Here is a 56,489-nt window from a genome sequence, read left to right as displayed (position 1 = left end):
CACCCCAGTTACCTCGAATCGGAACTGGGGTTTTGCTTTACGTTACAATTTAGTTGATGTCCGCTCTGATGCGATCGCAGTCCTTCAACTTCCTATAGAACCCATTTATTCCTCAACCCTCAGCAAATCTGGTTTCTTATAAGAGGGTTAGTTTGGGAATCGGAGCTAGTACCCTTGCTCGGTGCTAATCCCGAACTCAAACCAACAACTCTGCTTTTATATTTGCAAGAGAAATATCCAGAAGAATATCAACAATCTCATTTACGAACCTTACAAAGACGGGTCAAACAGTGGAAAGCGAATTGTGGTCCGCCTAAAGAAGTATACTCCGAGCGGTTGAATACTGGATTTTTTGAGATTAGCCAAAGTGGGATAATGCAGCAGTATTCAACTGAAGCAGAATGCCGAGATATGATCCAGATTGAGTTCAGCGAAGAAGAAATTCAACGGTTAAATAGCGGTCTTCTTTGTTGATGGGCTCACTTTGTCGCTCGGGCTTATTTAGGATTCATCTGGTGTTTTACACGCATCTTTATCCCATCGCCTTCAGGTCGCAAGCGCTTTAATGTCTTGGGTGCGATTAATGCCGTCACTAAAGAAGTGGTCAGCCTCACCAATGAGACTTATATTAATGCCGATATTAGTCCAGTTGTCCAAGCTAGATTTGGACATTCCGCTCATCCTGGTACTGGATAATGCCCGCTATCAGAAGTGTCGGTTTGTCAAGGATGTAGCAGGCTTTTTTGGTATTGAGCTATGGTTTCTATAAATCTTCTCCAAGATTAAAAAATTGAGTTCTTAAAAATTCCATATCCGTTTTTCGATCGCATTTTAATTCTAAAATTCTGATCCCCACGCTAGATAAATCACTTAATAGTTCCGATAGCTGCTTCCAATGGGCAACAACTTTACAATCTATGCCATAAGTAGCTGCCAAATTAGCAAAATCAGCTGCTTGAGGAGTAGCAAAATAATCTTCAAAAACATATTGGAATTCAGAAATAGGAAGCATTTCAAAAATTCCTCCGCCGTTGTTATTGATTAAAATAATTGTTAAATGCCCTTGAAATTTATTACTAATTAAAAACCCATTCGTGTCATGTAGAAGAGCTAAATCTCCTGTTAATAAAACTGTAGGACGACTCCAATGGGCAATACCTAAAGCAGTCGATAATGTGCCGTCAATTCCGTTAGCACCACGATTAAAATAAGGAACTATTTGGCGGTTATTGGGCGGTAAAAAAAATTCTGCATTTCTTATCGTCATACTATTGGCAAAAAAAGTTGGTGTTTTAGTCGGTAAATTCTGAGCTAGTAACCAGACAATTTTACCTTCATAGATGCGCTCGATTGCCGACATCTTGAGATTTATTTTCTCCTTAATTTTAGCTTCTAATTGGCACCATCGCTGACAGTATACCGATATCTTTTTATAAGATAAACTTTTAGATAAATTATTAGTAAGCTGCTCGATAGAAGTCGATAAATGAATCGTTTTTCCATGAAGCGGATCGAAATTCTCAGGATTTGGATCGATAATTACACGTTGACAAAAAGTATTGTTTAACCAACTACGCAACTCTTTACTAGTGGGAAGTTCGCCGATTTGAATTACAATATCAGGCTGCAGTTCTCTAGCTATTGTTTTCTGACGTAAAATAAAGTCGTAAGTAGAGATTAAATAAGGATTGAACTCAGCATAATTTCTTACTGGTGAGAGAGCTTCTGCGAGCACTGGAAAAGATAATAGTTGAGACAAAAATGAGATAGCACGACAATAAGCTTCAGGTTTGCTAGGTCTTGCCAAACCTGCAATAATAATTCCTTTGTTGTACAATCGCCACTCTTCGATAGGAACTGAGAGAACTAAGAGAGTCGTACGAGCAAAAGCAGCGGGTGTAACAGATTCAAAAAAGTTAGCCGAATCAAACGCAGTTTGTAAAGCTTCTACTTCTGGTCGAATAATCGGGGCAAGTGGCTCTCGAAATGGTACATTAAGATGAACTACACCTGGAAAGGGATATAGCGCTCGCCTAACAGCCTGGATAATATTTTGCCTCAGATAGGACAGCATATCTAAATTAGCTTCTGGTAAAGCTAGTTCAGTATGCCAGTTAGTATAGCTACCGTACAATTTGAGCTGATCGATCGTCTGTCCTGCATGAGAATTGCGCACCTCTGGAGGACGGTCGGCAGTGAAAATAATTATAGGAATGCTACTTTGCTGTGCCTCAATTACTGCAGGATAAAAGTTAGCTCCAGCAGTTCCCGACGTGCACACTATAACCGTAGGCAAACCGCTTCTTTTAGCCAATCCCAAAGCAAAAAAAGCCGCAGAACGTTCGTCCAAAATTGGGATGGTTCTTATGACCTGGTGTTGCACCAAAGCAATTGTTAAGGGGGCAGAACGGGAACCAGGACAAATCACTGCCTCAGTTATACCCAAATGCTGCAAAGTAGCAGCTATGACCGAAGCCCACAAAGTGTTGATATTGCGAAAGTCAATCATTTTAAGATTGCACCAAAGCGTTAATTAAAGACTGTAACTTTAACTGAACTTCGGCGAACTCTTTATCTGGATCCGAACCAGAAACAATTCCCGCTCCAGCATACAGTCTGGCGTAATTTCCATCAATTAATGCCGAACGAATGCCGACAATGAATTCACAATTATCCTCTGTATCAACCCATCCTAATGGGGCCGCATAAAGCGAGCGATCGCGCTCTTCATACTGACGAATTTGTTCGCAAGCTATTGGTGTAGGTACACCAGCTACCGCAGGAGTAGGATGTAAGTGCGCTACGATTGTCAAGGGGTCGATTTGTGAGGGTAAATGAGCGTAAATTGGAGTCCATAAATGTTGAATATTGGATAACTTTAAAATTTGTAACGGTAGCTGCTGTGGTTTCAAGTTTAGTTGGCGTAGACGTTGAACGATATAGTTACTTACGGCTTGATGTTCGCGTTTTTCTTTGCGATTTTTGAGTAATAAGTTTGCTAAATATGAATCTTCTGTACTGGACTTTCCTCTTGAAGTAGACCCGGCTAAAGCATCAGTTACTAATAGTTTGTTTTGAATACTGACTAACCGTTCGGGACTAGCTCCAATAAAGTTTTGTCCTCGACCATTACTAGTAGAAAAAATATAGCAATCTGGATGTTTTTCTCTCAGACTATTAAGAGATTTAATTACATGAAAGGGTATAGACGATCTCAGCTCAGCAGTATGAGCAATGACAATTTTACTGAATTCAGATGTAGCTATTGACTTTAAAGCAGAATTTACTACAGATTTGAATTGCTTTGAGTTTTCGTCTTCAGAATAATTAATTGGATTTTGAATATAATTTTCCCTAATTTGCAAACTAAGATCTTGCCAGTCAATATTACTTATTTTTTGCTCAATTAGTTTAATAATTACTGATTCTAGTTCTATTTTTTGTAGAGGATAATTAACAATCAGACAATAGTTTTTATTTTTTTTTACTATTTGAAATTGCGGTAAAAAGAGCGTACTAACTGGAAAAGCTTCTTGGCTAATTTCTGAAAAAAAAGTGAAATTACAGAAGACGCATGGTTTGCCTTCTGCTAACTTATTTTCTCCTTTTCTGATAATTTGTTGAAAACAATTGCGAACGAAATTCTGAGCTAGAGTAAATCGATTTGAAGTCGTTATTCTCATGGTTTTGATTGTACCACAAGCAGCTATTGCCTCTTGTTTACGAGGATTTTCCCAGTAAAAATGCTTGGTATGGGAGCAAGCAAATTTTTGAATAAAGCTCAAGGGATCTACAGGAGGGATTTTTTGAGCATAGCTAATAATTTTTATTTTATTTGTGGCAGATGATTGTAAATTTTTGTTATTCCAAAAATCATCGAGTTCTAGGATATCGGAAATATTCTGACGATTTTGGTAGATTAGAGACATTGAACTTCTAGATTTTGTCATTCTTACAAGTTAGTAGGCAAAAATATTAAAACTAGAAAAATTGTTTAAAATATTAACAACGATTATTTAGTCAAAAAAAATTGTTTTTGTTAAATTAATTATATTATTATAGGTCATTGTTGACAAGATTCATGACTACACTCAGAATTAAATTTAACTATTTATTGATAATTCCCTTACTTTTTGACTTAAGTTTAGTTAGATCGTATTAAAAATCGATTGCTGTAAATTACTTCCTCTGCTTTTTTTACTCTACTCTGTCGTTTAGCTAGAGCACACTTAAATGAAACTAGATTAGCTCTCGAGTGAAAGCTGCTTTAAAAAGTTGGGCCATTAGATAAATCAATTATGAGATAGAATGTTCGCCGTTAGTTAATCATTAAACAAAATCTACTTTGACATCGAGATAGAGAGACGCCGGGTAAAGAATTTCTGCAGTGATAGCACCAGGGGAAGTTATCTCACCAGCAATTTAGGTCGATATCAAACCGAGTTTCTCCCGACTTCGTGAACTTTCTTGAAACCATGTAAACTATAGAACACATAATTGATAGGCTACTAAAATAGCAGAGCGCGGTAAACTACAGGCAACTAGTGGAGCCGAGTCGCGCTAACGCAAATGTTTTAAGTCGTTAGAACCTTATGGCAGTAGAGCAAACAATTCTTAAAAATTCCAAACTATGGTTAGCCGCCATTAAACCTCCTATTTATAGCGTAGCGGTGGTTCCAATTGCCATAGGAACAGCAATAGCATACGTTAATACCTATTTGTTTGACTCCCAAGTATTCTTTACTTTTACAGGTGCGGCAATCTTGATTGTTGCTTGGTTGAATCTAACTAATGATGTTTTTGATTCGGAAACAGGTATCGATCTAAATAAAGCTCATTCTGTAGTTAACTTGACAGGCAATAAGTTTTTAGTTCTGGCGATCGCCAATCTTTGTTTGAGTTGCGGATTTATCGGTATTTTTGCTCTCTCCTGGTGGCAACAGGATTTAACGGTGTTGGGCTTGGTTATATGTTGCTGTTTGTTGGGTTATGCTTACCAAGGTCCTCCTTTTCGCTGGGGTTATTTGGGGTGGGGAGAAATAATTTGTTTTTTTACTTTTGGACCAGGTGCGGTTACTGCCGCCTATTATTCTCAAACCCAAACTGTTTCCCTATCTACCATAGCTATTTCTAGTATTGTAGGTATCAGCACTGCAATTATTTTGTTTTGCTCTCATTTTCATCAGGTAAAAGATGATTTAGCTGCGGGAAAGCGATCGCCGATTGTCCGTTTGGGCACCAAAACAGGAGCACAAATTCTAGCTTGTTTAACTGTTAATATCTACGTATTAACCCTAATTTGGAGTATTCTAGGATATCTACCCTGGTCGACACTATTGGTTTTAGCCAGCTTACCTTGGGCAGTTCAGTTAGTAAATCATGTCAACCAATATCATGATTGCCCTTCTCAAGTCAGCAATAGCAAATTTCTTGCTGTCAATCTTTATTTGACCAGTTCTTTACTACTAATTGCGGGATTGATAGTTAGCACCTATATCTGATTTTGGTTGGAGAAACTCGACATTTATACCAACTATGAATATATGAATAAACAGATTATTCGCACAAATCGAGCACCCGCCCCAGTAGGTCCCTACAATCAGGCAATCGCCGCCTCTGGAAAAATGTTATTTGTAGCAGGTCAAATTCCCCTCGATTCTCAAACTGGAGAAATAGTTGGAGGAGATATTGCCGAGCAAACTAAGCAAATAATGAAAAATATAGAAGCTATTTTAAATGAGGCAGGTTCTGACTGGACAAATGTGGTTAAAACCAGCATTTTTCTTACCGATCTGGCTAATTTTGCCGAGATAAATCGAATTTACAGTCAGTATTTTTCTGAAGGAGCTGCTCCAGCCAGATCCTGTTTCGAAGTATCCCGCTTGCCAAAAGATGTGCCGCTCGAGATTGAATGTATTGCCATGCTTTAAAACCACTGTGCACTTCTTTGAAGAGCCTGACCATTAGCTTGTTGATTCACTTTTGAGGGAGTAGTTAAACCATAGAGTTTAGAGCTTTTACCAAACTCAAGCTCGCTGCTAAACTGTTCTAGTGTTAGCGAACGTAAATAGCCAGAACTCCTAGCAAAATATTAACCAAATAAAATACACCTACGACTTGGGTTTCCGACCAGCCACTAAGTTCTAAATGGTGGTGAATTGGTGCCATTTTAAACAAACGCTTGCCTTTACCAGTTTCATCTTTAGTAGCTTTGTAGTAAGCAACCTGAGCAATTACCGACAAAGACTCAACAAAAAAAACACCGCTAACTAAGAATAAAGCCCACCAATTGCCACTGATAATTCCTACGGCAGCTAAGGCACCACCTAAAGCCAGAGAACCAGTATCGCCCATAAATACTGTTGCAGGATTACGGTTGTGAACTAAAAATCCCAAACAGCTACCACTCAAACAAGCGCAACAAATCATTAAGTCTGGAGAATTAGAAGCTACAACTGCCCCTAAGGCTAATAAAGCGATCGCACTAGTTCCTGCTGCCAAACCATCCACCCCATCTGTAAGATTGGTAGCATTACTTTCTGCTGCCAAGACAAACACGGTCAGAGGTAAAATTAGCCAGCCTAAAGATAAATCGATTCCCGGCAAACTTACGATGGCAATGGTGGGAAACCGCTGCCACAATAACCACAAAGCAAATAAAGTTCCGACTCCAATTTGCAGAGATAATTTCATTTTGGGAGAAATACCTCGATTGGACTGACGGCGCAATACCTGCCAATCATCGAGCCAGCCAATTGCACTATAGCATAAAGTCACTAAAGCTACGGTCGCAGTGTCCCAGCTAAATTTAGTCCAAATCAGAGCAACGATTGTCGCTACAGGCACAAAAAAAATTCCCCCCATAGTCGGAGTACCAGCTTTTTGTAAATGAGCCTGTGGTCCATCCTCACGAATAATTTGCCCTGTTTTAAGTCGGTTTAGTAGGGGAATAATTCCCCATCCCAAAAGACTACTGATTATTCCACAAATTAGTAAGGGTAGAACAATGGAATTTATTTTTCCAGTAAAACTACCAGAAAGACCATCTAAAGCTGCTGCTCCTACTACGAGGATCGAGATTAAACTAACCAGTAAACCAAACCCAGAAGGATCGATCGATTTTATCGTCGAAAGCGATTTAGCACCCACAATTAAACCTAGTTAATTTGTTTTCGATAAAAATTTAACAGAAAAAAAACGTATTTAACAATGGCTCGCTAAGGATTACCAACGTTAGGACGCACTGAGTGCGCAGGCTCCGTAGTTTGACGGTGGAGTAATCTGTGATTAATAAATACCGATAGTCAAGTTGAAAAATCGCTCCTTATGCCTCGGGCAATACTAAGCAATCGCCTCGCTATTGACCAATGGTCAGAGGAAGACGTAATTTTGGTTTGCCGAGCGAGTCCGGAGGACTTGGCTTCCTGCGAAAGCAGCTCGCGAAACGGGCACGCGCTGCTAGAATAACCATCGACTCGAAGAGGGCAACGCCTTTTTCAAAGGCGTGGGAGGGAAGCTCCCGTACTTCGTTCGAGCTTTGCTCGTGCAACCGTCTGTCAGGCTTCGTCCTCGAGGCCGCGGAATAATCTCTGACTAAATTTCTTCGCTTTCGTCAAAATCATCTTCGTTATCGATTAATGCTTCTAGATCGTCTTCTGCAGAAAGATTTTCTTTTTCTACAGGTTCACGAGGAATTAAACGACCACTAGCTTGTAGCCAATCTAATAAAGAGGCTTCTTGTTTGAGCGGGATCACGATCGCTGGTTCGTAACGAGGTTCTTGTAATAAAGCGGGATTTTTCATGATTATTGAGGTTTCTCCGATAAACTAACTATTGCTTGGAGTTACAGCTCGTTCTTCAATTGAGATTTGTTGACCAAAGGTCAGAACAGCAACGGAAGCCCGATGGTTGCTAAGCAAGTCCGAAGGACTCGGTTTCCTCCGATACGGGAATGTCCGTCAAGACAGACTCCGTCAATCGCTGGAGCAGGCTCTGGAGAGCCTCGCCGTTTCGGAGAAACGTCGGACGAACGGAGTTCGTCGCCCAGCGTACGCCTTCGCGAAGCTAAGTCGGCAGGCGACTACCGTCGCGAGTCGTTTTATCCAAAACAAATAAACGACTCGGCGCAGTTGCGCCCTTCCACCGCACGGCGGAGTAATCTCTGACTTAGATCTCAAACTTTGAGGCAATAAAAATCTATTCTATAATTATCTATTTTAGAAATTTATTTATATTCTGTGGCTATGTAGTGCCAGATTTTTCTAAAAACTTGCCTTTAAGAAATTTTAATAGCTTCCGGTTCGATTCGATGTTAACGAGATCGCCGGCTTGTAATGAGATTGCCGATTTCTTTTCAGTAAATCTGAATTTACCGTGACTGAGGTTAAATAATTGATAGACTTGATGAAGCTGTAGTTGAAAAACTAAACTAAGCTGCTCGCGACTTAGTAGCTTGATTTTTTTCAAGTAGACTCCTAGAGGAACTTGCGGAGGGCATAAGCTTCGCAGTCGTTTCATAACTGTAGTACTCAACCAGCCGCGAGCGCCAAACTGTTGAAGCCGTTGGACAATCCGCGCTCGATCTTCGGCGTGAACGGCAATCAAACGTTTGCCCGTAGCAAATATCGGCTCGATTTCAGCCTCTGTACTAACTAATAAATCTCCGTGAGACGAACCCATGAAAATTTTGATGCCGCAGGTGGAATGGCATTCCGTAAATCTGATAAATTTGCTGCAGTCGCCCCAATAAAAAAGCCATAATTAACAAGAGACTTGTTTGCAGCTCGCTGTAATTTATCATCTAATGCCGCCCCGCCTGAGTCGTGGTTAGAGGTCGAGTATTGGGCATCTCCACAAAAGAGGTGACTCCGCCTTTAGTACAAGCGCGATTGGCAGTAGTTAAATCCTCTTTGTGTTCTAATCCGGGTTCGCGCAAATCTACTTGGAGATCGATAACTCCAGGTAATAAAGTCAATCCAGATGCGTCGATCGCTTTCTCTGTAGCTTTAGGCTTAATTTCGGGAGCAATTTGTACGATTTTTCCGTCATTAATCCGTAGATCTCCCAAAAATAGTTGCCATCTGGCAAAAGAATTCGAGCTTGGCAAATTAACATAAAATTTAGTGGTTAAGGTAGATGTGCTTATGACAAGAAAAGAAGAAAATCCTGTTGCCGAAATTTTTAAAACTTTGGTATCTGCCGGCATTTTAGCGTTCGGGATTCGTACTTTTGTCGCCGAAGCCCGCTACATTCCTTCTTCTTCTATGGAGCCTACATTAGAAATTAACGACCGTCTGATTATCGAAAAAGTCAGCTATCGTTTAAATCCTCCTGAGAGAGGAGATGTAGTAGTTTTTTCTCCTACAGACAAACTTAAGGAGCAAAACTTCAAAGATGCTTTTATCAAGAGAGTTATTGGTCTTCCTGGAGAAACTGTAGAAGTTAAAGATGGCGAAGTCTATATTGATGGAGAAATCTTAACTGAAAAATATATTGATGATGCTCCTGACTATCAATACGGACCCATTAAAGTACCAAGCAACCAATACCTCGTCTTAGGTGATAATCGCAATAATAGTTATGATTCTCATTACTGGGGTTTTGTTCCCCGTCAAAATCTCATTGGTCGAGCTATAGTTCGCTTTTGGCCTCTAAATCGCCTTGGGTCTCTCAACGAAAGACCACTATATCCTGAAGACAGCTAAAATATTAACCTAATAATTTTACTCTGAACGAAAGAAGCGTTCCGAGCACTGGCGAACGCTTCTGGTTCGGTTATTTTACGATTAGCGAAACATACTACTAACCGAGCTTTCTTCGTGAATTCGCCAAATTGCTTCTCCAAGTAGATTGGCTACAGACAAGACGGTTAACTGTTTGAACTGTTTCGATTCTGGAATTGGAATCGTATTGGTAACGATCACTTCTTCGAATATTCCGCTCTGTAAACGGGAGACAGCAGAACCAGAAAAAACTGCATGGGTAGCACAGGCATAAATCTGTCTGGCTCCTTCTTGACGTAGCAATCTAGCTCCCTCGGATAAGGTGCCGGCAGTATCGATCATGTCATCGACTAATACTGCTGTCTTTCCTTTAACGTTACCAATCAGGTTCATCACCTCGGCTATGTTGTGCTCTTGACGGCGTTTATCGATAATTGCCAAAGGCGCATCATTGAGTTTTTTGGCAAAAGCCCTGGCTCTAGCTACACCGCCTACATCAGGAGAAACCACAACTAAATCGCGGAGTTTTTTTCTGGCTAAGTAATCTAATATAACGGGCGAACCATAAACATGATCGAAGGGAATATCAAAATAACCTTGAATTTGTGCCGAATGTAAATCCATTGCTAACACTCGATTAGCTCCTGCCTCAACGATTAAATTAGCAACTAATTTAGCTGTAATTGATTCTCTACCCGCAGTCTTCCGGTCTGCTCTAGCATAACCGTAATAGGGGATTACGGCAGTGATTTGTCTTGCTGAAGCTCGACGACAAGCATCGATGACAATCATCAATTCCATCAAATGATCGTTTACTGGATTACAACAAGTTTGAAGTAAATATACGTCTGCTCCTCGAATCGATTCTTGAATTTGAATATAGAGTTCTCCATCAGCAAACCGCTTGCGAATCATCGGTCCTAAGTCCATTCCCAAATAGCGGGATACCTCCTTAGCAAGAAGAATATTGGCAGAACCAGAGAACAATCTAAGGCGATTGGAGTCCGAGAGTAACTGGTGTTTCTCCATCGACTGAGGCATTAAAGTGGTATAGCTCACGGTAAAACAGATTCAACTTAATTCATGGTAATATTATCACTCTTAGGTTATCGACAGACAACGATATTAAAACCTAAAAAATAGGTAATAAATCTTAAATTGCAAGAACTATTAGCTTGAATTTTGCTTTAAGCTACTTTCTGCACTCGCGCTTTTTACTTACTTTTTACTCGATCGAGCTTACTATATAAATTATATCTAATGTTGTAGATTTTAAATAAAAGCAAATAATTCAACCGAGTATAAACTACTAGAGTTTATCTTGGTCGAGGGATCGGATTTAATTAGTTTTAGATAATTTAAGCCTAAATAAACTATTTATCTACAGTTTCTACTGATGGTATGGTTTAATTGTTTGAATGATTCGATCAATCGGCTTACTGAAGTATTTATTTAAGTAAATATGCGAGATTAAAATTAAAAAAAGTCAACTAATAATATACACTTAATATTTAGTAGTATTAGATAACTTTTTTAGATAGTTTTGAGTAAAAATGCCTTATTGATTGCGGGCACTGATACAGATGTCGGCAAAACTTTTGTTACCGTATCTCTGGCTGCTTATTGGCAGAGGTTTTTTCTCGAGAAACCTACCAATAAAGCCAATTCTTTGGGAATATTGAAGTTAGCTCAGACAGGAGTTGGAGATATCGAACTATATCAACGACTTTTTTCAGCGGTAAACTCGATTCACACTGAAGTGGGGCTCCGTTTTACTGAGCCTCTAGCACCGCCAATTGCGGCTGCCAAAGAAGGAAAAATCATCGCTCTTCAAGAAATCTGGGAAACCTCGATCTCCTTACAGAAACAGCAGTCTCTAGTCTTAGTTGAAGCTGTAGGAGGTTTGGGATCTCCCATAACTGAAGAATTGACCATTGGCAATTTAGCTGCAGATTGGTGTTTACCTACAGTTTTGGTGGTGCCAGTCAAACTCGGTGCGATCGCCCAAGCAGTTGCCAATGTAGCTTTAGCCCGTAGCTTAAATGTCAATCTCAGAGGAATTATTCTTAACTGTAGCTGTCCCTTAGAATCAGAGGCACGACTAGCGGATTTGACCCCAATAGATTTAATTCAAACTTTAACCCAAGTGCCGGTGATTGGGGTTTTGCCCCACCTAGAACTCGACGATCGCCAGAAAATCGCTTCTGTAGTTGCTGACTGGGATTTGGAGTTAATTTTACCCGTGTAGGGCGAGATTGTTGTGTTAACTAACCTAGACTTCGCCCAATCTTGGCTTGAAAGCTGCTTTACCAGCTAGATTTAACTACCCCAGGCAATAAACCTTCGTGTGCCCATTCACGAAAAACATTGCGAGATAAACCAAAATCTCTATAATAGCCTCTGGGTCTGCCGGTTACCCAACAGCGATTGCGCTTGCGGCTAGGAGCACTATTGCGTGGTAATCTTTGAAGTTGACGGTGAAGTTCTAACTTTTCAGCCGCTGAGGTAGATGTCCGAAATCTTTCTTTTAGTTCTGCTCTCTTATCGGCGTATTTTTCAACTAGGCGAGCGCGCTTTTTTTCTCGCTCGATCATACTTTTTTTAGCCATAAACTTTAACTTGCTTGAAGATAAACACAGTCTCTTATTATAACTCTATTCTGGAAAGTCCTGAAATTCAGTATTATTTGAAAGCTGTCTATTTGCCACCGACATTGGTGAGATATTTAGACGCAGCAGGACAAAAAGCAACTAACTCACAGATATCGCATTTGGGTTTACGGGCTTTACAAATCGCCCTACCGTGATAGATGGTGCGGATTGAAAAATTTTCCCAATCTGCTCGGGGTAACAAGGGCATTAAATCCCGTTCGATTTTTAAAGGATTGTCTGACTGAGACAATTCCCAGCGATTACTCAAACGCTTGACATGGGTATCAACAGTTATTCCCTGAATGTTACCGAAGCCGTGAGCGAGGACGACATTAGCCGTTTTACGCGCTACCCCTGGTAAGTTTAATAACTCCTCCATAGTTTGGGGTACTCGACCCTGATAATCGCTGACAATTTTTTGACAAGCACCCTGAATATTTTTGGCTTTGTTACGAAAAAAGCCGGTAGGGCGAATTAAACTCTCTAGCTCTTGGCGATCGGCTCGGGCCAATGAAGTAGCATCAGGAAAATTAGCGAATAAAGCTGCAGTTACCCGATTAACTCTTTCATCAGTGCATTGAGCCGAGAGAATTGTTGCCACTAACAACTGCACTGGAGTTTCATAATCGAGGCTACAGGTAGCATCGGGATAGAGAATATCTAATGTAGCTAAAATTTTTCTCGCTCGCTGTTCGATCGTTTGAGAAACTTTCACTTATTGAAATAGCTCTTGGAAAAATGCCAAATTGACGGTGTCACGCACAATCAAGAAAACACCTAGGCTGAGCAGTAAGACCAAACCAGTTTGCATAATGCTGTCTTGTATTTTACTAGGGATTGGTTTACCTCTAATTCCTTCAACGGCTAAAAAAGCTAGCTGACCGCCATCGAGAGCTGGTAGAGGCAAAATATTAATAATTGCCAGATTGATACTGATTAGAGCTCCAAACTGAAACAAATTACTCACGTCATTGCTAGCTAACTCCGCACCGACAGCCACGATCGCCACCGGACCCGCTACTTGTTCGGCATTTTCGCCAAAATTACTAATTAGTTGCCAAAAACCCCTTGCAGTTAATTGAGCGATTCTTTGATACTCGTTGGCGCTGGTAGTAAAAGCTGCGACAATACTATCCGCACGGCGACGGACTACTTCGCCGTTGGGAGCGAGCATTACGCCAATTTTTCCCTTACCGTCGCGACCTGGTTGTGGCGTAACCCTCAGCGACATGACTTTGCCATCTCTGGCGATCGCTAGGGTTAAAGGTCTCTCTGGAGAGTTTTGGATGGTGGTTCTCAATTTTTCCAAAGCTTCGGAAGACTCTCCCAAGTCGCGATCTCCTACTTTTAAAATTACGTCTCCTGCTTGAATTCCTGCCTGTACCGCCGCTGAATCTGTCTGTTCTAGTACCTGTGGCACTAAGACACCAGGCTGGGGATCGATCTCTTGAAAGCCAACAGTTGCAGCTTGACCGACCAGCAGAAAGTAAGCAAAAATCAGGTTGGCAATTACTCCGGCACTAATTACAATTGCTCGATCTAATACGGGACGATTGCGGAGTAGATTGGGGTCTTCTGGTGAAATCGAGCTATCGGGGTCGTCATCGGGAAAGCCGACATAACCTCCTAAAGGAAAGGCTCTTACCGCATATTCGGTTTCCGAGCCTTGGTATCTTAATAAAACTGGACCAAAACCAATTGAGAAACGATTGACGTAGATTTTTTGCAGTCGTGCTGCTGCAAAGTGACCTAATTCGTGAACTACGATTAATAGACCTAAAACTGCGATCGCTGCCAAGACAGACATAAGTTTGTGATAAAGATTAAATTTAAGTTATGTTTTTGTTGATTTATTTATTTATTATTTTAGGACATTCTTTATATTCCTCGATCTAAATCCCTTGGAGACTCGCTCATGGTTACTAAAATCTGGCAACAAGGCAGTAGCAGTCCCGATAATGCCAACAACTTACAGGCGATCGCCGATTGGTGGCAGAGTTTGAGTGGCAAAGAAATATTTTGGCAGCAAAGATTGCTTCCAGATAGTGGCAACTTTGAAGAGCTGGAGTGGAGAGAGCAAAAATTTGACGAAAAGTTTCTCATCCAGACTCCTCAATTAAAAGGAATTACTGTTTTTTGGCAACGCCATAACGACAAAACTGAGAGAAACATTACCGCTCGCAAGTTGGAATTAGATAATTTCCGACAAAAACTGTATATCTACCCTCAATCTCAATCCCAGGTGATTATCTGCGTATCTCTCCCAGAAGTTATCTATCAAAAGTTAGATTTAAATAATCCCAAAATTGCTGCTAGTGGTAAAGAGAATAACTTTTTATTGTTGCTGCGAGATAGCGAACAAAAACTAGAAGTAACAGTACATCTCAATCGCCAGAAATTACAGCAGATACTCCACAGTCTCGATCTAGACGAAACATCAAGCTCTTAAATCTCAAAAAGTTAATTAAGGAACAAATTGTAATTAGAAAACTGCGCTAGCCTTTGGATGTCGGGATTTGTACAGTTAAGCAGATGCTGGCGGGGGAAGGCAAAATCGAGAAGCAATTCAGATTGTTTCTCTTCCTCCCTCAGACGACAAAACAAAGCATAAACTTTTAGGAGCAGGCTTAAAGGATATGACAAAAAGAACTTTCGGCGTAATTGGTTTGGCTGTAATGGGAGAAAATCTCGCTCTCAATGTAGAAAGTCGCGGTTTTCCTATTGCCGTATATAATCGCACCGCTTCTAAAACCGAAACTTTTATGGAGGAAAGAGCTCAAGGCAAAGACGTTAAAGCTGCTTACTCCCTAGAAGAATTCGTGGGAGCTTTAGAACGTCCCCGCAATATTCTAGTCATGGTTAAAGCAGGAAAACCAGTAGATGCAGTAATCGGTCAGCTCAAACCCCTATTAGAAGAAGGAGATACGATTATTGACGGCGGTAACTCTCTGTATGAAGATACCGAACGCCGCACTAAAGAACTAGAAGCCTTAGGATTGGGCTTTGTCGGTATGGGAGTTAGCGGTGGTGAAGAAGGGGCATTAAATGGACCATCGCTGATGCCTGGAGGTACCGAGCAAGGATATAAAGATTTAGAGCCAATTTTAACCAAAATTGCCGCTCAAGTAGATGATGGTCCGTGCGTTACCTATATCGGTCCTGGCGGTGCGGGGCACTATGTGAAAATGGTGCACAACGGCATCGAGTATGGCGATATGCAGCTAATTGCCGAGGCTTACGATTTGTTAAAAAATACTTTGGGACTGAATGCAGAAGAGCTTCACCAAGTCTTCAGCCAATGGAACGAGACTGAAAAGCTAAATTCCTTTTTGATTGAAATTACCGCCGATATTTTTAAATATATCGACTCGGAGACTAATTCACCCTTAGTAGAATCAATTCTCGATGCAGCAGGACAAAAGGGTACGGGACGATGGACTGTAGTTAGCTCTCTAGAACTTGGGGTACCGATTCCAACCATATATGCTGCCGTTAATGCTCGCGTCGTGTCTGCTTATAAAGAAGAACGAGTTGCTGCTGCCAAACAGTTGCAAGGTCCTGAGAGTAGTAAATATGAAGGGGATAAGCAGGCATTTATTGATAAAATCCGAGACGCTCTCTACTGCTCGAAAATGTGTTCTTATGCCCAAGGCATGGCGCTTTTAAGTAAAGCCTCGCAAGAGTTTGGTTTTAATCTCAATCTCAGCGAATGTGCTCGCATTTGGAAAGGAGGCTGTATTATTAGAGCGGGATTTTTGGGTAAAATTCAATCGGCATTTATCGATAATCCCCATCTGCCCAATTTACTTCTCGCTCCCGAATTCAAACAAACTATTCTCGATCGCCAGAACGCTTGGCGAGATGTTTTAGTTGCTGCCAATAAATTAGGTATTGCCGTTCCTGCTTTTAGTGCTTCGCTCGATTATTTTGACAACTACCGACGCGATCGCCTGCCACAAAACTTAACTCAGGCACAGAGAGATTACTTTGGCGCACACACCTACGAACGCACGGATAAACCTAGAGGTGAATTTTTCCACACTGAATGGACTAAAGTCGACGAAAAATCTTTGCAGACTGGCAATACTGACTAAATTATAGTAACTAGCCAGAAAAAAATCGGGGTGAGCAATGTGCTCACCCTCAAACTTTTCAGAGTTTGATTGCTGCCGAACATAGCGACTGCTAGTTAAATAAGTAAAACTGACTTACCAAGCTATCTCCATTGCTCATTTAATTAACGTAGGTTTTTTCAGGCTTATCTGGATTGATAACTACCTCTTGAGTGTTTTTTTGTCGTGCCTCTCGCTCCATTAAACTCACAATCGAAGCTTTTTCTAATAAACCGACTACAGTACCATCTTCTCTAACTACAGTTAATTCGCCAATTTGTTGGGTTTCAATTAATTTAGCTACTTCTAGTAATGAGGTTTCTGCCATAATAATTTTATTATCTGCTACCGGTTTGACTAACTCTGCCACTAAAACTTGATTCCAATCTGAAGTAGGAATTTGTTTTAAATCTTCAGAGGCGATAGCACCAGCGAGTTTGCCCGTGGTATCGGTAACTAAAAACTTTTTCCAGCGAGTTTGACCGATTATATAATCATTAACGAATTGCCTAATAGTTAGATCGCTTGCTACTACGGGACTATTGGGAATTACAGCATCCTCCGCCGTGTATCGGTCTAATTTTTCTTGTACCGTAGCCGACTGTGCTGCAAAACCAGCATTTCTAAGCAAAAACCAACCAATTAACAGCGTCCAAAAACTACCACCAATCGGACTAATACCTAAAATAGATAACCCACCAATTACAATCGCAATCCAACCGATAACCTGACCGACTCTACCGGCAAAGATTACTCCTTTGTTGGGATTGCCCGTAATCTTCCAAACAATAGATTTGAGTACGTTACCGCCATCTAGGGGAAGTCCGGGAATGAGATTGAATAATGCCAGAATTAAATTGATCGAGGCTAATAGTTGTAAAATTGCATCTATGGGTGCGCTGAAGTTGAATCTGACAGCGACAAATGCGAACACGCCAAATAACATTATGCTAACCAGAGGACCGGCGATCGCCACTAGAAAAGACTGTAGGGGAGTATCTGATTCTTTTCCTAAGGTGGCTAAACCACCAAAAATAAATAGCGTAATCGACTTGACGGGAATTCCTTGTGCAATTGCAACCAAACTATGACCCAGTTCGTGAGCCAAAACTGAAGCAAATAAAAGTATTGCTGCAATGAAACCCAAGATCCAAGGTAAAAACCCCGTTAATTCTGGAAAGCGCGTCAAATTCGAGCCGTAGCTCAGAGTGACTAATCCCAGCACAAAAAACCATGAGGGATTAATAAAAAAGGGAATGCCAAATAAACTTCCTATACGGATATTGCCGTTCATAGGATATCCTCCTATATTTTCTGTAGCGAAAATTCGAATAAACTTGCTTTTATTTTCGCTTTTAACTTTCTATAGTTACAGTTAGCTCCAAATTTTTAAAGAATTTAAAAGATAAATCTAGTAGCACAGTAACTCGTGTCTGTAATCTAAATTGTAACGAAAGATTAACCTCTATTGATTTTAGTGGAATACAGTAAAAACCGTTCCTTAGATTACGGTCTTGGTTGAAGCGACTTTAGGCATAATAGTAGTATGTAGTGGAGAGCTACCTAGTTATTGTCGCATTATATCCGAGACAGCCGTGCATTATCCAGAATCTTATAGCTCAGAAGATATTCAACAAATTTTGCAAGTTGCGATCGCTCGTCGTGAAGATAGAGAAGAATTTACCAGGGAACAGCTTTGGGAAATTGCCTCAGAACTAGACATCGATTGCACCACAATTCAAACTGCTGAAAGAGAATGGTTGGAACGGAAAGAAACCGATCGAAAACGAGAGGTTTTTAGTTTATATCGTCGCCAGAAATTTCAGCAAAACTTCACCAAATATCTAATTGTCAATACTTTTTTAGTTTCTTTTAACTTTTTAATGGCTGGAGTACTTTCCTGGTCGCTTTATGTATTGTTATTTTGGGGTCTAGGATTAGCTCTAAATGGCTGGAAAGCCTATCAAACTAAGGGAGAAGATTACGAAAGAGCTTTTCAGCGTTGGACTTTTCAAAATGAAGTCAAACAGACTTTTATAACTTTTTGGAACAGGCTACAAAAAGCATGGCAAGTTTGAAGCTAGTTTCAACACGACAAGATATCGTGTCATACGCTTTGATTTTGGTGGATGGTTGAGAGTTAATCGTGCAACCGTTCGATTTTAATAAGTCTGGCAGCGATTGTAGTGGCAAAACAGGTATAGGGGTAGAAAATCCCATTTTTCCTTGGCTGTGAGCTTTGGTCGAGATTGACTATGGTTGAGTGTGGTCAAAACCAAAAAAGGTTTTTAACCACTCAAAGAAAGTGGCAACATCTCTAGCAGAAACTTTGAGTAAAGAAAGAATTCCGGTAGCAATTAGAATCGTACCGAACAAAAAGTTATTTTCATACAAAGTCAATCCGACAATAACGATAAAATAGGGTGAAACGATACGGCTAATTTTTTCGACAGTATTAACTAGCTCTGATTCGGGAACTAGTGAGGGTTCTGTTTGAAATAGAGTATCAGATTGGGAAACTGGTGGGGTTACAGTCTCAGGTGGTGAAAGTTGAATATCCTGCAAGTTTTTGGGTTTTTCCGATCTCGGCGATTTTGGAGACTGCTTTCCAAACATGGCTAATTCCTAAGTCGATCTATCTATACTGTTGTTTAGGATACCTCGATTTTTTTTTAATAGCTCGTTACTCAAATAGGTTTTCTTCTCACGTCGCACCGTCATGAGTTTTAAACTTATTGCCAGTATCCAGCAAATATCGATCCAGAATCTATCTTTAGAGTAATATTTTTATTTAATGAACAGAAAAAAAAATAGAGAAAAATTCTCTCTATTGTTATAGGTTAAATACTATTAAGTATTGTCTATTGCCTTAATGAAATGAATTTTGCAATTTCAATTTCAAACCGTTAATTTTCTTCTACATAAACTTCTGGCTCTACAGGCAAGTTATCGAGACGTCCAGCTTCATCAATAGTATAACCCTCGGTAGTTTTCATTCCCGTACCTGCTTCTTGTTCTTCTACAGCTTTTACCTGTTCGACGTTTTCTTGGACATCTTCAGCAGCAGGAATTTTAGCATCGGGGGGATTTACGGCTGTAGTCTGAGCAGTTTGTACGCCAGTTTGTTTCCCAGGTGCACCTTATACCAGGTTGGGCATTCTCGGGATCGGTTTTAGGTACGACTTTTTTAGCTTCTTCACTCATATTTATTTTATCTAAAATCATTTTTTTCTTCATTATTGCTAGTCTAAAAATATAAATAGTTTTTTAAATCTATCTCAAGCCTTAAAAATACTGAGTTCGTCACTGCCGCTCGGAATTTTTATTTAGAATACAAATAAATTCATCTCAATTCATCTAGAGTTAGCCTAATGAAAACTGCGATCGCCAAAAATAGTCTGACTTCGATCGCTACAAGAGAGCAACAAATTAATCGATTACTCGTTCCTAAGAAAGTTAGTTGGTATCGTGGTCATCTGATTTTTTGGCAAAAAACTAACCTCAGAGATTTTCCCTGGCGACAGACAAATCAACCCTATAAGATTCTGGTAGCGGAATTTTTATTGCAAAGAACCGATGCTATGACGGTTTTGCCACTTTATCAGACTTTTATCGATCGCTATCCTAGCGTAAGGGCTTTGAGTGCCGCGACGGTAAGCGAATTGGAGGATTTATTACGACCTTTAGGATTTTTCTTCCGCGCTGCTCGATTACATCAAACTGCCCAAATAATTGCTAAGGAATATGGCGGAAAAGTACCTGATTCCGAATTGAAGTTATTAGAATTGCCAGGAGTAGGCAGATACACTGCTCGCGCCATTTGTGCTTCTGTTTTTAACCAACCCTTAGCAATACTCGATACTAATGTAGCTCGTATCTTAGAACGGTTTTTTGGTTTGCGAGGAGAACGAGTCAAATCTCGTTGTAAACTTCTGTGGCAGGCAGCGGAACTAACCGCACCTCCAAGCAAAGTAGGACAGTGGAATCTAACTTTACTCGATTTAGGAGCTTTAGTATGTACTGCGAGAAAACCCAATTGCACTAGCTGTCCCCTTGCCAAAAAATGCAGTTGGTACGCTATGAATAGAGAATAGATGAATTTGAAGTTCGAAGTCTGGAATTAATAACTACTAACTCAGTTTCTTTTGGCTTACCGTTTAACTATCGATCCGAATCAAATAAGCGATCGCGCTATTACCCTAACTCCAGTGCAACAGCACTATTTATTGAGAGTTTTAAGATTGAAGTCTGGCGATCGCTTCATCGCCATGGATGGACTGGGTAAAGCTTGGAACGCAGAAATTTCCGGCATCTGCGCCAAGTTCCTCGAACCGATTGAAATCAATAATGAATTACCAAAATCGATTACGCTAATTACCGCTTTACCTAAAGGTAGCGGTTACGAACAAATAGTACGCTGCTGTACGGAGTTGGGAGTAAGTAATTTTATCCCAGTCATCAGCGATCGCACCATTCTCAAACCAAGTCTCAATAAGGTACAACGCTGGCGTAAAATTGCCGTCGAAGCTGCCGAACAGTCAGAAAGACAAATAGTTCCTCATATTTTTACACCCGTTTCTTGGCAAGAAGCATTAGACAATACGGCAGATTACCAGCGGAAATTCCTTGGGGTAGCCAGAGGCAATCTAGCTACTTTATGGGAAAGTTTCCAGCAAGTGCCAGAACCAGAAATAGCTATAGCTACTGGGTGTGAAGGTGGTTGGACGCCGAGAGAAATCGAGCTAGCGATCGCCGGAGGCTATCGACCAGTTACTCTAGGCAACCGCATCTTACGTGCTGTTACTGCACCGATAACCGCGCTTTCAATAGCAGTTGCAGTATTAGAGCAAAATGAGAGGGGAACATTCAAACTAAATAATTAGTCATCGATCTGGTTGCAATTGCCAGCGCGATCGCTTTTTTCCTAGTGCGGTCGCAGCAAACAAGTATTCGTAAACATATTTCGATTGAAGAGGACGAAATCCAAGTTTTGAGCTTTAATCGTATTCGTTACAACAAGCAGTAAATATCATGAAACTTTCTAGCAACCTAACCATAGCAACCGTCGCTACAGCCATTCTCAGCAGCATAGTCCCTCTCCTTAGTACTCATGCAGTAGATGTCAGCGAAACCGATGTACCCGACGACCAAATCGCAGTTATTGCCGTCCCCGCAGGCAGTATTGGCTATAACCTAGCTGTAATCGAACAGATTCCCGGACAACAACAGTGTTGGAGCGAAAGTGGTTCTCAGCCTACGATTATCGAACCTTTGTGGACTACTTTTGATTTTACAGGTAGTTGTAATCGGGCGACTGATAGTAACGGTTATTCCGTGCGCGTCGATGGTCAGGACACCAGTTTAGATTATTTACTCAGTGTGGTTTCTAAAGGCGATACTTTAGAGTTAGTCGCTCAAAACCGAAACGATCGCTCTCGCACTACGATTGGCACTACCTTTGGCGAACAGGAAGGAGAATACCATAAAATATATTTAAATCCAGGCTGGGAAATCACTAAAAAGACTATTGACGACAAAGTTCTCGGTCACTATTATTTGAGTGGGGATACCGCTGCGATCGCCGCGGCAGGGGATGCTGCTCCAACGTCACCGACTACGGTAGCTACCAGTTTTAGAGATACTGGCGGTGATATTTATGCCAATGAAATCGAACAAGCGGTAGCACTTGGGTTTATTGCCGGCTTTGAAGATAATACTTTTCGACCCGAAGAACCATTAACCAGGGAACAACTGGTTTCTATGGTGTTTGGTGCATTAGATACTATTGATAATCTCGAGGTACGAGCACCAAACCAAGTTACTGCTCGACCATATCCAGATGTGGATACTTCCCGTTGGAGTGCGGCAAAAATCGAGTGGGCAAAAGACAATGAAATCGTCACTGGTTATCCCGACGGTTCGTTTAGACCAGAACAACCGGTTACCAGAGCAGAATTGATGGCGATTTTACAAAACGCCGCTAAATTTGCCAAACTCCAGGAAGGTTTAGATTCAGAGTTAGTAGCTAACCAAGAAGTTGCTAATTTTACCGATATTGCAGGTCACTGGGGTCAAGATCTCATTCAGCAAATGTCGGCATATTGTAATGTTGCCTCAGCATACAACGAAACTGGCAATAGCTTCAATCCCGACACGCCTTCCGGACGTAACTATGCAGCTGCAGCAACTTTGAGAATGCATGAATGCGCGATCGACGAGTTTGACAAAGCTAAGCTCGATCCCGAATTATAGCTATCGAGTGAGGTTCAAACCACGCTTCTTCGGCTCTTGGTGGATTTTCTCTTGCTGAGAACCAGCTGTAGTTGGAGTCGCATCGCTTTTTTTAACAGGGGCTGTGGGCGGAATTTGTCTCCGCCCGATAAGAATGTTCTCTAGTGAAGTAATTTGCTAGCGCGATCGCTTTAGTAACATTTCTGACTTTCTTGTTTTTTTCTTGAATTTATCTACAGCAAAAGTCAAGCGGAAAAATTTTAATTAATTTTTTTTTCTTCTTAGGTTGACCGTACTTTTCATTGCCTAATATAGAAGAAACATCTTAGTTTAAAGATCGATGATTTCATGTTGCCTTTGATCAAAAAAATCTGCCAGGTTTTAAGTGTTTTTAGCCTTAGTTTGATAGCTACTCAACCTGCATTGGCAGAATTATCTCTTGAAGAAATTAATTCTATTGCCAGGCAAACTACTGTTTTGATTGCTCCGGGTTTGACACCAGAATTAATTGAAGAATTAGAAGAAAATCGCAATAATCCTCTAGCTAGTAAAAACGATCCAGATGGTGTTTGGAATCCAGGTTCTGGCGTAATTATTGGCAGACAAAGAAATAAATATTATGTATTGACAGTCACCCATAATTTCAAACAAAGACATTTAAAGCAGAATCTACCCTATGGAATTCGGACTAGTGATGGTCTAGTTCATCCCATTACACAAGTGGATGATGGTCGTAACTGTCCTCTTGAAGGCGAAATTACCAGCCAAACTTTAGTAAGATTTGGATGTTATGCTTTGACCGTGCCTGGAAGAGTAGCGGGAACAGATCTGGCAGTAGTTGCTTTTGATAGCGATAAAGAATATCCTATTGCTTCTTTAGGAGACGTAGAAAAAGTTAATCTCGGTGAAACGGTATATATATCTGGTTGGCCCGATCCGGAAAAAGAAAAAGATCCCCATACTGGAAAATGCCGTGGTAAGGTTGCTCGCCGACAAAGACGTTTAGCGTGGGCTCCGATCACTAGAAAAATACAGACCAGTATTAGCGAGAACGGTTACAGTGTTTTTTATATCGACCTCACTCGTCCTGGCATGAGTGGTGGTCCGGTGTTCGACCAAAATGGTTTTGTCATTGGCGTTCATGGTCGTGGTTCGGCGGATAAAGGAATGTTAGTTAGAAAATACTGTTCCGTAAATCAAGCAGAGGAAGATCGCCTGGGTTTGGAAACAGAAGACTTAGCAGAAGTCATGGCAACAGCAGTTGACTACGAGCCACCAGTGCTTCACTCCCAATTTAGTAGCGGTCAGAATGCCAATAATTTTTTCTCGCTGTGGAACCAGCTAAATAACCAGCTCGATATTAAACTGCTGTTTAACCGTCAACCTCCGAACCAAAGTTTTATTGAAGCAGCACGAACACCTATTTTTGAATCAAATAGCGATAGTGGCATTTTAGATATTGCTGCCAACAACGACCTTACTGGAAGAATAGATCTAGGCGAACGAGAAGACGTGGTTGAAGATCTATATGAAAGTTTTTCTTTAAAGAACTTGTTACGAGATGAACCTTCTCCTGGTTGTCGTTTTTTACTCTTGGGAGAACCATGTAATTGATGTACGCGATGACTATTTCTTATTAAATCGTTATATTAGTTAACAAAACATAACAAAAAAATTAGCGATTTAGACTTTATTAATTAATTTTTATTAAATAAAATTTTTGTTAAATAGAAAGTCTTTTTTAATCCCGTAAAGACGACCTAAAGAGAAAATTGAGAAATCATCGGTTGCGTTTAAATTATTAACCAGCTCGATGTAATTAATATTTTCTCTTGGTGTGAGGTGTAAAAATTGAATAGCAAATATTTAGTATCGGGATTATTCTTTTTCCTCTTGTGGACTTCCGTAGCTAGAGCGGAAACGAACCAAGAATTAACTGCTTCCAATTCTCAGTTGAACTCCAAACCAATCGAACAAAGTAAATTAACTTCCCAAAATACTAATTCAACTTCAACCGTAGTTACCCCGAGTATTTTATCCAAATCAGAAATTCTTGATTATCAAACTACGGCAGAATCATTACAAGATAATTCCTTATTTACTGTAGATGGCTCTATATCTCAACTGACTAATGTATCCCAACTGAGGGATGTAGAACCAGGAGACTGGGCTTATGAAGCCTTACGGAGTCTAGTAGAACGCTATGGCTGTATTGCAGGTTTTCCCAATCGAACCTATCGTGGAAATCAGGCTTTAACTCGTTACGAATTTGCCGCAGGTTTAAATAGCTGTCTACAACAAATAGAGAGGTTAATTGCAGCTTCCGAAACTGTAGCACGAGAAGACCTCGAAACCATAGAACGACTCAGTCAGGAATTTGAAGCCGAACTAGCTACCATTGCCGGACGAGTCGACAATTTGGAAGGACGAATAGCTTTTTTAGAAGACAATCAATTTTCCACGACAACCATCTTTAATGCAGAAGTTATCTTTGCCATAGCTGATGCTTTTGGCGGCGATCCTCCTGGGGGGTGTATTGTTGTAGGTTCCTCTGATGATATTGGTCGAGGAACTGATTGTTCCAATCGCGACGAGCCCGATACGGAAACTGTTTTTACCTATACAGCACGTTTGGGATTGCAAAGTTCTTTTACAGGTCAAGACCGCCTGCGGATATTTTTGACTACAGGTAACTTTAGTGATGGTGGTTTTATAAATATCGGCTCTTTGAATACTTATATGGCTCGTTTTGGATATCAAGCTGGTTTAGAAAACGAGGTTTTTGTTGACATTTTAGAATATCGGTTTCCAGCTTTTGACGATCGAGTAGTTTTTTACGGTGCAGCTTATGGTTTTGCCCTCAGCAATGTTTTGACTGCTAATGCTCCTTTCTTCGATCTTGGACGAGGCGCAATTTCACGCTTCGGACAGCTAAATCCTATTTTGCGAATTGGAGGAGCGATGGATGCAGGTTTGGGGTTTGATTGGCAAATCTTCGACCCTTTGAGATTGCAAGTTGCTTATGGTACTAGAGATAGTGGTAACCCAGAGAGCGGTTTTTTTGGTGCCGACCATAGTGCTTTAGGAGTACAGCTTTTAGCTCAGCCAACGGATGATATAGTTACCGGTATTAACTACGTTAATGCTTACTCTAGCGATGGCACATTAGGTACTTATACCGGTAGTATCAATGCAGAAACAGGAGGATTGGTTTCTGATTCCTTTATTCCACCACCAAATCCAGAAGTCCCTCCATTTGGTCCTTGTTGTAGTATTCCTCTAGATGAACAACCTGCACAAATCAATGCGGTGGGTGGTAGTTTTCAGTGGAATGCAACAGAGAAGATAAATTTAGCAGCTTGGGGAGGGTATACAGTTACCAACTTTCTCAACGAACTTCCTGAAGATAACGAAGCAATTGGGGCTTCAGCAGGAAAAGAGCCTTTTGCTAATTCAGCAACTTTTAGTCTTTCTCTAGGTTTGAGGGATCCATTTGGCAGAGAAGGGGATTTATTTGGATTTGTTTTTGGTATGCCTCCCAAATTAGTTGATGCAGGACCAGAAACTCCAGGAACACCAGTACCATTTTTCGAGCAGGTGATTAATAATGAAGAAAATTTAGCGGTAACCGACAATAATCCTAATCTGAATACCGTAGGAACAATCCTACAAGAGGTAGATGAAAGAGGTTTGCCCCGAACTGACGAAAATATTGTGCAAGTGGCTGAAGATTTAGTTGAGGCGGGTGATTTACCAGAAAGAATCAGTCAAGAAGACGAAGCTACTTCGCTGCACTTTGAATTCTTTTATCGTTTCAGAGTCAACGACTATATCTGGATTACCCCCGGGTTCTTTTTCGTGACTAATCCAGGTCATATCGAAGCCAACGATACTATTTATGTCGGAACAATTCGTACTACTTTCCGTTTTTAGACGTTAGTAATTCAGTAATTCAAATCATAGAAAGTCATTAGTTAATCCCACTGATGACTTTTTTTATCCAAACGCGAGTTACAGTTATAGACTCTAAATTTTAAGACTAACGACAACCAATTCTGGCAATTGCCTGATTGGCTGCCGCAAAACTAGGGTTAATATTTCTCACCTGTTGATAGGCATCGCATGCCTCAGTATATCGTTGGGCTCTTTCTAAAGCAAAACCACGATTAATCCACACAAAGGGGTCTTGGGGTTGAATTGTAGCAGCGCGATCAAATGCAGAGATCGCCTCATCAACTCTACCGAGAGAAGAAAGGGCAATACCTTTACCAACCCAAGTTTTATAATCGTTATTATTAATACTTACAGCACGCTCGAAAGATTCGATCGCTCGATCGTGTTGCTGATTTTGACTATAGGCAAATCCCAGATCTCGCCAGGCATGGTAAAAGCTAGGATTAATTTGAACTGCTTTCTCGTAAGAGGCGATCGCTTCGGGCAAGTCTTTCAGACCATCACGCAGCAGAGAACCACGATTGTGCCAGATTAAATAAGATTCTGGCTGCAATTTTAGGGCACGGTCGAATGTTTCTAAGGCTTTATCGTATTCACGCAGAGCAAAAAAAGTATTACCTTTACCTATAGAAGCTAAGGTCGAATCAGGATTAATTTCCAGAGCTCGTTCGTAAGTAGCCAGAGCTTGTTGGTATTGTCGCAGTTGATTTAAAACGTTTGCCTTATCAATGATTGCAAAGATGTTGTTGGGATTTTCTTCGATCTGGCGATCGTAAGCTAGCAAAGCTTCTTGATAGAGACGAGATGCTTCTTGGGGTCTATTGAGTAATTGTAAAGCTAAAGCTTTATTCTGCAAGAGTTGGGGATTTTCAGGTTCTACTGCCTGAGCTCGACTAAATGAAATTAGAGCTTCTTGATATTGACCCAATCCAATGAGAGCCAGTCCGCGATCGCTTAAAGCAGTAGCATTATTGGGTTGAAGTTTTAAGGCAGCTTCTTGTGTCGCAAGAGCCTCTTGATAGCGTTCTAGTTTATATAATGCTCTGCCTTTACGATTTAAAATCTCAGCATTATTTGGTTCCAGTTCTAAAGCTTTATCGAAAGCTGTTTTCGCTGCTTCAAACCGCTGTAAACGATACAAAACTTCTCCACGCCCTTGCCATGCTTCAGGAGAGTCTGGTTTTAATCTAGTGGCTTTATCATAGGATACCAAAGCTGCTTGGGAGCGTTCGATCGCAAATAAAGCATCTCCTCTTCCTATCCAGGCATTAGTCATTTGGGGCTTGAGATAAAGTGCTTCCTGAAAATACTTCAGGGCAATCTGGGGTTGTTCTGGAAGAGAATTATTACCGCGATCGAGATAATATAGTGGTCTAAAAGTAGGAATCACCAGCTCCCACCCCGCCAGAGTTAAGACAATGCCAGCTAAAGGTAATAAAAGATAGGAGAGTTTCCACTGGAATTGTCGATGTTGTTTTGTTTTCACAGCTCGATCCATTGGTGGTGGAATTTTAGTCTCTTGGGGTTCACGAAGATTATTTTCCAAAGCCGTGGTTTTCGAAGCGATCGCAAATAAGGGAAGTTGCTGCAAATCTTCAATCATCTCTGCTGTTGAAATATAGCCATTTTCAGGATTGAGACTGACAGTTTTATCGAGAATTTTCGCTAATTTAGGATTGACTTCTACTTCTGCTTGCCAAAGCAGTTTTTCGTTAGTCCGTTCTCTAAGAAACCGCTCTGGTTGATTTCCTGTCAACGCCTGGATCGCAATCGCCCCTACAGCATGAATATCGCTTTTAGCAGTAGGCTCACCTACAATCTGAGTAGGGTAATAAATATTGTCTGTAGTAAAAGCATTCGATGTCATTTCGTTGACAAAGCGGGCATCGATCGCTTTAAAAATGCCAAAATCAACTAAAAAGGCTTTTTCATCAGAATCGCGAATTACGATATGAGAAGGCTTAATATCGCCATGAATGATGCCATTGCGATGAATGATTTGCAGGCTACTCAAAAGATCGTGAAGCCAATAAATTACTTGCCCTTCAGCTATTTTATTTCCCGGTTGTAGCTTGTGAGCGAGACTTGTCCCTTCTATATATTCTTGAACTAAATATATACAGTCTGATTCTTCAAAATAAGCCAAAAGTTGAGGTATTTGGCTATAAGATGCTAACTTTAACCATAAAGAAGCTTTTTTAGCACACATCAATCTAATATCTTGCCACAATCTTTCCGCAGCTACTTCCAACCTAAATTGTTGGACAATGCAGTTAGGGCGCTCTGGCAAAGCTAAATCTCGAGCCAAATAGATGGTACTCGACTGAGTTTTACCCAACTCCCGAACGAGCCGATATCTTTTTCCAACTATCATTTGCTGGCGATTCATGGTGACTAACAGCTTTTGTATATTCATTTAGGCAAGTTAACTAAATATAATAGAGGGTTATTAATACTTACTTGACAAATCCGCTTTTAAAGAGAAAAATATCGTAGTTACGATTAAAAAAATTTAACTAAAATTGCATATTTAATCTAGCAATATACATAGTTAATAGCTGTAATAATTATTATAAGTGAATCTAAGGTTTCCTTAGTTAGAATTGTGATATGAATGTTAGCCGCCTAACGATAGTTAGATAAATTTGTATCTATCGAAGATACAATTTCAACCGGTTATTTCTATGGTTATGAAAATTGATTAACAATTTTGTACTTAGATTAAGCATTCATCGGTTTAAACATAATTATTTATCTTCTTGTCTTAAGATCATGAGCGCCAAACAATTACTGGATAAATTACTACTTAATAAATTAATAATTGCGACAATTATACTTGGGGGGTCTTCTGCTCTAACAACTGCCGCAATTGCTCAATCTTTTTTATATCCCTCTGCTAGTTTTTTTACTCCCTTTGCTGCTCCTTACGAGTCTGAAGATGGAGATCTGGCAACGATTTTGGAGCAGTACCCGACCTTCAATCAGAAGTTGGAGGAGGCGGGATTATGGGAAACCATACAACAGCAAGAATCACTGACGGTTCTCGTACCCAGTGAAGCTGCTTTTGAGGCTTTAATCCCAGAAGCTAAAGAAAAGCTAGCTAATCCAAAAACTTTAAAACAAGTTTTGCAATACCACCTAGTTAGAGGCACAATTAACGAGGCAGATATTAAGAGGAGAGCAGTAGCAACACAACTAGAGAAAAGTTCGGTGACAATTACAGGGGTGCCAGAGGGAGATAAAATCAATGTTAAGTTAAACGAAGCTGCGGCAAGTGAGCCGATAGCCGCTACCGATGGTGGGGTAATTATTCCTATCGATCGCGTTTTAATTCCTCCTGGATTATAGACTGATAAACCGAGAGGAACTTGACTAGAGATTCTTGGAGAATTAAGCTGACATGCATTTAAATTGGGATTTTTAACGGCTAGCTCTTTTGCAGTAAAGTCGTTGGGCGATCGAAATAAATGAATAACACCTTAGGTTCTGTTGACGTAAAGAGGCAAAGATGAGAAAGTACCTGAAGTTGCTGATTTTAGTCAAAAAATTCTTCATGAAATCTCGTGTTAAGTTGGACGATTCTGCTTGGCAGCAAATTTTCGTTGTTCTGAGCCACCAACAAGACATCCGTATCAAAGACCCCAAAGCTTGTCGTCGTTTTCTGAATGCGGTTCTCTGGATTACTCGCACAGGTGCTCAATGGCGTGAATTACCCAAACGTTTTGGCAACTGGAACAGCCTCTACAAACGATATCGGCGTTGGTGTCAGAAGGGAGTTTGGCATCGTCTCTTGCAAGAAATGTCCCACTCTGCTGACTTAGAAAGTTTAATTCCCGATAGCACCATGATTCGTGCTCATCCCTGTGCAGCAGGAGCAAAAGGGGGTCAGAAAAACACTCTTTAGGAGGTTCTTGTGGCGGATTTAGTACCAAGTTACATGCTGTGGTAGATGCGTTGGGCAATCCGCTGCGGTTGCTTCTGACTCCAGGGCAAACCGCCGATATCAGTCAAGGAGAGGCATTGGTGGCTGGTTATCGAGCTCAACAGGTAATTGCCGATAAAGGCTATGATTGTGATGCTTTTGTGGTCTTGATTGAGGAAACTGGTGCTCAAGGCGTGATTCCGCCTCGTTCTGGTCGCCTCAACCCTAGAGATTACGATTCACATCTGTACAAGGAGCGACATCTAGTTGAGTGCTTTTTTAACAAACTTAAATACTATCGTCGCGTTTTCAGCCGTTTTGACAAAACTGACGAATGTTATTTGGGATTTGCCGAATTTGCTTCGGCTTTAATTTGGTTGCGTTAATTGTGTCAACAGAACCTAGCCAATTATAAAAATTAGAAGTTGCGTATTTCCCCCTATATTAACGTCAGTTCGACATACTCAATATTACTTGAGACGAGCGCACCGTTATCTTTTCTGACTTTTGTTCAAAACAGTAGTTTTGGTTGAGTCATAGTTTTAGTTTTCGACGGCAATTGGCGAGCGCTGCTCTAGGAGAGACAAGTTAGAAGCAGGTTGAGAATTGTATAATACCATCGTAGTAGTATCGTTAGGCACGAAGCCAATACGCTCGTAGAAACTTTGTTGATAGGTAGTGGTTAGATACACTCGCTCTACTTTACAAACTAGAGGATGAGACAAAACTGTTTCGACTAACTTGCGCCCCAAACCCATACCCTGATATTCAGGATGAATGACGACATCCCAAATGCCAGCGCGATAGATACCATCGGAAGTAGCCCTGGCAAAGCCAATCAAACGGAGATTATCCCAAACGGTTACTACAGGATTGCTATTGGCGATCGCGATTTGCAAATCTTCTAGATTGCGTTCTCTCGCCCAAAAAGCTGTGGCTTTAAATAAGTTTTGAAGCTGAGAAAAATCGACCTTAGATTTGTCCGTACAAAACTGAATGTGGCGGCAATCCATTCCAGTAAAACCTCTGTTATGTAATGATAGATGTTAGCTTGATTGCCCTAAAATGCGAGCTCGAAAATAATCAAAACTTATTACTTTCGTCTTGACGCATTGAGCGTGTCATTTTCCAAATAAATTTTTGTGTACTAGTTAACCATATTGACAAAATTTTTGATAGTTTCGAAGGTTTATTGTCTGTATTTCCTGACATCAACAAATCGAACCAATATGGCTGAAAACCCTAAATATAGTTAGTTTTAGCAAGTTATACAGCTGCAAAGTAAGCAAAATATAAGATCGAAATGGTTCTGACAAAGTGTTTCTATGATTACTATTGCCTTACCCAAGGGTGCATTATTACCAGACAGCATTAAAATCTTGCAAAATATCGGTTGGGATTTTGGGATTTTTCTCGATAAAAGCAATCGACAACTTCAGAGTGTGGAGTCAACTAAAACTGCTCGTGCTTTACTCGTTAGGGCGCAAGATGTTCCCGTATACGTCGAGTACGGACAGGCACAGTTGGGAATTGTCGGTTATGATGTCTTGCGGGAAAAACGACCTCAGGTAGCTAATCTAAGCGATCTTCAGTTTGGATATTGTCGTATGTCCGTTGCCGTACCTGCCACCAGCAGCTACAGGCGATCGCGAGAATTGCCTCCTCATGGTAGAGTAGCCTCTAAGTTTGTCAACTGTGCTAAAGAGTATTTTGACAGCATCGATCTACCAATAGAAATAGTGCCTTTGTCCGGATCTGTAGAACTCGGACCGATTACAGGAATGTCTGAGGCGATCGTCGATTTAGTTTCTACTGGACGCACTCTGAAAGAAAATGGCTTAATCGAAATAGAAGTTCTTTATCAGAGTACTGCTAGGTTAATCGCTCATCCTCTAAGCTACCGACTCAACCGCGACAATTTAAATGACTGGGTAGCTAAACTCGATTGCGATCTCGATGGTTAATATTAGTTAAACAGCGAAATGGCGCTCGAACTAAATTTTATTAATACTAGTCGTAATGTTAGGACGGGAAGAAAGACAGCACAATCCTTTTAACGAACGAGGTAACAAACCAGGAGATAGTCGTAAATCTTTTCAAGTCGATCGCGATCGCATTCTCTATTCTTCAGCTTTCCGCCGTTTGGCACAGGTGACTCAGGTAGTTACCGCCCAAGAAGGTCATGTATTTCATAACCGTCTGACTCATTCTCTCAAAGTGGCTCAGGTTGCCAGAAGACTGTCAGAAAAATTACTGGCTCAACAGCCAGATGTCGCCGTTATGGTTGGGGGAGTAGACGCCGATGTCGTAGAAGCTGCGGCATTAGGACACGACCTCGGACACCCTCCCTTCGGTCATACTGCCGAAGAAGAATTAGATCGCTGTGCTACCAAAGCAGGTTTACCAGATGGTTTTGAAGGCAATGCTCAATCATTTCGCATCTTAACGCGGCTAGCAATTCATCGAATCGATTACTATGGTTTGAATCTAACTAGGGCAACTCTCAACGCCGTTTGTAAATATCCCTGGATGCGATCGCTAGTTCCCCAGTCCAAACAACAGCACAAGTATTCAATTTACGATCTCGATAAAGAGGCATTTTTATTTATCAGACCCGATAAAAATCATCGCCAAACCATCGAAGCCAGCATTATGGACTTTGCTGACGACATTACCTACAGCGTTCACGATTTAGAAGATTTTTATTTAGCAGGTCTAATTCCCCTAGAACTATTAGCCACCGACCGCGATGAATTAGACAGATTTATTACCGAATGGCTGCGAGAATTTCCCCAACACCATGTCGCCCGAGTAGTTAAACAAAATCCCTATCGCTTTCAAAACTTTCTCAATGCCACATACAATCTCAAAGGACAGTATCGACCGGGTTCTTTCGAGCAAAAAGCCCAAATCAAGCGAATCAGTTCCCAACTCATTCAAACTTATATCCACTCAGTAAGCCTGAGTACGGAATATGGCGCTCGCGGTTATTTGCAGTACGACCGGGCAAAAGAAGAAGAATTAAAGTTCTTGCAACGAATTGTCTGGTCTTATGTAATTTCTAATCCTCGTTTGGCTACTCAAAGATACGGACAAAAAAGGATTATTCGCACTCTGTTTGAAATCTATCACGAAGCCATTAGCGACAACGAGCTGAGTTTTATACCCGCCCGATTTGTCCGAGAGTATTTAGAACTGTGCGAACGCGCTACTCGAGGCGAAGATGTCAGTCGAGAAAAGACTCGCATGGCGGTAGATATTGTTGCGGGATTGAGCGAGGCGGAGGCGGTATTGCAATATCGTCGCCTTACGGGAATCAATCAGGGTTCTTTTCTTGACTATTGGGAGTGATCGTTATCATAATAGCTAAACTCGAAGCTAGTAATTCTTACTTTACATTAACTAACTTATTTTGCTTTCTTACTATTACGATTAGATTATAGCCATATTTGCAGCAAGCGAATTATAAGGCGCTCGCATCAATGAATGAATCAAATTAATCCAACAAGTCATAAACAGCAAATCAAAACAGATTTCAATCGCAGAAACAGTTATGATGAGCGAACTTTTTACCATTATTATGGCAATCGTTTAGTAAAATTAGCTCCTTTAAAAAGAGGCGATCGAGTTTTATATCTTGCTACGGGAACGGGGATAGTAGCTGTTTCTGTTGCTGAAATTGTCGATCGAGAAGGATATGTACTCGGAGTAGATATTTCACAGGGAATGTTATCAAAAGCCCAGGAAAAAATTGAGGCTCGGCAATTGAAGAATATTGAATTTAAAGAAGGGGATGTAGAAGAATTTGAATTTACCGAAAAAAGTTTCGATGGAATTTTTTGTTCTCTGGCACTGATTTATCTAACAAATATTTCTGCTGTTTTACAAAAATGCCATCGATGGCTAAAATCGGGCGGTTTTATGGCTTTTAATGCCTGGTCGGAAAAAGCTTTTTATCCTGCTATCTTATATCGTTCTATACTTCGCAAACATGGTGTCAATGTGTCCGAACCAAATCATCCTCTAGGAACTCAGGAAAAATGTGTTCGAGCTTTGGCAGCAGCAGGATTCAAAGAAATTAAAATACACGAGGATGTTTCGGGTTGGTATTATTATCCTAGCCGTGAAACTGCATTATCTATTTGGCAGAGCAATTCAAAGAATGCTTTTGGTTATCAGGTATGGGACTTACCACCAGAACAATTAGAATCTTGCAAAGCAGAATTTATCGCTGAATTTGAGAAAATAGAAAGTAGCCAAAAGGGTAGCTGGTGCGATGCTACTGCTTATTTTGCTATTGGACTAAAGTAATTATTTTAGGGCGTGCATTTAACCAAATGCGATCGCCAGATTAGCAATTACCAAACAAACCAATTACTTTATTTCCCTTTATCATTACTGCATGATTCCTAAATCTGCAACTTCAGCTCGGTAACGTTTTAATTCGCGGCTGTTTCGTCCGTAGACACCAGAAATTTGTTGATGACAGCAAGCAATGGCAAATTCGTCGAACTCTCTAGATTTCATCTGATACATCTCTTCAAAGATCTCTGGTTTAACTCGGCAAAAACGGGGACGATGTTCGTAAATCTGACATTTTCTAGTCTGGCGATCGAAATTAATGCACCAACCATCTTTACCCACCATGCTGAGATAGAGTTCTAATTCTTCAGGGGTCAGATATTTGTCTAAATCTGGTCTTTCGGTAGGATCGAGATGACAACAGGCACCGCAATTACTAACGCAACGCCACTTCTTACATTCATTCATCTTATGTCAATCGCTCGTACTAAATTTCGATTACTAAAGTGCATTTCTCTCTCAAGAGTTTGAATTGGACTTAAACCCTTTTGCCTCCTGCCTCCTGCTTCTGTTCTACTGTTCGGTTAACACCTCGCCAAAAGCAAAATCGCTGGCAGCCAAGACAAAAATCGTCGAGGGTAATTTTGCTACTCGAACCTGGAGACTTTCATAGTATTCCATAAAGTTTTCTTGAGGTTCTGCCATACCCAAAAATACCAGATCGGAATTGCGAGAAGAGCGAGCCAGAATTTCATCAAAGGAACGTTGTTGAGCGATGATTATTTTGGGAATAACATCAATACGTAGCCTGTCGCTCAAATCTTTCATGTTATCTCTCGCTGCAACGGCCCCAACTTCATCTGCTACTACCAGTTTGAGATAAATTCTGGCATTACGCCAGTTGATATCGGTACGTAACAAATATGCCAGGATTAACATCAGGCTACCGTTATTTTGCAGTCCTCCCCACCAAACATCGATGGTACGACGGAAACCAAAACCCTGTTTTTGATTTTCATGAAAGATGACTAAATTACGCTGACTGGCATGGATTTCGGCGATCGCCTGACAGAAAGCTTGGCGACGAGTTGGTTCTTCACTATCTCCCATAACGATAGTATTGGGTACTAAAGGTCCCAAACCGTAAGTTTCCACCAAACGCACCGCCCCTTCAAAGGGATCGCTAGCAGTAATAACTCTAACCAAAGCCCGAATGCCTCTTTTCTGCAAATAATCGCGGATCGTACGTTCGAGTTGATTTTGTTGGGCGAGATCGCGAGAACCACTAGGCAAGACGCTAGAAACTGTCATCAAGCTGCTATTGTGACTCAAACCATCCGCCAGTTCGATTAAAGACCAGCGTTTTTGGGGTGCACCCGATAAAACTAGAATATGAGGTCGCCAGTTTTTGGTATCGTCCTGTTCCCCAATTTGAAAAATACCCGTGCCAATTAACGCCATCCACATTCCGCGACGCACATCACCCCAGGTAGTTTTTAGTTCTCGTCGCTGTAGCCAAAAATAAATAGCAATAACGATTAAGGCAGCAACTACTGTCGCTCTAGCATCGATTAGAAACATTACCCCCAGACAGCCCAAGGCACCCAGAAGCGACAAAGACCAATGAACTTTAAATGAAGGACGAAAAGAAGGACTCTGTAAAAAACCTTCTATTGCTGCTGCCACATTTAACACGAGATAAGTGGTGAGGAAAAACATCGTCAGTATAGGGGCAATAATGTTTAAGTCTCCAATGCAAACTGCAGCGATCGCCACGGCCAAACTAACTAAAGTTCCGTTACGGGGTTGGTCCTCTCTGCCGTGTCCGCTACCGAGAAAGCTTAAATATTTAGGTAAGACTCCATCCCTGGCGATCGCCTGTAACACTCTAGGCGCGCCTAAAATACTACCGATGGCACTGCTAAGAGTTGCCCCCCATACTCCTAACAACAAGGCAAAACCCAAGCCATCAATCGCTATTTCCTGCATCAAAAAGCGTTTTTCATCGATCAGGCTAGCTGCATCGCCGCGCATTGCCAAAAATATCGGTAAGACCATATAAATTAGATAGCCCGTACCCACCGCAGCCAAAGTTCCTCGGGGTAAAGATTTTACGGGATCTTTGAGATCTCCCGACAGGTTGACTCCTGCCATAATCCCCGTAACGGCTGGAAAAAATACGGCAAACACCGTCCAGAAGGGTTCTGCCGTTGCTGGTGGTGGAGCTAGTCCCTGGGGTTGTACTCCTGGTAGAGGATGTCCGAAGAAAAAAGCCAGCAGCGAAAAGGCGATCGCCGCCATAATAAAATACTGAGCTTTGATGGCAATACTAGCCGAAGTAAGTGCCAAGATACCGACTAAAATTGTAATGACCAGGGCGACATAAGTTTGGTTGAGACCGTACTGCTGAAGATCGAGGCTCAAACCCAAAATATCGATTTGAGCATTGACCAAACTTTCAGCAAAACCGATAGTATATAAAGCTACGGATACTGCTTGGGCAAAATACAACGAAATGCCTACTGCTCCTCCCGTTTCAATTCCCAGAGACCGACTAATCATATAGTATGCCCCGCCCACGCGGACGACTTTATCTGTGGCGATCGCGCAAACCGATAATGCCGTCAAAAAAGTAATCGAGGTGGCAATAGTCACTATAATTAAAGTGCCAATTAGACCTGCGTTGCCGACTACCCAGCCAAAACGCAAGTACATAATTACCCCTAAAATAGTCAAAATTGAAGGAGTATAGACACCGCCAAAAGTACCCAAGCTAGCGGCTTGAGTGTTGGTTGACGACTCAGAATTGGGTGAATTATTAATCTCGGTAGGTAATTTCACTTGAGCTAAAAATAAATTTCAGTTTTTTGGCGATCGCAGTTTGAGCCAAGCGAGCGCCATTAGCTAGCTTGCTTGTGAGCAAACTCAAATCAATTATTGACGATGGATTTAGTCGCGAGCAAAAAACTCACAATTTTTAGTTTTTCGTCTTACTTCATCATTAGCAGGGCAAAATCGATGATACTATAATAGATTGCAGTTTACATCAGTATTTAGCAAAATCAATAACCACATGAGTCTAACCCAAAAACGCAAACAGGAAATAATGGCAGAATATCAAATTCATGAAACCGATACCGGTTCTGCCGATTTACAAGTAGCAGTCCTTACCGAGAGAATCAATCAGCTAACCAATCATCTCCGCATTAATAAAAAAGACCACTCCTCCAGACGGGGACTGCTGAAAATGATCGGTCGTCGCAAGCGACTACTGGCGTATATTCAAAATAAAAACACCGAACGCTATCAACAGCTAATTGCTCGTCTCGGCATTCGTCGTTAATCGTCTGAGAAATCTATGTCTTCAGAATCAAAACGGGGTCGTTTACCATTCGAACCTCGTCAAAATAAAAAAAAGCAGCCTCAAAAAATTTCCACTAGTGAAAACACCGCTAAAACTACTTCCAAATCTCGAAAGAGCGTCAAAAGCGAAGCCAGTCTTTCGGCAATTCCCGATGTAGTAAGCAAACGCATGGCAAGGCGTATGGCTTTATTTTGTGGCATTCCTTCAGTATTGGGAATGTCTTCTTTGTTCGTTTTTTATTGGCTTTCTAGTAGCAAGTTGGTAGATTTACCGCCGTTTGTTGCCCTAGGAGTTTCTTTTGCTTTTCTCGCTCTAGGAGTGGGAGGATTGAGTTATGGAATCTTTTCTGCTTCTTGGGATGAAGAGCGAGTCGGTAGTTTAGTCGGCGGTGCAGAATTTAAAACAAATATACAAAGAACTTTTCAAGCTTGGCGAGAAAATCGCCAGCAGACAAAAAACGACTAATTTTTTTTAGAATTAAGCTTGTAGCACGTCGTTTAAAATTTAACATTGTCATGATTATAGTAATGAAAATCGGTTCTCCCGAAATGGAGATCGAGCGCATCGCAACAGAAATGAAAGATTGGGGACTGATACCCGAAAAAATTATCGGCAAGCACAAGGTTGTTATGGGACTCGTGGGAGATACGGCTTCTCTCGATCCCCTGCAAATACAGGAAATCAGCCCTTGGATTGAAAACGTTTTAAGAGTCGAAAAACCCTATAAAAGAGCTAGTTTGGAATTTCGTAACGGCGAATTTAGTGAAGTTACCGTTTCAACTCTAGATGGTAAAGTTACCTTTGGGCGCGATCGCCCTATAGTCATTATTGCAGGACCTTGTTCGGTAGAAAACGAAACGATGATTATCGAAACTGCCAAACGGGTTAAAGCGGCTGGAGCGAGTTTTTTAAGGGGTGGTGCATATAAACCGCGCACTTCTCCCTACTCTTTCCAAGGACACGGAGAGAGTGCCTTGGAATTACTCGCAGCAGCAAGAGAAGCTAGCGGTTTGGGAATCATTACCGAAGTCATGGATACTGCCGATGTAGAAAAAGTGGCTGAGGTGGCAGATATTCTCCAGGTAGGTGCGAGAAATATGCAAAATTTCCCCCTATTGAAAAAAGTCGGTGCTCAGGATAAACCAGTATTTTTAAAACGGGGGATGTCAGCAACAATTGATGAATGGTTGATGGCTGCCGAATATATATTAGCCGCAGGCAATCCTAACCTCATCCTCTGCGAGCGAGGTATTCGCGGTTTCGATCGCAAATATGCCCGCAATACCCTAGATTTAGCAGTATTACCCGTCTTACGCTCCCTAACTCATTTGCCGATCGCGATCGATCCCAGTCACGGTACTGGTAGAGCCGAATACGTTCCTCTAATGGCAAAAGCGGCGATCGCTGCTGGTGCTGATTCTCTGATGATTGAAGTCCACCCCAACCCGGCTAAAGCTCTTTCCGATGGACCTCAATCTCTAACTCCAGAAAGGTTTGACAGCCTGATGGGAGAACTAAAGGTTATCGGTAAAGCAGTTGGGCGTTGGTCTGAAACTAAAGTGGCTGCCGTCTAAAAAAAAGCTCTGAGCTTTAGGGTTTGTCAATAACGACCGCATTTTCTGAGTTCTCAGTGCCTATTTTGAGCAACGCTTAATCGCAGCGCTGGATGTAAAATCCAGCGATCGATTGAGTTAATAGCTAAATTTAGCAACATCTAAACAAATCTAGTTCGGCTAAATCAGCGTGGCGATCGCCGCGTTTTTTGTTTGTCCAGTCAACTATACCTACAGGTGTAAACTAAAAATATCAATCAAAAACCTAATATTTATAGCTCATGTCTCCCAATAAAGCCAAAGACGTTCAGGTCTTACCTATTGCCGCTGATACTCGCGTGTTGCGATCGCGCACTTGGGAGCGGCTTAAATTTGAAATCGAATACGCTCTGCAAAAAGGCACTACTGCCAACTCATATATTATTGAAGGCGAGAAAATAGCGTTAATCGATATTCCTGGAGAATCTTTTACTGAAATTTTTCTCGCTGCTCTCCAAGCCAGGCTAGATCTCCAACAGATAGACTTTTTAATTTTGGGTCATATTAACCCCAATCGCGCTACAACCTTAAAAGCTTTACTCGAAATCGCGCCGCAAATAAAAATTGTCTGTTCCAATCCTGCTGCCCTTTCTCTGCGTAAAATTTTGGCAGAAACGCAATTAAAATTAGACATCAAAGTAATTAAAGGTGAAGAAACTCTAGATTTAGGACGAGGACACAACTTAGAATTTATCTTAACTCCCAATCCCCGTTATCCCGACCATCTTTGCACCTACGATCCCAAAACCGAAGTACTTTACACCGACAAACTCTTTGGCTGTCACGTCTGCGGCGATCGCGTCTTTGATGAAGGCTGGTCGGTAGAAAGCGAAGATAGACGCTACTATTTTGACTGTTTGATGGCACCCTATGTCCGTCAAATAGCCGTTAGCTTAGATAAGTTGGCGACTAAACCTGCCAGAGTCTATGCTACGGGACACGGTTCTCTGGTACGTTACAGTCTCATCCCCTTAACCGCCAATTATCGCAAGTGGACGCAACAGCAAAGCGAGCGCGAAATCAAATTAGCTCTAATTTATGCCTCAGCTTACGGTAATACTGCCACTATCGCTCAGGCACTCGCTAGCGGCGTTACTAAAGCAGGGGTAGCAGTAGAGTCGATTAATGCCGAATATGCCGAACCAGAAGAAATTAAAGCTGTAGTCGAGCAAGCCGCAGGTTTTCTCGTCGGTTCGCCGACTTTAGGCGGGCACGCTCCTACCCAAATTCAGACTGCCTTGGGTATCGTTCTTGCTAATGCCGATAAGACGAAACTAGCCGGAGTATTTGGCTCTTTTGGCTGGAGTGGCGAGGCGATCGACCTGTTGGAGAGCAAATTTCGTAACGCTGGCTATAAACTAGGTTTTGAACCGATACGAGTTAAGTTCAAACCTACCGATGAAACGCTCAAATTCTGTGAAGAAACGGGAACGGATTTTGCCCAAGCACTGAAAAAAGCCAGACGCGATCGCACTAAAACTCGTAAAACCACATCTTCTACTGATACCGATCGTACCGCTCAAGCTTTAGGCAGACTGATTGGTTCTCTGTGTATAGTTACTACCAAACAGCAAGAATTATCGGGGGCAATGCTTGCTTCTTGGGTATCCCAAGCTACCTTTAATCCACCAGGACTTACGGTGGCGGTGGCTAAAGAACGGGCGATCGAATCTTTATTACATACGGGTAATAGTTTCGTGTTAAATATTCTGCAACAAGGCAATCATCTGGGATTGATGAAGCATTTTCTCAAACCTTTTGCCCCAGGAGAAGCTCGTTTTGAAGGCGTAGAAACTAAAGAGACGGCAAACGGCAGTCCCATTCTTAAAGATGCTTTAGCCTACATCGAATGCCGTATTACTAACCGTATGGAGTGTGGCGATCATTGGTTAATCTATGGAGTTGCCGAGAGTGGCGAACTATTACAGTCTGAGGGTGTTACTGTAGTCCACCATCGCAAATCCGGCACGCATTATTAAATTAGGCTTTAGGCACAGCTGTCGAAGACGGAGTTTTACTAGTTTTGTTTGGCTCATTTTTGACCAGTGCCGCTGTTTTCCCTATTCCTTCATCAATCTTTCAAGATTTTACCTTCCAGTCGATGCAGTTGCGGTAGTCTATAGCCAACTACACCAATCGAAAACATAGCGATCGCACAAACAACATACAGTAATGCCATACCCGCACCCGCACTGTTACCAAAAATGGGCGCAAACAGAGAACTTAAAATGGTCTGCGACTGCATCGCGGGTTCGAGAAAGCGTAGCAAAGCCATGCTGTCAAGCTTATCGCTCAATGGTCCTGCGATTAAAGTGGCGATCGCGCTTACTAACTGCAAAACTAAAGAATTAGCAGCAAAAACTCGTCCCTGAAGTTCTGGGAGAGTCGCTTCCATCCATAATGCCGTTTCCGAACTACCTAATAAGGGAAAGTTAAGGGAAGAACAAAACTGAGCGGGTAGCCAAACAGTCAAACTTCGACCCAAGCCGAATATCATTTTGGCAACGCCAGCCCCCATAAATCCAGCCAACATACCATTAACTCGCCGTTTTGTTCCGCCCCAAGCACTTAACACTACCGCACCCGTAACACCGCCAACACCTGCTGCGGAGAAGATTGCCCCCAAAACCTGAGAATTGTTATCCGAACGGGCTAGTATCATCGGATCGCCGATAGCTTCAGCCAAATCGTGGGCAAACCAAAATAAAGCTGTAACTAGCAGTAAAATACGCAAACTATCCCGTCGCCAAATATAACGAATCCCAAACGTAACTTCTCCCCACAAATTGCCCAATCCTCTTCTACCCCTCTGCCCTCTCCGCTTCCTCCGCTCCCGAACGGGTTGAGGAATCCGAATCCAAACTAAAGTGGCGATCGCCACTCCAAAAGTCACCAAGTCAATCGGCAAAATACCTCCCAAACCAATAATTGGATAAAGCACACCAGCTATAGCAGGGGCAAAGATACTGGAGCCATAGTGAACCGCAGAATTCATACTGTTAGCACGAGTGTAGTTTTGGGGACAAACGAGTAAGGTAATTGAAGTAGAGTAAGCTAATTGTTGAATTTGACCAAAACCGCCATTAATGGATGCAGCTAAATATAAATGCCAGATAGCTAAGTTTCCCGACAGATGAAGAATTAAAATTGCTAGAGTCGAACCAGTAGCGATCGCATCGCCTAAGATCATTAAATGTTTGCGGTTGGCGCGATCTACTATGATGCCAGCGAAGATAGAGATAAAAATTCGAGGTAGCAAAGAGAAAAAACCGACTAAAGCTAAAGCCGTTGCCGAAGCCGTTAGTTGCCAAGCCCAAAGAGTCAGCGCAAACTCGCTCATGTAGCTACCGATAGTGGAGATAAGTTGACCAAACCAGATAAGGATAAATTTACGCACTGTTTTTCTCTTCCACGCTGTCGAGTAATAAATCTGGCAAAGCTTCCAAGATCAGGCGATCCGTCAAAGGACCTCTAATATTACTACCCCACAGTTGATAATCGACAAAAAATACTCGACCTTGTTGAAAAACTGGCATTGAGTTTAGTAAAAGATTATTTGCCCATTTTTCTCGCAAGATAGCTTCAGGATTGGAAAAACTATCATCACTCCAAGACAAAACTAGAATGATATCGGTTTCAACTCGGGGTACTATTTCCCAGGAAATTTCCGCATAGCCTCGAACTCCTGGTGGCTGAACTATTTCAAAGCCAATTTCTTGCAACAATCTGGCAGTGGTACTTTCGGAGTCAGAGGCAACATAAGTAGTTAAATTAGAACTAAGTAACAATACACGGCGATAAGTTTGCAACACGGGTTGCAATGCGACACGGGCTTGAGCGATTTGTCGGTCGAATGCTGCTAATAATTCTTCGGCTTGGGTTTGTTTGCCTAAAGCTTTGGCAATATCTTTGATGTCCTGCTGCCAGACTCTTTGTCCATCTTCTCGTTCATCGCTAAATAATAGAGTCGGTGCAATTTGAGACAACAAGGGATATTCATCTTGATGCAACCATTTTTCTCCCAAAATTAAATCGGGTTGAACGAGAGTTAGTCGTTCTAAAGAGGGTGATTTGCGATCGCCCAATCCCTTTGGTTCTGTCGTTACCCATTTACCGATATAGGGAATTTGCTCTTGTGGTTTGTCGTAGGTTTGAATTTTTGAATCCTCTGTTTCTGCATAAGCTACAGGCTGTACTTCCAGTGCTAGCATACTGTCCAAAATATGGGGACTTAGGGCGGCAACTTTTTGGGGTCTACCGCATACTTCTGTTTCTCCCATCTCATGCTTAACCAGACGACAGGATTCTGAATTAACCGCCGTAGCGCGATTACTCGGAGAAGGATCGGGAGAGCGATCGCAAGCTACAATTAGGACGACAGCGCAGATTCCTAAGATGAAGCAGGATAAGTAACGACGTAGTTTACGCATATTAGAAGGAGCAGAGGGAGCGTGATGTGAGCGGAGGAGGCAGGGGGAGCTAAAAACTTGCAAATGACTAACCACTAACTACTAAAACTCATAAGAGGCAGAAAATAGCACGGTAAAAGGATCGGCAGGATAAACTCTTAGGTCATCGTCAGCAAATTCAATGTAGTCTACATCAAAGAGATTTTGAAAATTGAGTGCTAAGTTTAAATTGTTGCGACGATAGTAAATAGCTGCATCGGTGCGGAGATAATCGTCAAGCTCAAAAGAGTTATCTAAATCTCCCTGTCTTTCCCCAACATAGAATAGACCCAATCCAAATCCCAAACCTGCTAAATCCCCTTGAGAAATTGTATATGTACTCCACAAATTCACAGCATTTTCAGGAACATTAGCCAGGGAGTTGCCCACTTCAAAAACATTGTCTTCGATAACTTCGGCATCCGTATAGGCATAAGAGGCAACAATATTCCAACCAGGCATAATTTCTCCTACTGTTCTCAATTCAATGCCTTGGCTGTTTTGTTCCCCTGTTTGAATTTCAAATTGAGGATTTTCAGGATCGGTCGTCGTTAAATTGGAAAAGGTTAAATCGTAAAAAGCTAAAGTGGTAAACAAACGCTCGTCTAGCCAGTTGGCTTTAACTCCAACTTCGTACTGAGTACCGCGAGAGGGTTCAAAGGTTTCAGCCTCGGCAGTTGTCCCTGTTACCTGTTCGAAAGAGCGGCTAAAGCTGCCGTAGAGAGACAGGTTATCGGCAAGCTTATATACAATTCCCACTCTAGGGCTAAAAGCCGTGTCGTCCTGAGATTCTTCTTCGGCGGTTTCATCGAGTAAATCTTCTGAGGTATTACCGACAAAATCAACTCGTCCACCCAGAACCACAATCAAGCGATCGCCAAACATTTTTATTTGGTCTTGGAGATAAATTCCCAAACCATCATTGGTATCTAAAATGCTACCAACATCTACAGATTCTCCTAACCCACCTGCGAATTCTGGCTCAAAGATATCGATATTTTCCGCTTCGAATTGTTCAAAATCATAAAAATCTTCTTCAAAAACATAATCTATTCCTACTAATAGCTCGTGGTCGATACTACCTGTCTTAAATTCACCAGTCACATAGGCAGTAGCTTGGTAATTGTCGATGTCGTCTATGTCTAGAAATCCAAAACGTTCTAAAGTTCTTAGATCGTCCTGTAGAGTACTAGCAAATGCTCCTATTTGCTCATTTTGAAAATTAGTGTAACGAAAGGCATGACGCAACGACCAACTTTCATCGAAATTATGCTCTAAATCGTACCCAATCTGGGCAATCTGGCGGTCGTTACCATCATCATTAGGTTCTCCTAGAAACCGATCTCGGGGAACTTCACCATTGGGATTATCTAATACTGTTCCCCGTGCTGGTAATCCCACTATCAGAGGATATCGAGCATCGAGATATAGTCCTTCAAAACTTAGTTTAGTTTGCTCGCCGATTTGCCAGCTAAGGACTGGGGCAACGGAAAAGCGATCGATATCGACATCATCTACATCAATAAATGTATCGGAGTGATAAATAGAAGTATTAAGGCGATAACCGAGGGTATTGCTATCGTTTAAGGGACTCGAAAAATCTAATGTACCTTCAACCGTGTTAAAGCTGCCATAGCTAGCCGACAATTCGTAGAAAGGAGACGATAGAGGTTGTTTGGTAACAATATTAACAATACCCCCTGGTGAAATTTGACCGCCGATGACAGAAGCAGGTCCCGAAAAAACTTCTAGTCGCTCGACATTACTCAAATCTCTGGGTGGTGTGAGGGTGAAAAAAGTCTCTGGAATTCCGTTTCTTAAAAAGTTAGAAGAAACATCAAAACCGCGAATCAAGACATTATTGAAGAGAGACCTAGGCGCACTATTGGTAACCACACCGACAGCATTTTTCGATAAGGCATTATTCAACTCAGTCACCCCTTGGTCTTCAAAGACCTCACTAGGTATTACTTGAACTGTGCCAGGAATATTGATAATTGGCGCATCAGTACGGGTAATACTGGCATCGGGAACGAAGTAATCATCGTCTTCTGCTTCACCAGTGGCAATAACTTCGAGCTCTTCATCTGGTTCTGCTTCTGCAGTATCTTGGGAAATAACGCTTAAAACTAGATCTTCTCTGCCTGGAACTACTTCTGCACTTGGTGCTCGATCTTCTCCCGTAATCCTAACTCTAATGCTGTTTTCATCGCCTTTATTGACTGTAATTCTTCTAATCCCTGGTGCGGGGTTGAGTTCGGTTACGCCATTTCTAATCGAGAATGCCAAAGTTGCATCTAAAATATCGATTACGAGATCGTTATCTTGAGGCACAATTAACGGAACTAATCTTTCACTTCCCGCTACCGTTTCTAGAACTAACTCTAACCCTGACTCAGTTTGGATAACCTCTACTCCCGTAACCCTGGTAACTCCCTGAGCAACCAAATCCGCAGCCGTATTTCTTGGGGCGAGATGTATTTCCTCTTTATTCTTGCTACCTAGTTCTTTAGTTTCCTTTGCTTCTGCAGAACCAATTAAAACTATTCCCAATACACTAGAAATCGCTAATAAACGAAATATCGATACAGATAAAACTTTCATTTGCACTCCTCAGATCAAGCGAACAAACGCCTTATTTAAAATAATTCTTAATAGCTAATGAGAAGTAGTGTATGGAAGTTGACTAGAGCTTGTCTATCGCAAAAACTATACCGCAGTCACAAAACATATATTGGGCAAAGAAATTCTAAGTATTAAGCTTTCAAGTCATCCCGTTTTGCTTACTTTTCCTGCCAAGCATTCGCTGGGGGTAATACCAAATTGACGTTTAAATACTTTGGCAAAATATCCTAGATGAGAATAACCCACTAAATTAGAGACTTCTGCTACAGAAAGTTTTTTCTCCCGCAATAATAATTTTGCTTGCATCATCCGTAATGAAGTTAAGTAACCAATAACAGTCGTGCCAAATAGTTCGCGGAAGCCACGACGTAGAGTAAGTTCAGAAATGCTTACTTGCTCGGTCAATTCGGCGATCGAGGGTGGATTTTCTAATTGATTCGCCAAAATATCTCTGGCTTGGTAGATGCGAGCGATACTTTGGGATTTTAGCGTCGATTTAACGGTATCTAGTTCTGATTCTGTCAGTCGAGCAAGCTGTATAGCAATTAGTTCCAAAGCTTTACCCTCTAAATACATCCTGGCGATTGCGCCTTGATAGGGATGATGCCAAATTTGCTCGATTGTCGTCTGCATCTGGGATGTTAGCCCCCCCAAAGTAAAATGAAATCGCTGGGGTTTGTCGTCTTCAATTAACCCTTGCAATTGTTTGGGAACGGTATTTAGTTTGGTGACAAATCTTATAATAGTCTCCAAATCTATTTCTATTCTTAGCATTTTCAGGCGATCGCCAGCCCAAGATTGTTCGATTTCTTCAATGTCGGGTAAATAAAACAGATAATTCTGACCGCTTCGTTCTCTATATTTTGCGGCAACGCCTTTGATACCGGGAGAAATGACGTTATGATATCCACTCAGATAAAATTTAGCGACGAGGGTCTGGCGATCGCCATGTTCTACTAAATCATTGCGGTCGAGGAACATCTGTTCGTCAACAATGTCTAGTTCTATTCCCGATGACAATTGAACAAAACGATACTGTTCTTCACTCCATTGGCTTTTAGCTACTTTTACAACATCAAAACCACTAAAATTAGATTCTATTTGCTCGTAGGACAAAGTTTCTCGGTAGAGGCGATTGTATTCTGCTTCGGTATATACTTTCATCTAGTTAAACTAAATCAAAACTTAATTATAAATTTTCTCATTAAACAGGTAAAATTTGACCGAACCAGATGAGGATAAATTTACGCATGAAGCAACTAATATATGAGTAGGAAGTAGGGAGTATAGAGTAGGGAATAGAAAGTTATGAATAAAACAATTAACCCGATCCGATGGACTATCCAGGACTTAGATGCACTTCCTGAAAACGAAGGTGTCCGCCGTGAAATTATTGATGGAGAATTGTTTGTGACTCGTGCGCCCCATTGGAAACATCAACAAATAATTGCGAGGCTAACTAAAGCGTTGGAAAATTGGTCGGAACGTTATAGAGATGGAAATACTCTTCCTACTCCTGGCATTGTCCCATCTCAAGAAGACAGCGTTATTCCCGATCTAGTTTGGGTGAGCAACGAGCGATTAGCAGCAATTGAAGATGAAGCAGGGCATTTCACAGGTTTTCCCGAATTGGTAGTAGAAGTGCTTTCTGCTGGAGAACGCAATATCTATCGCGACAAGCAGGCTAAGTTAAAACTCTATTCCCAAGGGGGAGTTCGAGAGTATTGGATTGTCGATCGCTTTAACAAACAATTAGAAGTTTATCGCCAAGAAAAGGGACAATTGGTGTTAGTAGAAACTCTAACTAAAACCGACCGTTTAACCTCCCCTTTATTTGCTAATTTTTCTTTGTCTATTTCCCAAATTTTTGCCTGATTTAAAAAGTCAACTCAGAATCATTAAATGTTTGCGGTTGGTGCGATCGATAGCTCGATTCCCCAATCTCCCCGTCTCCCAGTCACCTAGTCCTTCTCCACGCTACCCAATAGCAAATCTGGCAATGCTTCCAAAATAAGCTTATCGCTCAATGGTCCGCGTGTAACACCGCTCCAAAGATAATAGTCAACAAAAAATACTCGACCTTGCTGAAAAACTGGCATAGAGTTTAGTATTGGCTTTTGCGCCCATTTTTCCTGCATCGTATTTTCAGGCATAGGATCTTCAGGATTTAGAGCCAGATCGTCGCTCCAGGTCATGACTACGATTCAGATCGGTTTCGATCTGGGGTACGATTTCCCAGGAAATTGTTGCCCTAGCGTCTAGAAAGCCTTCTGGTCGAACGAGTTCAAAGCCAATTTCTTCTAACAACCTACCTACGGTACTTTCAGGTTGTGATTCTAGATCGGTCGCCCTTAAATTAGAAGCAATCACAAGTACACGGGGGTAGGCTTGCAATACTGGTTGTAAGGCTTCTCTTGCTTGTGCAATTTGCTTTTCGTGCGCTGCCAAGAGTTGTTCTACTCGATCTTGTTTTCCCAGAGCTAGAGCAATTCCTTCAATGTCTTGCTGCCAAGATTGCACTTGATTCGGATTTTTGATTTCACTGAATATCAAAGCGGGAGCAATTTGAGTAAGCAGGGGGTATTCATCCTCATGTGCTATATTTTCTCCCAAGATTAAATCTGGTTGGAGTTGGGTAAGACGTTCGAGAGAAGGAGATCCGATACTACCCAATCCTATTGGATTGGTCGTTATCCATTTACCAAGATAGGGAATTTGTACGGTGGGATTGTCGTGGATTTGAATTTTGAAATTGACGGATTGAGCCAAGCCTGCTGGCTGAACACCCAGAGCCAATATACTATCTAAAATATGGGGACTGAGAGCTACAACTTTCTGGGGCTGACCGCAAACTTTAGTTTCTCCCATAGAGTGTTCTACAATACGGCAGTCATTGGCAGCAGACGTTGAACCCGACGAAGCTGAGGATTGTTCTACCGAGGAAGTTTGACAAGCTACAATCAACAGCACCAAAGACAGCGCCAATAAGAGAAAGCGAATCGAGCGGCGAATTGGGCGAAAAATCATTTCTAGAACTCCACTGAGATAGATCCGATAACAGTAAACCCTTGACCAGGATAAATTTCGCTGGTTCTGCTATTCTCAGTCCCTTGAATATAATCCACATCGAACAAGTTACGGAAGTTGACAGCAGCTCACCATTTATTGCGTTCGTAGGAGATTGCAGCATTTGTTAAAAAATAGCTATCGACAGTAAAACTATTATCAAGATCGCCAAACCGCTCGCCAACGAAGTTGAAGCCTAAACCCAAGCCAAGATCCTGCAAAGAGCCAGTTTGGAACTCATATTTCGTCCACAAATTGAAGTTGTTCTCTGGGACATTGAACAGACGATTGCCCACTGGGAGATCGTTATCTTCGGTAATTTCAGCATCAATGTAGGCATAGTTAGCGATTACGTTCCAACCAGGCAAAATCTCTCCGGCAATATCTAGCTCTACACCGCGGCTGCGTTGCTCACCTGTAGAAACCGAAAAGTTTGGATTGTTCGGGTCGGTGGTGGCAACATTCTGACGAGTTAGATTAAACAGTGCCAGACTGCTGGTGAGGCGATCGTTGAGGAACTCTCCTCTGACCCCGATCTCGAACTGATCTCCTCTTTCTACAGGCAGTATTTCCCCTTCGACGTTAGTGGCAGAATTAGGAAAGAAAGAGCGACTATAACTGCTATAAAGAGACAGTTCTTCAATGGGTTGATAGACAATGCCCAACCGAGGGCTAAAGGCATCCGTGAACTGAGAGGTCTCTGTGGTGTCTTGCAAAAACGTGGTGGTACTATCTTGCCAGACAGCATCGTAGCGAATTCCACCCAAGAGTTTCAGGTTATCCGACAGCGCAATTAGATCTTGCAGGAACACCCCAAGACGATCGTTCTTCCAATCTCCAGTAAAATAGATCGGATTGTCTTCTAGAGCAGGGCGAGCAGCCGCACCATATACTGGGTTAAAGATATTGAGCTCAGTGGTATCGTCAAAATCTCCTCTAAATACTTGATCGGGACGACCGTCATCACGACGTTGGAGATCGACGCCAACTAAGAGTTGATGGTTAATGGATCCAGTTTGGAACTCACCTGTGAGATTGGTTTGGAGTTCATATTGGGTAGTGGGTTGATCTGAAACTTCAAAGAAACGAGTTACGATCCCAGTGGTTTCATCAAAGTCGAGAGGTGTTGCAGTCTCAGATATCGTGTCGTAGGTTAAGAAATTAAAGGCATTTTTGAAAGTCCAGTTCTCATCAAAGCGATGTTCGAGCCGATAGCTTGCCCGAATCGACTCAGCATTTTGTTCGTCATCGAGTTCCCCCAAATTGCGATCGAAGGGAATATCAGCCACGCGATCGCCAATGGCTACCAAACCAAAATCGGCAGGGCGTTGGTCGTCGAGGTACTCAAAGTTAAGGAATAAGTCGGTGCAATCGCTAATTTTCCATTGCAAAACGGGCGCAATAAAAAAGCGTTCGACCGCAACATCAAAGTCTCGGAAATAGTCTTCCCGTCGATAAAGAGCATTGAGCCGATAAAGCAGTTTGCCATCTTTCGTTAAAGGACCAGATATATCGATACTGGGTTCGATTAAATTTCGGTTGCCCGCGCTGAATTCAAAATTATAATAGGGTTCGCTTAGAGGTTTTTCGGTCACTAAGTTAATGATACCCCCAGGCTGGCTGGTACCATTTCGGTCACTAAGTTAATGATACCCCCAGGCTGGCTGGTACCATATAGAATTGCTGCTGGACCTTTGAGTACTTCTACTCTTTCGATATTGGAAAGCTCTTGAAATCCGGAGCTACCGAAATCCCCGCCGAAGGTCAGTTGAAAACCATCTCGCAATACGTTGGAACTGTCAAAACCCCGCACTTGAAATCTTTGACCCCTGGGGTCGGCACTATTTTGAGAAACACCACTAACGTTACGTAAAGCATCATCAAGGCGAATGACTTACTGGTCTTCCAACACCTGTTGGGGTACGACCTGAATCGATTGTGGAATATCTCGTAGTGGTGTATCGGTGCGCGTGGCAGTGGTAGCCTCATCAACTACGTAATCATCATCTTCAGCTTGCCCCGTTGCAATAACTTCTATTTCCTCATCTGGTTCTTGTTCTGCGGTGGCACTTTCAGGAGTGATGCTTAAAACTAGATCGTCTCTACCAGTAACTACTTCCGCGCTTGGTGTTTGATTTTCTCCCGTAATCCTAACTCGAATACTATTTTCATCGGCTTTATTGACCGCAATCCTTCTAATCCCTGGAGCGGGATTAAGTTCGGTTACGCCATTTCTAATCGAGAATGCTAAAGTCGCATCGAGAATATCGATTACCAGATCGTTCCCTTCAGGTAGAATCAACGGGACTAATCTTTCACTTCCCGCTACGGTTTCTAAGACTAATTCCAAACCCTCATCAGTTTGAATAATCTCGACTCCCGTAACCCGTGTCACTCCCTGAGCCAATAAATCGGCAGCCGACGTTTCATGAAACGTCTTCACTTTCCCCGATTCCTCTACCCTAACTACCTCCGCAGCAACGGGACATACCCAAACCAGACCCGAAACACCTGCAATGGATAACAATATCGATAATAATTTCATTCTTGCTCCTCAAACACGACGGACTAACCGCCTTATTTAAAAATATTCTTAATAACTTGATGAGGAGTAGTTTATAGAAGTCGATCGCAACCCGTCTACCAAAAAAACGGCATTTTATATTGTCAAACAGGCATTATTAGAGATTGTAACAATCATTAATTTAAGTTCAGAGTAGCTTTTCACAACACTACGTATCAAAATTGGGAATAAGAAGTTTCCTGGAAACAAAACCAATGAAAGCACCTATTCAAAAGACTTCAGCACTTACTTTAGAAGAATTTTTAGAATTACCAGAAACCAAACCAGCGAGTGAATATATTGACGGAAAAATCCAACAAAAGCCAATGCCACAGGGAAAACACAGCACTTTGCAAATTGAACTGGCGTCTGCTATCAATCAAGCGGGAAAAGCTAAAAAACTAGCTTATGCTTTTACAGAACTGCGCTGTACTTTTGTAGGACGTTCTATAGTTCCAGACATAGCAGTATTCGAGTGGCAAAATATTCCCTTAGATAATAACGGTCAAATCGCCAATAGATTTGAAATCGCTCCAGATTGGACAATTGAAATTCTCTCTCCAGAACAATCAGCAAATAGAGTTATTCGCAAGATTTTATTTTGTCTGCAAAATGGTACAAAATTAGGCTATTTGGTAGATACTGTCGATGAATCAGTTACAGTATTTCAACCGAATCAATTACCAGAAATAAAAGAAAAACAAGACATATTACCTGTATTAAACGTTTTACAGAACTGGCAACTGATAGTAGAAGATATATTCAATTGGCTAGACTTCTCCTAAATTCCTTTACTTGCTATTTGCTACTTGCTACTGCGATGCGGTTGCGAAGCGAGTCCTTTAGGGCTATTTATTTAAAAGCTTTCCTGCCATACATTGACTGGGAGTAATACCAAATTTACTTTTGAAAGCAGCACTAAAATGACTTAGATTTGAATAACCTACTAAATTGGCAACTTCACAAATAGAAAGTTTTCTTTCTCTCAAATAACGCTCTGCTTGTTCCATTCGCAATGAAGTTAAATAGCCAATAACAGTCGTGTTAAATAATTCGCGGAAGCCACGGCGTAAAGTACGTTCGCCAACTCCTACTTGTTGGGTTAATTCTGAGATTGAAGGGGGCTTTTCTAAGCGAGTTGCTAAAATATCTCTAGCTTGATAAATGCGATCGATACTTTTGGGTCTTAATCTTGTCTCGATCGCACCCGATCTTACCTCTGTCAATTGAGTTAGCTGCATCGCCAACAGCTCCAGGGCTTTAGCCTCCAGATAAATTCGAGCGATCGCACCTTGATAGGGATGCTGCCAAATCTGCCCAATGATAGTTTGCATCTGGGGAGTTATGTCGCCCAAAGTAAAGTAAAATCGTTGGGGATTCTTGTCTTCAATTAATCCTTGTAGCTGTTTGGGAGCGGTATTTAATTCGGTAACAAATCTTCTAATAGTATTTATATCTATTTCAATTCTCAACATTTGCCAGCGATCGCCAGCCCAAAACTGTTCTATTTCTTCAATATCGGGTAAATAAAATAAATAGTTCTGTCCCTTTGTTTCTGCGTATTCTGTCGCAATGCTATCGATACCAGGAGAAATGACACTATGATAGCCACTCAAATAAAACTTAGCGGTAAGAAAATTGCAATCGTAGTGTTCTGTAAAGTGGTTGCGATCGAGTAATATCTCTCTGTCAATAACCTCTAATTTAATTCCCGATGATAAATTTGCATAAGAACGCCGTCCTTCATCCCACAGGCTTTTAAATGCCTCAACTTCATCAAATCCACGAAGATTAGCTTCTATCTGTTCGTAGCATAAAGTTTCTTCATAAAAGCGATCGTATTCTACGTCGGTATATACTTTCATCTAGCTAAACTAAATCTAAACTTAATTATAAAATTCTCATTAAACAAGTAAAATATGAAGGCAGAGGGAGTTCAGGGGTATTCTCAGATGTATGATTTTTATAATTGAGAGCTTGAAACAATAAATCGTCTTCTTGAAAATCTCTCTTCAGCCCCATATCACACAGAGACTATCGTCCTAGAGCCGTCTTGCCGCAGCAATGAGCTCGTTTCGAGTTCCGCCTTTGCTAAAAATCTTTCTCTGTCTCCCCTGCTCCCCCTGCTGCTCTACTCACTTGCTATTCCTTCTGTCCTACAAACGTTCTCCTGCCTGATTTAGTAAATACGTCGATGCCCCCAACCCTAAAATATTGGGCAGCCAGGCGGCTACTACCGGGGAAACCACTCCCGACACTCCTAAAGAACTAGAAATAAATGATAATAAATAATAGGTAAAAATCAGTCCGATACAAATGCCAAAGCTAGTAGCTCTACCAGAACTTTGAGGTCTAATGCCGATCGCTACTCCAATTAAAGCAAATACCAAACAGACAAAAGGTAGCGAAATTTTTTCTTGAATGCGCACTTTAAGTTTGCGAATTTTCTGTTCTTTACCGCTCAGTTTGATTATTTTTAAATAGTCCCAAGCTTGAACTAGATTCATCTCATTGTAGTCTCGATCTTGTTGAGTGATATCGAATGCAGTTTTGGGGAGAGCTAATTGCTGGTGTTCGAAGCGAACTACATCACTATATTCCCCATCATCGCCAATGATATATATAGTTCCATTGTAAAAATCCCAGATATTCTCGCCAAAATTCCACGTGGCAGAACTAGCAGTAATAACTTGACTCACTGAAGCTTGAGAGCGATCGAGAATTGTCAAATTTTTCATCTGCTTGCCATCAAATTCTTCGGCATAAAATAAGCGAGTTAAAACCGTTTTTTTATTACCATTTGGTAGCAAAATTTTAGTATATTCTGGATACAGTATATTGCTATCTTTAAAAGCAGGAGTGGCTCGATCGAGAGCTTTTTCTAAGGTAATAGTTGCCTGATAATTTGCCGCAGGAGCGAGAAAATTATTGAATACAAAAGTAACAAATACAATGAATAAGCTAAAAATAATTGCAGGTAAAATTAGGCGATAAGTATTGACACCAATGCTCCGTAGGGCAATTATTTCGCTGTCGCTAGCCAGACTACTATATGCCATCAGACAAGCGAGTAACATCGCCATAGGAAATGCCAAAACGATAAATCCAGGCATTTTTAAAACTAAAATCTTAACCGCAATTCCCAAAAACAATCCCGATTCCGTAACTTTGCGGATCAGATCGAATACCGCTCCAATTGATAGTAATAAAGAAGTAAATATACCCATGCCAAATAAAAAAGGTAGGATAAGTTCTTTGGTGATGTAAAAATTCATCACGGATAAACCCCACTTAGCTCTGTCGATCTTAAATGTGTCGATTTTCATCACGGTTAGAAAATTGGAAGAGTAATTTCTGGTTGCTTGGTTAAAGGTATAATTGTTGTCTTAAGTAGATTGAATTCGCTCAAAGCAGCAGCCGAAACTTTCTTTGGTTGAACTTTAAGTTTGTTGTTAATTCTTTTGCCATACTTACCAACAAATAAATTCACAATAAAGCATACTCTGTTTCTAAAAGCAATTAGCGGTACTTAAACAAAAATCAAGCCCAAACAAAGCCCAAACTAGCTTTATAAGCTACGAATACGTCGCGATTTTGGTTCAACCATTGGACAAAACGATAAGATATACCTGTACGAAAAGCTTCTAATGCTTCAGGAAATGTCTCCAAAGGTTTGTTCGCCCAACGTCTTCTTAAACCTCCAGTAAGCTTATGCCAAAGGATAAAAGTATAGGCACAAAAAACTAGAATAAAATGTCTTTCCAAACTCTTCTTATCTCTAACTTGATACTCTTTTAATCCTAACCATCCCTTGGCTTCTCGATAGAAAACTTCTATCCAGTTTCTCTGAGCATAAGTTTGAACTATCCATTGCTCGGTTACTATTTCTCCCTCAACATTTGTGAGTAAGTAGTCAATATCTTCAGCATCTTCAAA

The 56,489-nt window shown here is 41.4% G+C and carries 49 protein-coding genes and 4 pseudogenes; 25 read left to right on the top strand and 28 right to left on the bottom strand.

Annotated features, from left to right (window positions below; translation table 11 throughout):
* Window positions 1–150: 150 nt before the first annotated feature.
* Window positions 151–333 (top strand): annotated as a pseudogene (locus ACLFKQ_RS20715) (IS21 family transposase); the annotation flags it as partial.
* A 124-nt stretch (window positions 334–457) separates the two neighbouring features.
* Window positions 458–766 (top strand): annotated as a pseudogene (locus ACLFKQ_RS20710) (IS630 family transposase); the annotation flags it as partial.
* On the opposite strand, the gene menD reads toward ACLFKQ_RS20710, so the two are convergent.
* Entirely contained in the window at window positions 764–2,509 is a 1,746-nt protein-coding gene (gene menD / locus ACLFKQ_RS20705; RefSeq protein WP_449001644.1) for a 2-succinyl-5-enolpyruvyl-6-hydroxy-3-cyclohexene-1-carboxylic-acid synthase, read from the bottom strand. The pseudogene ACLFKQ_RS20710 and the gene menD overlap by 3 nt on opposite strands.
* Window position 2,510: 1 nt before the next feature.
* On the bottom strand, window positions 2,511–3,929 hold the full coding sequence (locus ACLFKQ_RS20700) for an isochorismate synthase (protein ID WP_449001643.1): 1,419 nt from the start codon (window positions 3,927–3,929) through the stop codon (window positions 2,511–2,513).
* A gap of 663 nt (window positions 3,930–4,592) precedes the next feature.
* On the opposite strand from ACLFKQ_RS20700, the gene menA reads away from it, so the two are divergent.
* Together menA and ACLFKQ_RS20690 are read left to right on the top strand one after the other, a co-directional pair.
* A complete protein-coding gene (gene menA / locus ACLFKQ_RS20695; RefSeq protein ID WP_449001642.1) occupies window positions 4,593–5,501 on the top strand; it encodes a 2-carboxy-1,4-naphthoquinone phytyltransferase in 909 nt (302 codons plus the stop codon).
* A 42-nt stretch (window positions 5,502–5,543) separates the two neighbouring features.
* Window positions 5,544–5,930, top strand: a complete 387-nt coding sequence (locus ACLFKQ_RS20690; RefSeq protein ID WP_449001641.1) for a RidA family protein — start codon at window positions 5,544–5,546, stop codon at window positions 5,928–5,930.
* A 124-nt stretch (window positions 5,931–6,054) separates the two neighbouring features.
* Here the strand turns inward: ACLFKQ_RS20690 and mraY are convergent, their stop codons facing one another.
* From mraY to ACLFKQ_RS20675, 3 genes and pseudogenes are all read right to left on the bottom strand, one after another.
* Window positions 6,055–7,149 (bottom strand): phospho-N-acetylmuramoyl-pentapeptide-transferase, encoded by a 1,095-nt coding sequence (mraY, locus tag ACLFKQ_RS20685; protein ID WP_449001640.1) that lies wholly within the window; start codon window positions 7,147–7,149, stop codon window positions 6,055–6,057.
* A 444-nt stretch (window positions 7,150–7,593) separates the two neighbouring features.
* Entirely contained in the window at window positions 7,594–7,803 is a 210-nt protein-coding gene (locus ACLFKQ_RS20680) for a DUF3134 domain-containing protein (RefSeq protein WP_449001639.1), read from the bottom strand.
* Window positions 7,804–8,242: 439 nt separating this feature from the next.
* Window positions 8,243–9,115 (bottom strand): annotated as a pseudogene (locus ACLFKQ_RS20675) (DUF4388 domain-containing protein).
* Window positions 9,116–9,144: 29 nt separating this feature from the next.
* Here ACLFKQ_RS20675 and lepB point away from each other — a divergent pair.
* Window positions 9,145–9,705, top strand: coding sequence for a signal peptidase I (gene lepB, locus ACLFKQ_RS20670; RefSeq protein ID WP_449001638.1), 561 nt, complete (start codon window positions 9,145–9,147; stop codon window positions 9,703–9,705).
* 81 nt (window positions 9,706–9,786) lie between these two features.
* Here lepB and ACLFKQ_RS20665 read toward each other — a convergent pair whose 3' ends face one another.
* Window positions 9,787–10,764: a ribose-phosphate pyrophosphokinase gene (locus ACLFKQ_RS20665; protein ID WP_449001783.1), complete on the bottom strand. Its 978-nt coding sequence runs from the start codon at window positions 10,762–10,764 to the stop codon at window positions 9,787–9,789.
* Between the two features lie 502 nt (window positions 10,765–11,266).
* On the opposite strand from ACLFKQ_RS20665, the gene bioD reads away from it, so the two are divergent.
* Entirely contained in the window at window positions 11,267–11,971 is a 705-nt protein-coding gene (bioD, locus tag ACLFKQ_RS20660; RefSeq protein ID WP_449001637.1) for a dethiobiotin synthase, read from the top strand.
* A gap of 58 nt (window positions 11,972–12,029) precedes the next feature.
* On the opposite strand, the gene rpsN is transcribed toward bioD, so the two are convergent.
* The 3 genes from rpsN to rseP all read right to left on the bottom strand — a co-directional run bounded on the left by rpsN (window position 12,030) and on the right by rseP (window position 14,181).
* Window positions 12,030–12,332: a 30S ribosomal protein S14 gene (rpsN, locus tag ACLFKQ_RS20655; protein WP_449001636.1), complete on the bottom strand. Its 303-nt coding sequence runs from the start codon at window positions 12,330–12,332 to the stop codon at window positions 12,030–12,032.
* 88 nt (window positions 12,333–12,420) lie between these two features.
* On the bottom strand, window positions 12,421–13,089 hold the full coding sequence (nth, locus tag ACLFKQ_RS20650) for an endonuclease III (protein WP_449001635.1): 669 nt from the start codon (window positions 13,087–13,089) through the stop codon (window positions 12,421–12,423).
* Window positions 13,090–14,181, bottom strand: coding sequence for an RIP metalloprotease RseP (gene rseP / locus ACLFKQ_RS20645; RefSeq protein ID WP_449001634.1), 1,092 nt, complete (start codon window positions 14,179–14,181; stop codon window positions 13,090–13,092).
* A 108-nt stretch (window positions 14,182–14,289) separates the two neighbouring features.
* Here rseP and ACLFKQ_RS20640 point away from each other — a divergent pair, with 108 nt between their 5' ends.
* Both ACLFKQ_RS20640 and gnd read left to right on the top strand, forming a co-directional pair.
* A complete protein-coding gene (locus ACLFKQ_RS20640; RefSeq protein WP_449001633.1) occupies window positions 14,290–14,823 on the top strand; it encodes a hypothetical protein in 534 nt (177 codons plus the stop codon).
* Between the two features lie 187 nt (window positions 14,824–15,010).
* Window positions 15,011–16,468 carry a decarboxylating NADP(+)-dependent phosphogluconate dehydrogenase gene (gene gnd, locus ACLFKQ_RS20635; RefSeq protein WP_449001632.1) on the top strand — a complete coding sequence of 486 codons (1,458 nt, stop codon included), beginning with the start codon at window positions 15,011–15,013 and terminating at the stop codon, window positions 16,466–16,468.
* A 139-nt stretch (window positions 16,469–16,607) separates the two neighbouring features.
* Here gnd and ACLFKQ_RS20630 read toward each other — a convergent pair whose 3' ends face one another.
* The gene (locus ACLFKQ_RS20630; protein ID WP_449001631.1) at window positions 16,608–17,780 is read right to left on the bottom strand and encodes a site-2 protease family protein; all 1,173 of its coding nucleotides are present in this window, start codon (window positions 17,778–17,780) and stop codon (window positions 16,608–16,610) included.
* A gap of 220 nt (window positions 17,781–18,000) precedes the next feature.
* Here ACLFKQ_RS20630 and ACLFKQ_RS20625 point away from each other — a divergent pair, with 220 nt between their 5' ends.
* Window positions 18,001–18,564, top strand: coding sequence for a 2TM domain-containing protein (locus ACLFKQ_RS20625; RefSeq protein WP_449001630.1), 564 nt, complete (start codon window positions 18,001–18,003; stop codon window positions 18,562–18,564).
* A gap of 175 nt (window positions 18,565–18,739) precedes the next feature.
* Here ACLFKQ_RS20625 and ACLFKQ_RS20620 read toward each other — a convergent pair whose 3' ends face one another.
* Window positions 18,740–19,102: a hypothetical protein gene (locus ACLFKQ_RS20620; protein ID WP_449001629.1), complete on the bottom strand. Its 363-nt coding sequence runs from the start codon at window positions 19,100–19,102 to the stop codon at window positions 18,740–18,742.
* Between the two features lie 755 nt (window positions 19,103–19,857).
* Here ACLFKQ_RS20620 and ACLFKQ_RS20615 point away from each other — a divergent pair.
* From ACLFKQ_RS20615 to ACLFKQ_RS20595, 5 genes are all read left to right on the top strand, one after another.
* A complete protein-coding gene (locus ACLFKQ_RS20615) occupies window positions 19,858–20,580 on the top strand; it encodes an A/G-specific adenine glycosylase (protein WP_449001628.1) in 723 nt (240 codons plus the stop codon).
* A gap of 51 nt (window positions 20,581–20,631) precedes the next feature.
* Complete coding sequence (locus ACLFKQ_RS20610) at window positions 20,632–21,369, top strand: 16S rRNA (uracil(1498)-N(3))-methyltransferase (protein ID WP_449001627.1); 738 nt, start codon at window positions 20,632–20,634, stop codon at window positions 21,367–21,369.
* Between the two features lie 148 nt (window positions 21,370–21,517).
* Window positions 21,518–22,738, top strand: coding sequence for a DUF3747 domain-containing protein (locus ACLFKQ_RS20605; RefSeq protein WP_449001626.1), 1,221 nt, complete (start codon window positions 21,518–21,520; stop codon window positions 22,736–22,738).
* A gap of 327 nt (window positions 22,739–23,065) precedes the next feature.
* Window positions 23,066–24,331 carry a S1 family peptidase gene (locus tag ACLFKQ_RS20600; RefSeq protein ID WP_449001625.1) on the top strand — a complete coding sequence of 422 codons (1,266 nt, stop codon included), beginning with the start codon at window positions 23,066–23,068 and terminating at the stop codon, window positions 24,329–24,331.
* Window positions 24,332–24,568: 237 nt separating this feature from the next.
* Window positions 24,569–26,650 carry an iron uptake porin gene (locus tag ACLFKQ_RS20595; RefSeq protein WP_449001624.1) on the top strand — a complete coding sequence of 694 codons (2,082 nt, stop codon included), beginning with the start codon at window positions 24,569–24,571 and terminating at the stop codon, window positions 26,648–26,650.
* Between the two features lie 106 nt (window positions 26,651–26,756).
* Here the strand turns inward: ACLFKQ_RS20595 and ACLFKQ_RS20590 are convergent, their stop codons facing one another.
* Window positions 26,757–29,060: a tetratricopeptide repeat protein gene (locus tag ACLFKQ_RS20590; protein ID WP_449001623.1), complete on the bottom strand. Its 2,304-nt coding sequence runs from the start codon at window positions 29,058–29,060 to the stop codon at window positions 26,757–26,759.
* A 383-nt stretch (window positions 29,061–29,443) separates the two neighbouring features.
* Here ACLFKQ_RS20590 and ACLFKQ_RS20585 point away from each other — a divergent pair, with 383 nt between their 5' ends.
* Both ACLFKQ_RS20585 and ACLFKQ_RS20580 read left to right on the top strand, forming a co-directional pair.
* Window positions 29,444–30,019, top strand: a complete 576-nt coding sequence (locus tag ACLFKQ_RS20585; RefSeq protein WP_449001622.1) for a fasciclin domain-containing protein — start codon at window positions 29,444–29,446, stop codon at window positions 30,017–30,019.
* Between the two features lie 205 nt (window positions 30,020–30,224).
* A protein-coding gene (locus tag ACLFKQ_RS20580; RefSeq protein WP_448998612.1) for an IS5 family transposase occupies window positions 30,225–30,979 on the top strand; the annotation gives its coding sequence in 2 pieces (ribosomal slippage) (window positions 30,225–30,545 and window positions 30,548–30,979; 753 coding nt in all).
* A gap of 156 nt (window positions 30,980–31,135) precedes the next feature.
* Here ACLFKQ_RS20580 and ACLFKQ_RS20575 read toward each other — a convergent pair.
* Entirely contained in the window at window positions 31,136–31,606 is a 471-nt protein-coding gene (locus tag ACLFKQ_RS20575) for a GNAT family N-acetyltransferase (protein ID WP_449001621.1), read from the bottom strand.
* 312 nt (window positions 31,607–31,918) lie between these two features.
* Between ACLFKQ_RS20575 and hisG the strand changes: the two genes are divergently transcribed.
* The 3 genes from hisG (at window position 31,919) to ACLFKQ_RS20560 (ending at window position 34,904) form a co-directional block, all read left to right on the top strand.
* Window positions 31,919–32,557 carry an ATP phosphoribosyltransferase gene (gene hisG / locus ACLFKQ_RS20570; RefSeq protein WP_449001620.1) on the top strand — a complete coding sequence of 213 codons (639 nt, stop codon included), beginning with the start codon at window positions 31,919–31,921 and terminating at the stop codon, window positions 32,555–32,557.
* Window positions 32,558–32,612: 55 nt separating this feature from the next.
* Window positions 32,613–33,944 (top strand): deoxyguanosinetriphosphate triphosphohydrolase family protein, encoded by a 1,332-nt coding sequence (locus tag ACLFKQ_RS20565; protein ID WP_449001619.1) that lies wholly within the window; start codon window positions 32,613–32,615, stop codon window positions 33,942–33,944.
* A gap of 135 nt (window positions 33,945–34,079) precedes the next feature.
* Window positions 34,080–34,904 (top strand): class I SAM-dependent methyltransferase, encoded by an 825-nt coding sequence (locus ACLFKQ_RS20560; RefSeq protein ID WP_449001618.1) that lies wholly within the window; start codon window positions 34,080–34,082, stop codon window positions 34,902–34,904.
* An 84-nt stretch (window positions 34,905–34,988) separates the two neighbouring features.
* Here the strand turns inward: ACLFKQ_RS20560 and ACLFKQ_RS20555 are convergent, their stop codons facing one another.
* Both ACLFKQ_RS20555 and ACLFKQ_RS20550 read right to left on the bottom strand, forming a co-directional pair.
* On the bottom strand, window positions 34,989–35,363 hold the full coding sequence (locus tag ACLFKQ_RS20555; RefSeq protein ID WP_449001617.1) for a YkgJ family cysteine cluster protein: 375 nt from the start codon (window positions 35,361–35,363) through the stop codon (window positions 34,989–34,991).
* A 105-nt stretch (window positions 35,364–35,468) separates the two neighbouring features.
* Entirely contained in the window at window positions 35,469–37,736 is a 2,268-nt protein-coding gene (locus ACLFKQ_RS20550; RefSeq protein ID WP_449001616.1) for an amino acid permease, read from the bottom strand.
* A 232-nt stretch (window positions 37,737–37,968) separates the two neighbouring features.
* Between ACLFKQ_RS20550 and rpsO the strand changes: the two genes are divergently transcribed.
* From rpsO to ACLFKQ_RS20530, 4 genes are all read left to right on the top strand, one after another.
* Window positions 37,969–38,238, top strand: a complete 270-nt coding sequence (rpsO, locus tag ACLFKQ_RS20545) for a 30S ribosomal protein S15 (RefSeq protein ID WP_449001615.1) — start codon at window positions 37,969–37,971, stop codon at window positions 38,236–38,238.
* A gap of 15 nt (window positions 38,239–38,253) precedes the next feature.
* Window positions 38,254–38,724 carry a photosystem II biosynthesis protein gene (locus tag ACLFKQ_RS20540; RefSeq protein WP_449001614.1) on the top strand — a complete coding sequence of 157 codons (471 nt, stop codon included), beginning with the start codon at window positions 38,254–38,256 and terminating at the stop codon, window positions 38,722–38,724.
* A 50-nt stretch (window positions 38,725–38,774) separates the two neighbouring features.
* Window positions 38,775–39,833, top strand: coding sequence for a 3-deoxy-7-phosphoheptulonate synthase (gene aroF, locus ACLFKQ_RS20535; RefSeq protein WP_449001613.1), 1,059 nt, complete (start codon window positions 38,775–38,777; stop codon window positions 39,831–39,833).
* A gap of 260 nt (window positions 39,834–40,093) precedes the next feature.
* A complete protein-coding gene (locus ACLFKQ_RS20530; protein ID WP_449001612.1) occupies window positions 40,094–41,830 on the top strand; it encodes a diflavin flavoprotein in 1,737 nt (578 codons plus the stop codon).
* A 92-nt stretch (window positions 41,831–41,922) separates the two neighbouring features.
* Here the strand turns inward: ACLFKQ_RS20530 and ACLFKQ_RS20525 are convergent, their stop codons facing one another.
* The 4 genes from ACLFKQ_RS20525 to ACLFKQ_RS20510 form a co-directional block, all read right to left on the bottom strand.
* Window positions 41,923–43,248 (bottom strand): MFS transporter, encoded by a 1,326-nt coding sequence (locus tag ACLFKQ_RS20525; protein WP_449001611.1) that lies wholly within the window; start codon window positions 43,246–43,248, stop codon window positions 41,923–41,925.
* Window positions 43,241–44,281 (bottom strand): ABC transporter substrate-binding protein, encoded by a 1,041-nt coding sequence (locus ACLFKQ_RS20520; protein WP_449001610.1) that lies wholly within the window; start codon window positions 44,279–44,281, stop codon window positions 43,241–43,243. Before ACLFKQ_RS20520 ends, ACLFKQ_RS20525 begins: the two co-directional genes overlap by 8 nt.
* An 81-nt stretch (window positions 44,282–44,362) precedes the next feature.
* Window positions 44,363–46,903: a TonB-dependent siderophore receptor gene (locus ACLFKQ_RS20515; protein ID WP_449001609.1), complete on the bottom strand. Its 2,541-nt coding sequence runs from the start codon at window positions 46,901–46,903 to the stop codon at window positions 44,363–44,365.
* A gap of 165 nt (window positions 46,904–47,068) precedes the next feature.
* Window positions 47,069–48,088: a helix-turn-helix transcriptional regulator gene (locus ACLFKQ_RS20510; protein WP_449001608.1), complete on the bottom strand. Its 1,020-nt coding sequence runs from the start codon at window positions 48,086–48,088 to the stop codon at window positions 47,069–47,071.
* A 144-nt stretch (window positions 48,089–48,232) separates the two neighbouring features.
* On the opposite strand from ACLFKQ_RS20510, the gene ACLFKQ_RS20505 reads away from it, so the two are divergent.
* Window positions 48,233–48,799, top strand: coding sequence for a Uma2 family endonuclease (locus ACLFKQ_RS20505; protein WP_449001607.1), 567 nt, complete (start codon window positions 48,233–48,235; stop codon window positions 48,797–48,799).
* An 86-nt stretch (window positions 48,800–48,885) separates the two neighbouring features.
* Here the strand turns inward: ACLFKQ_RS20505 and ACLFKQ_RS20500 are convergent, their stop codons facing one another.
* From ACLFKQ_RS20500 to ACLFKQ_RS20480, 5 genes are all read right to left on the bottom strand, one after another.
* Window positions 48,886–49,119 carry a hypothetical protein gene (locus ACLFKQ_RS20500; RefSeq protein WP_449001606.1) on the bottom strand — a complete coding sequence of 78 codons (234 nt, stop codon included), beginning with the start codon at window positions 49,117–49,119 and terminating at the stop codon, window positions 48,886–48,888.
* A complete protein-coding gene (locus tag ACLFKQ_RS20495; protein WP_449001605.1) occupies window positions 49,085–49,951 on the bottom strand; it encodes an ABC transporter substrate-binding protein in 867 nt (288 codons plus the stop codon). The genes ACLFKQ_RS20500 and ACLFKQ_RS20495 overlap by 35 nt, the downstream gene beginning before the upstream one ends.
* A 128-nt stretch (window positions 49,952–50,079) precedes the next feature.
* Window positions 50,080–51,585, bottom strand: a complete 1,506-nt coding sequence (locus ACLFKQ_RS20490; RefSeq protein ID WP_449001604.1) for a TonB-dependent siderophore receptor — start codon at window positions 51,583–51,585, stop codon at window positions 50,080–50,082.
* Window positions 51,585–51,881, bottom strand: a complete 297-nt coding sequence (locus ACLFKQ_RS20485; protein WP_449001782.1) for a TonB-dependent receptor plug domain-containing protein — start codon at window positions 51,879–51,881, stop codon at window positions 51,585–51,587. Before ACLFKQ_RS20485 ends, ACLFKQ_RS20490 begins: the two co-directional genes overlap by 1 nt.
* 3 nt (window positions 51,882–51,884) lie before the next feature.
* On the bottom strand, window positions 51,885–52,535 hold the full coding sequence (locus ACLFKQ_RS20480) for an AMIN domain-containing protein (protein ID WP_449001603.1): 651 nt from the start codon (window positions 52,533–52,535) through the stop codon (window positions 51,885–51,887).
* A 233-nt stretch (window positions 52,536–52,768) separates the two neighbouring features.
* On the opposite strand from ACLFKQ_RS20480, the gene ACLFKQ_RS20475 reads away from it, so the two are divergent.
* Window positions 52,769–53,338 (top strand): Uma2 family endonuclease, encoded by a 570-nt coding sequence (locus ACLFKQ_RS20475; protein ID WP_449001602.1) that lies wholly within the window; start codon window positions 52,769–52,771, stop codon window positions 53,336–53,338.
* Window positions 53,339–53,401: 63 nt separating this feature from the next.
* On the opposite strand, the gene ACLFKQ_RS20470 is transcribed toward ACLFKQ_RS20475, so the two are convergent.
* The 4 genes and pseudogenes from ACLFKQ_RS20470 to ACLFKQ_RS20455 form a co-directional block, all read right to left on the bottom strand.
* Window positions 53,402–54,418 (bottom strand): helix-turn-helix transcriptional regulator, encoded by a 1,017-nt coding sequence (locus tag ACLFKQ_RS20470; protein ID WP_449001601.1) that lies wholly within the window; start codon window positions 54,416–54,418, stop codon window positions 53,402–53,404.
* Window positions 54,419–54,709: 291 nt separating this feature from the next.
* Window positions 54,710–55,879, bottom strand: coding sequence for an LptF/LptG family permease (locus tag ACLFKQ_RS20465; RefSeq protein ID WP_449001600.1), 1,170 nt, complete (start codon window positions 55,877–55,879; stop codon window positions 54,710–54,712).
* A gap of 5 nt (window positions 55,880–55,884) precedes the next feature.
* Window positions 55,885–56,043: a hypothetical protein gene (locus tag ACLFKQ_RS20460; protein WP_449001599.1), complete on the bottom strand. Its 159-nt coding sequence runs from the start codon at window positions 56,041–56,043 to the stop codon at window positions 55,885–55,887.
* A 50-nt stretch (window positions 56,044–56,093) separates the two neighbouring features.
* Window positions 56,094–56,489: pseudogene (locus ACLFKQ_RS20455) on the bottom strand (IS701 family transposase); the annotation flags it as partial.

Source organism: Myxosarcina sp. GI1(2024) (assembly GCF_053543375.1).
Note: the sequence above shows the minus strand (reverse complement) of the source record. Positions and strands in the feature narration are given on the sequence as shown.

What these genes read in the sequence shown, in the direction of transcription:
- menD (WP_449001644.1), bottom strand. Translation starts at nt 2,509, where the DNA reads ATGATTGACTTTCGCAATATCAACACTTTGTGGGCTTCGGTCATAGCT.
- ACLFKQ_RS20700 (WP_449001643.1), bottom strand. Translation starts at nt 3,929, where the DNA reads ATGTCTCTAATCTACCAAAATCGTCAGAATATTTCCGATATCCTAGAA.
- menA (WP_449001642.1), top strand. Translation starts at nt 4,593, where the DNA reads ATGGCAGTAGAGCAAACAATTCTTAAAAATTCCAAACTATGGTTAGCC.
- ACLFKQ_RS20690 (WP_449001641.1), top strand. Translation starts at nt 5,544, where the DNA reads ATGAATAAACAGATTATTCGCACAAATCGAGCACCCGCCCCAGTAGGT.
- ACLFKQ_RS20680 (WP_449001639.1), bottom strand. Translation starts at nt 7,803, where the DNA reads ATGAAAAATCCCGCTTTATTACAAGAACCTCGTTACGAACCAGCGATC.
- lepB (WP_449001638.1), top strand. Translation starts at nt 9,145, where the DNA reads ATGACAAGAAAAGAAGAAAATCCTGTTGCCGAAATTTTTAAAACTTTG.
- ACLFKQ_RS20665 (WP_449001783.1), bottom strand. Translation starts at nt 10,764, where the DNA reads ATGCCTCAGTCGATGGAGAAACACCAGTTACTCTCGGACTCCAATCGC.
- rpsN (WP_449001636.1), bottom strand. Translation starts at nt 12,332, where the DNA reads ATGGCTAAAAAAAGTATGATCGAGCGAGAAAAAAAGCGCGCTCGCCTA.
- rseP (WP_449001634.1), bottom strand. Translation starts at nt 14,181, where the DNA reads ATGTCTGTCTTGGCAGCGATCGCAGTTTTAGGTCTATTAATCGTAGTT.
- ACLFKQ_RS20640 (WP_449001633.1), top strand. Translation starts at nt 14,290, where the DNA reads ATGGTTACTAAAATCTGGCAACAAGGCAGTAGCAGTCCCGATAATGCC.
- gnd (WP_449001632.1), top strand. Translation starts at nt 15,011, where the DNA reads ATGACAAAAAGAACTTTCGGCGTAATTGGTTTGGCTGTAATGGGAGAA.
- ACLFKQ_RS20630 (WP_449001631.1), bottom strand. Translation starts at nt 17,780, where the DNA reads ATGAACGGCAATATCCGTATAGGAAGTTTATTTGGCATTCCCTTTTTT.
- ACLFKQ_RS20620 (WP_449001629.1), bottom strand. Translation starts at nt 19,102, where the DNA reads ATGTTTGGAAAGCAGTCTCCAAAATCGCCGAGATCGGAAAAACCCAAA.
- ACLFKQ_RS20615 (WP_449001628.1), top strand. Translation starts at nt 19,858, where the DNA reads ATGAAAACTGCGATCGCCAAAAATAGTCTGACTTCGATCGCTACAAGA.
- ACLFKQ_RS20605 (WP_449001626.1), top strand. Translation starts at nt 21,518, where the DNA reads ATGAAACTTTCTAGCAACCTAACCATAGCAACCGTCGCTACAGCCATT.
- ACLFKQ_RS20600 (WP_449001625.1), top strand. Translation starts at nt 23,066, where the DNA reads ATGTTGCCTTTGATCAAAAAAATCTGCCAGGTTTTAAGTGTTTTTAGC.
- ACLFKQ_RS20590 (WP_449001623.1), bottom strand. Translation starts at nt 29,060, where the DNA reads ATGAATCGCCAGCAAATGATAGTTGGAAAAAGATATCGGCTCGTTCGG.
- ACLFKQ_RS20585 (WP_449001622.1), top strand. Translation starts at nt 29,444, where the DNA reads ATGAGCGCCAAACAATTACTGGATAAATTACTACTTAATAAATTAATA.
- ACLFKQ_RS20575 (WP_449001621.1), bottom strand. Translation starts at nt 31,606, where the DNA reads ATGGATTGCCGCCACATTCAGTTTTGTACGGACAAATCTAAGGTCGAT.
- hisG (WP_449001620.1), top strand. Translation starts at nt 31,919, where the DNA reads ATGATTACTATTGCCTTACCCAAGGGTGCATTATTACCAGACAGCATT.
- ACLFKQ_RS20565 (WP_449001619.1), top strand. Translation starts at nt 32,613, where the DNA reads ATGTTAGGACGGGAAGAAAGACAGCACAATCCTTTTAACGAACGAGGT.
- ACLFKQ_RS20560 (WP_449001618.1), top strand. Translation starts at nt 34,080, where the DNA reads ATGAATCAAATTAATCCAACAAGTCATAAACAGCAAATCAAAACAGAT.
- ACLFKQ_RS20555 (WP_449001617.1), bottom strand. Translation starts at nt 35,363, where the DNA reads ATGAATGAATGTAAGAAGTGGCGTTGCGTTAGTAATTGCGGTGCCTGT.
- rpsO (WP_449001615.1), top strand. Translation starts at nt 37,969, where the DNA reads ATGAGTCTAACCCAAAAACGCAAACAGGAAATAATGGCAGAATATCAA.
- ACLFKQ_RS20540 (WP_449001614.1), top strand. Translation starts at nt 38,254, where the DNA reads ATGTCTTCAGAATCAAAACGGGGTCGTTTACCATTCGAACCTCGTCAA.
- aroF (WP_449001613.1), top strand. Translation starts at nt 38,775, where the DNA reads ATGATTATAGTAATGAAAATCGGTTCTCCCGAAATGGAGATCGAGCGC.
- ACLFKQ_RS20530 (WP_449001612.1), top strand. Translation starts at nt 40,094, where the DNA reads ATGTCTCCCAATAAAGCCAAAGACGTTCAGGTCTTACCTATTGCCGCT.
- ACLFKQ_RS20520 (WP_449001610.1), bottom strand. Translation starts at nt 44,281, where the DNA reads ATGCGTAAACTACGTCGTTACTTATCCTGCTTCATCTTAGGAATCTGC.
- ACLFKQ_RS20515 (WP_449001609.1), bottom strand. Translation starts at nt 46,903, where the DNA reads ATGAAAGTTTTATCTGTATCGATATTTCGTTTATTAGCGATTTCTAGT.
- ACLFKQ_RS20510 (WP_449001608.1), bottom strand. Translation starts at nt 48,088, where the DNA reads ATGAAAGTATATACCGAAGCAGAATACAATCGCCTCTACCGAGAAACT.
- ACLFKQ_RS20505 (WP_449001607.1), top strand. Translation starts at nt 48,233, where the DNA reads ATGAATAAAACAATTAACCCGATCCGATGGACTATCCAGGACTTAGAT.
- ACLFKQ_RS20500 (WP_449001606.1), bottom strand. Translation starts at nt 49,119, where the DNA reads ATGACCTGGAGCGACGATCTGGCTCTAAATCCTGAAGATCCTATGCCT.
- ACLFKQ_RS20495 (WP_449001605.1), bottom strand. Translation starts at nt 49,951, where the DNA reads ATGATTTTTCGCCCAATTCGCCGCTCGATTCGCTTTCTCTTATTGGCG.
- ACLFKQ_RS20480 (WP_449001603.1), bottom strand. Translation starts at nt 52,535, where the DNA reads ATGAAATTATTATCGATATTGTTATCCATTGCAGGTGTTTCGGGTCTG.
- ACLFKQ_RS20475 (WP_449001602.1), top strand. Translation starts at nt 52,769, where the DNA reads ATGAAAGCACCTATTCAAAAGACTTCAGCACTTACTTTAGAAGAATTT.
- ACLFKQ_RS20470 (WP_449001601.1), bottom strand. Translation starts at nt 54,418, where the DNA reads ATGAAAGTATATACCGACGTAGAATACGATCGCTTTTATGAAGAAACT.
- ACLFKQ_RS20465 (WP_449001600.1), bottom strand. Translation starts at nt 55,879, where the DNA reads ATGAAAATCGACACATTTAAGATCGACAGAGCTAAGTGGGGTTTATCC.